Consider the following 57058-nt stretch of genomic DNA (forward strand, 5'->3'; position numbering starts at 1 on the left):
CTGCGCCGATGGTAGTGTGGCATTTGCCCATGTGAGAGTAGGTCATCGTCAGACTCTTAATACCAAACCCCAGCTTCTTGCGAAGCTGGGGTTTTTTTATGTCCGAAATTAGTCTTGCGAGTAGCTGGGAAGCTCCCTCCTTTGCATCCCGGTGATATACTGTTTTGATGAAACCAAATGCGATACGGAGTAATTCAATGTCTGGCAACGATCATCTGGTTATTTTTGATACAACTCTCCGTGACGGCGAGCAAAGTCCCGGCGCTACGATGAATAAAGCCGAGAAGCTCCGTATTGCCAGGGCTCTTGAAAAGCTTCGTGTGGATGTGATTGAGGCAGGTTTTGCTATCGCGAGCCAGGGGGATTTTGAAGCCGTTAAGTCCATCGCAGAAACGATCAAAGGTTCAACAATTTGTAGTCTCGCCCGTGCGCTGGATAAGGACATTGACCGGGCGGCTGAAGCGATTCGCCCCGCGGAGCGGGGACGTATACATACGTTTATTGCAACCTCGCCCATCCACATGCAGCACAAGTTGCAGATGGAGCCACATGAGGTGATTGAGCAGGCAGTACGGTCTGTAAAGCGCGCCCGAAGCCACGTGGATGACGTTGAGTTCTCCTGTGAAGATGCTGGACGGTCCGAGCTGGATTTTCTCTGTAGAATTATTGAGGCGGCTATAGATGCGGGTGCCAATACGATCAATATTCCGGATACGGTCGGTTATGCTGTGCCAGAGCAGTTTGCAGAAACCATTCATCAGCTCCTAAATCGTGTCCCAAATGCCGATAAAGCCATTTTCTCCGTGCATTGCCATAACGATCTGGGGCTTGCCGTTGCAAACTCTCTGGCAGCGGTAACTCGTGGTGCCCGTCAGGTCGAATGCACCATCAACGGACTGGGGGAGCGTGCAGGTAATGCCTCACTTGAAGAGATAGTGATGGCCGTTCGCACACGGCAGGATTTTTACAATCTCGACACGCGAATAGATGCCAGCCATATCGTACCTGCCTCACGGCTCGTGTCTACGATCACAGGCTTTCCGGTGCAGCCTAACAAAGCCATCGTGGGCGCTAACGCCTTTGCCCATGAATCGGGTATTCACCAGGACGGAGTCCTCAAACATCGCGAAACATACGAAATCATGCGCGCAGAAGACGTGGGCTGGCACACCAATAGCTTGGTGCTTGGTAAGCACTCAGGCCGCAATGCCTTCCGCACGCGCCTCCTGGAGCTTGGTATTCAGTTTGAAACTGAAACAGAGTTGAACGAAGCATTTACCCGCTTCAAAGCCCTGGCTGATTTGAAGCACGAAATCTTTGATGAGGATTTGCAGGCGATTGCCAGTGACACTCGGCAGAAAGATGAGGAGGGCCGTTATGGATTGGTGTGTCTGCAGGTTTGCTCAGAAACAGGTGTTGTTCCAACTGCTAACCTGACGTTAACGATGGATGGAAAAGAGCATAAGGTAGAGGCAGAAGGGAGTGGTCCGGTAGATGCGACTTTTAAAGCGATCGAGTCGCTGGTTGATTCGGGCTGCAATTTGCAACTTTACTCAGTAAACAATATCACCAGCGGCACAGACTCCCAGGGCGAGGTTACTGTTCGGCTGGAGCGTGGTGGGCGTATCGTAAATGGTATAGGCGCCGATACGGATATCATCATTGCTTCCGCTAAGGCTTACATTGAGGCGCTTAACCTGATTAGTCGTGGTGGAATTCGGCAGCATCCACAGGTCGCGGATGTTTGAATGATTCAGACTGAGGCCCAAAGACAGTTCTATCTTGGTTTGGCGGGAATCCGGTTATGGTATGCCCGTGAACCACTGCCGGGTGCTGCTTCGAGCCGGGCGTTTGTATTTCCTGAGCCAGATGAGGTAGTACATTCCCCTTCAGTGGCTCCAGGCCCCGCGCCTGTAGAAGCTGCGAAAAATCGTTCGCCGGCGGCGAGCGATGCCGCGAACAAGAAAGGTGTGCAACGAATTGCCAGTCTTCAGGCTTTAATGGAGAGCAAGGAAGAGCCATCAGCCCAGCAATCTGCGCAACCAAAGCAACCACCAGAGCAGGGGTTGCCGGAGATTTCTGTTCCGTCTCCTGAAGGTTCGGAGGTGACTGTTGCATCGCCGCATGACGCTGAAGAGCCTGCAGTAGCCTTAAGCCTGGGAGTGTTTTTTGGGTCAAAGTACGTTCTCATCGCGGATATATCCCGGGAAGCGAGCCTGAACCTTCAGGAAACTCTTGCCGCGAATATTCTAAAGAGTCTGGGAGACGGGCATTTAAAACCTGTTGGCTGGGTTCACTGGCCCGTCTTCAATAATCGTGTCGTTCCCGGAAATTCCTTGTCCGATTTACGGGCTGTGGTGCGGCACGTGTTGCGAGATATAGAAGACAGGAAGGTGATTGTTCTTGGAGCAGATGAGGGCGCTGATAGAAGTGGCGCCGAAGCCGGTTGGCTTTTCAAAGCTCTTGGCCGGGCCCCTGACGTTAAAGCAATGCACACATTGGCAGCTCTTGCCAGCAACCCTTCGCTGAAGCGGTCTTTATGGGAACAACTGAAGCCTCTGGCCGAGAAATGACACAGCGTAGCTCTGATCGATATCACCCCATGCAAGGTCTTGAACTGATAATTCGATCTCTAGCGCCTGAAGACATTCCGGAGATGCTTGAGATCGAGCGTCAGGGCCATTCCCACCCGTGGACTGAAGGGGTGTTTCTCGATTGCTTCAAGCCTGATTACCGCTTATGGGGTGCCTGCCTCGGTGATTCTCTTGCGGGGTTTGTGGTCGGAACTTATATGCTGGATGAAGTGCATCTGCTGAATATATGTGTTCATCCTCGAAGCCGAGGCCATGGTGTGGGACGGTATTTGTTGAGGCACCTCATCGCAGAAGCCACTCATGAAGGCATGAATCAGATGCTTCTTGAGGTGCGGTTAAGTAACAGTGTGGCAAGCAAGCTCTACCGCAATGAAGGGTTTGAAGAAATAGGGCGGCGCCCCGGATACTATCCAGCAGTCTCTGGCCGCGAAGATGCGCGGGTAATGTCGTTGCTTCTGTACCCCTGATATTACCGCTTGTGTTCGCGTAATAACCTCTTAGCCCCTATAATACCCGCCTTCTCCGAACATCTGACGCAGGTTTCTCTTCGACTATGTCTCACCTTTCCCAGGAAGTGGCCAAGCGCCGCACCTTTGCAATCATCTCTCACCCGGACGCCGGTAAAACCACGATTACCGAGAAGGTACTGCTATTCGGGCATGCTCTGCAGCGGGCGGGAACGGTCAAGGGTAAGAAGTCCGGGCAGCATGCAAAGTCTGACTGGATGGAAATGGAAAAGGAACGGGGTATTTCTGTAACCACGTCTGTCATGCAGTTTCCTTACGGCGGAAAGCTGGTGAATCTGCTGGATACACCAGGTCACGAGGATTTTTCAGAAGATACGTACCGTACCCTGACAGCTGTAGACTCCTGTCTCATGGTGATTGACAGTGCAAAAGGCGTTGAGGAACGTACCATTAAGTTGATGGAAGTTACCCGGCTAAGAGACACGCCGATTATTACTTTCATGAACAAGTTGGATCGGGATACCAGGGACCCGGTTGAGCTTATGGATGAAGTGGAAGATGTTCTTAGCATTGCCTGTGCGCCAATTACCTGGCCTATTGGTATGGGTAAAAGCTTCAAGGGTGTCTATCATTTGCTGCGTGACGAGGTGATTCTTTACCAAAGTGGACATGGTCACGAGATTCAGGAAGTTCGAACTATCAGCGGGCTGGATAATCCGGAGCTTGATACCGCTCTTGGTGGATACGCCAGCGATTTGCGCGATGAGGTCGAGCTGGTAAAAGGAGCGTCTCACGAATTCGATCGGGAAGCATTTCTGGCTGGTGAGCTTACGCCGGTATTTTTCGGTACGGCGCTAGGTAATTTTGGCGTTGATCACATGCTCGACGGGTTGGTGGATTGGGCCCCTGAGCCTCAGCCCCGCGAGACGGATCAGCGGCTGGTGCAGCCGGATGACCAGGGGTTCTCTGGCTTTGTCTTTAAAATTCAGGCCAATATGGATCCCCAGCACCGGGATCGAGTTGCGTTTATGCGCATAGTGTCGGGTAAGTACAGTCAGGGTATGAAAGCCAGGCATGTGCGCATAGCGAAAGACGTGCGATTTTCCGATGCACTGACGTTTATGGCGGGTGACCGGGAGCACGCAGAAGAAGCCTACGCTGGCGACATCATTGGTCTGCACAACCATGGGACTATTCAGTTAGGGGATACCTTTACCGCTGGCGAGGATATGAAGTTCAAGGGCATTCCAAACTTTGCGCCCGAGCTCTTCCGCCGTATCCGCCTGAAGGACCCATTGAAGGCCAAGCAGCTTCAGAAGGGCTTGATTCAGTTGTCGGAAGAGGGTGCGGTTCAGGTGTTCCGACCTTTGCGTAACAACGATTTGATTGTCGGTGCGGTTGGTGTCCTGCAGTTTGATGTGGTGGTCAGTCGCCTCAAGACCGAGTACAAGGTTGAAGCCGTTTATGAGCCGATCAACGTCGCAACTGCACGCTGGGTAACCTGTTCGGATGATCGCAAACTGGATGAGTTTCAGCGCAAGAATAATGACAATTTAGCCCTTGATGGCGGTGATCGCCTGGCTTATATCGCCCCCACTATGGTAAATCTCAATCTGGCCCAGGAGCGCTATCCGGATATCGAGTTCCATAAAACCCGGGAACACTGATCCATTAGCGGGTGGAGGCTGATTTGAAACTGGTTGATGCCCACTGCCACTTTGATTTCCCATTTTTTGATGGGCGGCGTGCATGGGAGCTTGAGGTTGCGTCTGACGAAGGTCTCGTTGGGCTGGTGATTCCCGGTGTGCGGCACCGGGATTGGGGCCGTGTTCGCGATACTGCCCTGGCGTACGCTGGCCTCTATTACTGTCTTGGAGTCCACCCGTGGTTTGTCGGGGAGCACTCTGACGAAGCTTTGGAGGCCCTTGACCGGGCTTTGCGAGCAAGGCCTGAGCGCTGCGTGGCGATTGGTGAATGCGGGCTGGACCGCCTCCACGGAAATATGAGTGATCAGTATCCGTGGTTTGAGGCTCAGGTCGGGCTGGCTTCCGAGCTGGGTTACCCTCTTGTGATACATTCAGTCAGAGCCCACGACGAGGTTTATGCGACACTGAGACGCACGAATTGGCATGGCAGGGCATTGGTGCACGGTTTTTCTGGCAGCTATCAGCAGGCTTCGAAGTTGGTCGATTTGGGCTGTTTTATTGGTGTAGGTGGGATAATCACTCACTCTCGGTCCCGAAAAACTCGCGACACCATAGCTCGTTTACCCTTGGAAGCTTTGGTGCTGGAGACGGACGCGCCGGATATGGCGCCGAAGGGGGTTGCGGTCGGAGCTAACTCGCCCATGCATCTTCGCAGAATTCTTGAGTGTCTCTCTGATATTCGAGGAGAGTCTGTGGATTATGTGGCGTCCGTAGTGTTTTCCAATACGGGACTGCTTTACGGCGAATCCTTGTGGTAATGATAGGGTGATAAAACTATCACCCGTAGGGTTGGATTTCATTATTCGTTCGAGTATACTTCGCGCCCTGGCTTTTCAAGGCGATGTCACTATCTCAGCCCCGAATAGTGTCACTGCCGATCAAATTACAGGTACAGAACCTCCTCCGGGTGTACTACACTTTCCGGTGGCGGTTTTTAACGTTTCTTTTTATAGCGTTCAAGGCGGAATCAATGAAGACTCTGAGTGCGAAACCAGAAACCGTAAAACGTGACTGGTACGTTGTAGACGCAGCCGGCAAGACGCTGGGTCGTCTGTCAACCGAAATCGCCCGTCGTCTGCGGGGCAAGCATAAGCCTGAGTACACCCCTCATGTAGACACTGGCGATTACATTGTAGTTATCAATGCGGGCCAGGTGCGGGTTACCGGCAACAAGGCATCTGATAAGATGTACTACAGTCATACCGGGTTTCCGGGTGGGATCAAGTCCATCAGCTTCGAGAAGCTGGTTGATAAGGCGCCTGAGCAAGTTATTCAGAAGTCTGTCAAAGGCATGCTTCCGAAAGGCCCGCTTGGTCGTGCCATGTTCAAGAAGCTGAAAATCTATGCCGGCGCTGAGCACCCTCATACAGCCCAGCAGCCCAAAGAACTCGACATTTAACGGAAGGCGGATATGTCTGTAGCACAAAATTACGGTACTGGTCGCCGCAAAACGTCCACGGCTCGGGTGTTCATCAAGCCGGGAAGCGGTAATATTTCAATCAACGGTCGTACAATCGAAGATTTCTTCGGTCGTGAGACTCTTCGCATGATCGTGCGTCAACCTCTGGTTGTTGCAGAATCTGCGGATCGTTTTGACATCAACATTACTGTTAAAGGTGGTGGTAGCAGTGGTCAGGCGGGCGCAATCCGCCACGGACTGACCCGTGCGCTGATGGATTACGACGAAGCTCTGCGTCCAGCGATGCGTAAAGCGGGTTATGTTACCCGTGATGCTCGTGAAGTTGAGCGTAAGAAAGTTGGTCTGCGTAAGGCGCGTAAGCGTCCACAGTACTCCAAGCGTTAAGTTCCGCTGGAGCAGATCTCAGGAAAACCCGGCTATTTGGTCGGGTTTTTTTGTTTGGGGCGCAATGATCGTCAAATTGATCTGGAGCAGAGAAGTCGCTCCGGTGGCGGCTTTCTGACTTGTAAGGACATGGTAATTTCATTACCATTTGTTCGCTTATAATTTTGGATTGTGAAGTCCTTTACGATGCACGCTGTCGGCTTTCCGGCGGGCTGTGACATCGCCTGATGGGAGAGAACCATAATGAATAATGGCGACGTGAGCCAAGGTCGACGCCGGTTTCTTATCGGCGCTACGGCTGCGGTAGGTGGGGTCGGCGTCGTCGGTGCGGCAGTCCCTTTCGTGGCATCCTGGAATCCCAGTGCCAAAGCGGAAGCGGCTGGTGCACCGGTAACCGTCAATATCAGTAAGATTGAGCCAGGTCAGCAAGTCACTGTTGAGTGGAGGGGTATGCCGGTCTGGCTTATTCGCCGCACAGATGAAATGCTGAGTAACATCGAGAAGCTCAACGACAAGGTGAAAGATCCTCAGTCTGAATCTCCGCAGCAGCCACCATACATAGATGGCATATTGCGCTCACTGAAGCCTGAGATAGCTGTGCTGGTAGGGATTTGCACTCACTTGGGTTGTGTGCCTTCCTATCGCCCTGAAGTGGCACCGGCGGACCTTGGTGATGAGTGGTTGGGTGGTCTTTTCTGTCCGTGCCATGGCACGCGTTATGACATGGCTGGTCGCGTCTACAAGGCGCAGCCTGCACCGCTCAACCTGCAAGTGCCGCCTTATCGCTATGACGATGATGAGACACTCACGATTGGTCTTGATCCGGAGGCAGCGTAATGCAGAAGCTACTTAATTGGGTAGACGAACGTCTGCCAGTTGTAGATGCCTGGAATAAGCACCTGGCAAAATATTACGCGCCGAAGAACTTTAACTTCTGGTACTTTTTCGGTTCGCTGGCAATGCTGGTACTGGTTAACCAGTTAGTTACCGGTATCTGGCTTACTATGAGCTATAACCCGACCGGTGAGGGGGCATTTGCATCCGTTGAGTACATCATGCGTGATGTCCAATGGGGTTGGTTGCTGCGCTACCTTCACTCTACGGGTGCTTCTGCCTTCTTTATTGTGGTCTATCTCCACATGTTCCGCGGCCTTATGTATGGATCCTACCAGAAGCCGCGTGAGTTGATCTGGCTGTTCGGTATGCTGATTTATCTGGTGCTGATGGCTGAAGCATTTATGGGTTATTTGCTACCTTGGGGTCAGATGTCTTATTGGGGTGCTCAGGTTATCGTAAACCTGTTCGGCGCTATTCCTGTAATTGGTGAAGATCTGTCCCTGTGGATTCGTGGTGACTACCTGATTTCGGGTATTACCCTGAACCGCTTCTTCGCCTTGCACGTGGTGGCGCTTCCAATTGTCCTGCTTGGCTTGGTGGTTCTCCACATTCTTGCGTTACATGAAGTGGGCTCCAACAATCCGGACGGTATCGATATCAAGAAGAACAAGGATGAAAACGGCATTCCAAAAGACGGTATTCCGTTCCACCCATACTACTCCGTGCACGATCTCGTGGGCGTGGCGGTATTCTTCTTTATCTTCTTTATCGTAGTGTTCTTTTTCCCTGAAATGGGCGGTCTCTTTATCGAGAAGCCAAACTTTGAACCTGCAAACGCGCTGAAAACACCTGAGCACATTGCGCCTGTGTGGTATTTCACACCCTTTTACGCCATGTTGCGTGCGGTAACGGTTGATCTGTTCGGCCTGTCTGCGAAGTTCTGGGGTGTTGTTGTGATGGGTGGTGCGATAGCAATTCTGTTTGTGCTTCCTTGGCTCGACAGAAGCCCGGTACGCTCCATTCGCTACAAGGGTTGGTTGAGCAAAATTGCGCTGACACTATTTGCAGTAAGCTTCGTTATTCTCGGATATTTGGGGCTTGTGCCTGCAACCGAAGGTCGTACTACTGTGGCTCAGATATTGACGGTAGTGTACTTCCTCTACTTCATTCTGATGCCGTTCTATACGCGCATGGAGAAAACCAAGCCAGTACCAGAGAGGGTGACAGGATAATGAGAAAGCTGATTTTTGGTCTTTTCATCGCATTCCTGCCGGTTCTCGGACTGGCAGCCGGTGCCGGCGTTCCGCTTGATCACATCAAAACGGATCATACAGACAAGGCATCATTGCAGCGTGGTGCAGCAATGTTTACCAACTACTGCATGGGGTGTCACTCCATGGAGTATGCCCGTTACAAGCGGGTTGCTGATGATCTGGAGATACCCGCCAAGTTGTTCGAGGAGAATCTGATTTTCACCGGCGCCCAGATCGGTGAGCTGATGAAGAACTCCATGAACAAGGACATGGCAGCTGACTGGTTTGGTGCTCCGCCACCGGATCTTACTCTGGAGAGCCGCTTGCGTGGTGAGTCCTGGCTGTACTCCTACTTGCGTGGATTCTATAAAGATGAGTCTCGCCCGCTGGGTGTAAACAACGTGGTGTTCGACAAGGTGGGCATGCCTCATGTGTTGGTCGATCTCCAGGGTTTGTGCGCGGTCAAGCCTAATATTGGCAAAAAAGCCAGTGTTGAGCCTTTGAGTGGAAATGTCAGGAATGCAGATGCGTGTCCGGAGTATGCCATTGAAGGCAGTATGACTGGTGCCGAGTTTGATCGGGCCATGTACGACATGACGAACTTCATGTCTTACATGGCTGATCCGATCAAAGTCGAGCGTGAGCGCCTCGGTATATTCGTGTTGATCTTTGTCGCTATTTTCTTTGTCTTCGCCTACCTGCTCAATCGTGAGTACTGGAAGGACGTACACTGAGAAATAGGGTATAATCCTGTTCCCTGAGTTCCAGTGGGTGTTAATCGGCCCGCTGGAATTTTTGCGTTTTTCAGGTCCATTTCGGTTTGTTTACTCGTGAGGTAATTCTATGGGCGTTGTGACTAAGCGGTCATCGATGACATTTTTCTCAGACCCGGCCAGCCACTATAGCCACAGAGTGCGCATTGTGCTGGCAGAGAAGGGTGTTACCGTTGATATCGTTGATGTTGATCCGGACAATCCGCCAGCTGAAGTGGCTGATATGAATCCGTATAACGCCCTGCCAACGTTGGTGGATCGTGATCTGGTTCTGTATGAGCCGAACATCATGATGGAATATCTTGATGAGCGTTTTCCGCACCCGCCTCTTCTTCCAGTTTATCCGGTGGCGCGTGCTAACAGTCGCTTGATGATCCATCGCATTCAGAGAGATTGGTGTGGTTTGGTTGACCAGATTCTGGCTCAGCCAAATGCCAAAGCTTCGGAGGTTGCTCGCAAGGAATTGCGCGAAGGCCTGCTGGCAGCTGGGCCGTTGTTTGGCGAAATGCCGTTTTTCCTCTCTGAGGAATTCACAATTGTGGACTGCTGTATTGCGCCCATTCTCTGGCGTTTGCCTGCCTTGGGCATCGAGCTTAATGATAAGCAGGCCAAGCCACTCCAGAAGTACATGGATAACTTGTTCGCCCGTGAGGGTTTCAAGGCCAGCCTTTCTGATCTCGAAGAAGACATTCGCAGCTGATTTAGCCGGCTTCCGCGATAGGGAACAGGAGACAAGCAGTGCCTGATAACAAAATCACCATGACCTCCAGTCGCCCGTATTTGGTGCGCGCGTTCAACGAGTGGATACTGGATAATGACTGTACGCCATACATCGTTGTGGATGCGGGTATTCAGGGTGTTCAGGTGCCTACAGCACATGTGGCGAATGGTCAGATTGTTCTGAATATTAGCCCTGGTGCTGTACGTGCACTCGTTGTTGGCAATAGTGCGTTGGAATTCAGTGCCCGGTTTGGTGGCGTACCTATGCAGGTGTTCATTCCTCTGCAGGCGGTTATGGCCATTTATGCGAAAGAGAATGGTGAGGGCATGGTGTTTGGCAGTGAGCCCGGCTCCCCGGATCCTGATGGCACCAATGATCGCGAAAGCTCCAGGCAGAATGGTCAGGAAGAACGACCGACCGGGCGGCCCACGCTCAAGGTTGTTAAATAAGTATCAGATAGTGGTTTCAAGCTCTGACAAAAATGCCGGCGTAAGCCGGCATTTTTGTCAGCCTCCAAATAGTTTTCCGTCTACCAGCGAACACAGAGCGTTGATCACCAGCATCAGCAATGGTGTGGCCTCTGTCGGCGACAGGTCGTTCAAGGCGATTTCGTGGTCTTCCGAGTGCATGAGGGAGGTTATATCGGATTTCTCCCGTGCGCTCAGCACAACCACATTCATTTCCCGGTCATGGGCCGCCTGAATAGCCTGGATGAGGTTGGCTTTGTGGCCGTCATCAACGATCACGAACAGCAGGTCACCTGGTTTGCCTATGGCTTTAACCTGGCGCGAGAAGGTGTCATTAAAGCGGTTGTCACGGCAAATAGCGGAATAGGTTGTAGCATCTGCTCCAAGGTTAATGGCAGGGAGGGCTGGTCGGTCTTGTTCAAAGCGATTGAGAAAAGCCGTGCAGAAATACTGGGCTACTACATTGGCATTGCCGTTGGCGCAGGTGACGATTTTCCCGTCGTTAAGAAGGGCGTTTACAAAGGCGTCTGCTGCCTGCTCTATGGCGGGGCCGACGGTGCTGGCCGCTTGGGCAGTGTGCTCCATGTGGCTTGCAAATAACTGGTTGATCAGGTTGCCCATGTCGTCGTTCATCAGAGTCTATACATCCGCCTGAATTGCATTTTTGATCCATTGTACCCGGTATTTTTTAACGGTTCCGGGGCTGATTGCCACTACGTCTATTCGGGTAACGGTGTCCCAGAGTTGGTGACGGTGCAGATAGAACGATGCGGCTTTTATGAGCCGCTTTTGTTTCGGGTAAGAAATTGAGCTGGCTGGATCGACGAGGCTGCCACTGCCCCGGTACCGTACCTCAAAGAATACCAGGGTGTCTTGGTCTTGCCCTATCAGATCTATTTCGCCACCACGGCTGTAGACGTTCCGCTCCCGGATATGCACTCCGTGAGACTCAAGGTATCGTGCGGCAACACCTTCAAAATATGTTCCAATCGCTTTTCGGCCTTCCATGGCTCTGGTTATCCTTGTGAAAGCGGCTGTCAGTTCGCCAGCGTTTGAACGTCCGGGGCGTCTGTATTGTTTTCAGGGGCAGGTTCGGGAAGCAGCTTGGGTGTTCCGCTCTGGAATTGGGCCCACAGTTGCTGCCTGTGAATGCTCCCTTCGGAGGTCATGGTAAGTCGCCCTGTCTGTCCGTCAATTGAAGCGGTTTGGATTTGACGAAGCAAGGGGAGGCGCTTGCTTAGCTGCCATGCGTCTGCTCCCATGGCAAACAGGCGACCCAGTTGTCCGCGGGTGCCAGACAAGGCGTTACCTGCCTCTTCGCGCAGCGGGTTTTTGTCATTAAGTACCCAGGGGATATCGGTGAAAATTACCTGGTTGAGGTCACGATCACGGCCGGCATCTGGTACACCTTCGTAAATAATTGAAGGTGAATATACTGGCAGGTCGCCTCCGAAATAGTATGCAAACAAGGGTTTTAGTTGGCGAGCAACAGCCGGTTCGGCCACCATGATAATGGCTTCTGCGTCTTGCCGGCGGCGCGGCTCGAACTCTACGTTCAGCCCAATGGTGCGCTCAACCTGTATGGCCCTGTCCCGTGATACGGATATGCCCAGAAGGTCTGCAGTGACAACCCGCAGGTTGTCCTCGCGGAAAAAACGTTCGATATCCAGAGCAATTGCGCCGTTCTTTTGCATGCGCTTCAGCAATGCAGCCTCGACGCGGTCACCCCATTCACCCTGAGGAATCAGCACCAGAACCTGGTTGATGTTTTGCCCGGACAGTCTGTCTGCAATTTGACGGGCTTCGTCCTCAGCCGATAGGCCAAACTGGTACAGGCCATCGGGACGCGTTGTGCCGTCAGCCAGGTAGTTAAGTCCCAACGCTGGAACGGGAAGGGTTTTCATGTTTGTAAGGCTTGCCAGGGATTCCTTCTCAAGAGGCCCTATGATCAGATCAATATCTTCGGCAGCGAGTTCTTTGTAGAGCTTTTCAAATGGTTGGCCAGATGTGTCGATCACCCGAATGTCGGTTTTGCTCCGATCCGCCGATTTGTCCTGATAGTAAGCTGCCAGAAAACCATCTCGAATGGCTTTGCCAGCACTGGCCAGGGGGCCATTCAGTGGCAGGGCGAGTGCGATTTTTTCGGGTCGGCTTTCTGCAAGATTGGCGATGAGCTGTAGCTCGGAAGGCAATATCTGTGCGGCAGGGTGCCCGGGCCGGCTGTTTTGCCAGCGCCGAATGGTGCGCCCTTGGTCGTCAATGCTGAGTCCTGGTGCACGAATGCTGGCTGCGAGTTCGAGCCATCCTTCTGTTTCAAAGCCAATGCTTTGCTCGCTTGCAATTGCGAGCTTGTTGTCTGGAACCGCCTTCAGGAATGCCCAGATCCGGTCATGTATCTGCTGTGGGTTTACATTGCCGTCAGATTGGGAGAGAAGCATCAGGGTCATGGCCGCTGACAGCCTGTTATCTACGAGAGCGTACGTGTCGGCCTGAAGGTTGGCGGCCCGGTTAATAAATTCTGAGTTGTAGTCTTTGAAGTTGTCTGGCGAGATTTTCGTGACAATACTGGCTGCCCATTCGCGATCTTCGAGTGCCACTGCGCTGGCCATGGCGAGTAACTGCTTTTGAGCCTGCAGGGCAGGTGCAGGTTGCGCCAGTTGAGTGCTCTGCAGTAATGTGCGGGCGGCGCGGTGGTCGCCCTGATCCTGAAACTGGCTAGCGACCTTCAGCAGGTATCGCTGCGCGACTTCAGCGTTATTTTCCTTTGCAGCAAGCTCAAATGCCTGAGAGGGAGTCTGGGCAATGTGGGAGTCAAGGTCGATACTGGCGCAACCTGCAAACAGCAAGGTGAGCATGAATATACCGGCCAAGGCACGATGATTAGCAGGATTCTTTGTCATGGCAAGCTCTATAGATTCCGGGGTTTTGGCTTGTGGCGCCGATCTGATGGTGGCAAGTTTAACAGCTCCCGGGCCAATTCACATGACGCAGGTGTCATGGTGGCGCCGTCTCTCCACGCGAGGCACACATTTTGAAATCTGAAACGGATCAACCTGCGATGCAGGTAATAAGACCAGGCGATAATCGCGGAACGCTTTATATCGTTGCAACCCCGATTGGCAACCTGGACGATCTATCGCCGCGCGCGGTAAAGGTGCTTTCGAGTGTGGCTGTTATTGCAGCCGAGGATACTCGCCACAGCGGGCGATTGTTACAGCATATTGGTATAAGCAAGCCGTTGATCGCGTTACATGATCATAACGAGCGTGGCAGGGTTCAGAATATACTGGAGCAGCTGCTGGCTGGCGATGATGTTGCCTTGATTTCAGACGCTGGCACGCCGCTAATCTCTGATCCAGGTTATGTGCTGGTTCGGGACGCGAGAGCGGAAGGTCTGCGGGTTAGCCCGATACCTGGGCCCTGCGCATTGGTAGCTGCCTTGAGTGCTGCAGGCCTGCCCACCGACCGGTTTTTGTTCGCGGGCTTTCTTCCTGCAAAGGGTGCTGGCCGGCGAGCAGCTCTGGAGGATCTTCGCAAGGAGGTTGCAACACTGGTGTTCTATGAGTCTCCTCACAGGATACTGAACACCGTAGCGGATATAGCGGAAGTTTTGGGCGCGCAGCGGGAGATTGTGCTCGGTCGTGAGATCACCAAGGCCTTCGAAACGTTCTATTCTGGTGCGGCTGCAGAAGTGCATTCCACATTGACGGATGATCCCCACGGCAGTCGTGGTGAATTCGTTGTGATGGTGCGGGGTGCGGAAAAGGCTGAGGCAGGGTTGATGGCCGGTGAGTTGGATGTGGATCATTTGTTGCGCCTTCTTATGGCGGAGTTGCCTCTTAAAAAAGTGGCAAAGATAGCGTCTGGCTTGAGTGGGCTGGGCAAGAACGAGCTGTATCAGCGCGCCTTGGAACTCAAAGAGGGTTGACCCCTTGTTCTGCGCTTTTCCTTGCATGGTGCGTGGTGCAATAGTATTGTCTCGCCCGAGCTCGCCAGACAGTCGCCGCCGGTTTTACCGGGGGAGGAAAGTCCGGGCTCCGCAGGGCAAGGTGCCAGGTAACTCCTGGGCGGCGTGAGCCGACGGAAAGTGCAACAGAAAGTAGACCGCCTAAGTGTTTGTGACTCGTTCGCGAACACCGGTAAGGGTGAAACGGTGCGGTAAGAGCGCACCGCGTGGCTGGCAACAGTTCACGGCGATGGTAAACCCCACCTGGAGCAAGACCAAATAGGAGTCCTATGGCGTGGCCCGCGCTGGACTCGGGTAGGTTGCTTGAGGCCTGTGGTGACGCAGGCCCTAGATGAATGACTGTCCAAGACAGAACCCGGCTTATCGGCGAGCTCGCCTTTTTTTTTCCTTCATGAAGCGCATTAATTATCATTGCGCGTTTCTTATAGCTAAAAAATCTTAAACCTCACTTGTCTTCTTCAGACATTTTTGCAGGTGTTTGATTTTCCTTCTTTTCTTTTCCGTAATGTCATCTCTGACTCTCGCTAGTCTCTGTAACCTGTTGTCATAAAAGGAACTTTCGCAAGAGTGGCGTCGTTGACGGCGCTTGCATTGTGAATTGCGTGTTTCTATAGTGTGCACAAGTGGGAAAAAGTGGTTTCTAGTGGTTATTTGTGGATTTTGAGTCTCCAGAGACGGTGTAAATGAGCAATTTTCTCGGCAGTCATGCCATCAATATGGATGCGAAGGGGCGCTTGGCGATCCCCACCAAGGTGCGCGAAGGTCTCGCGCAAGCCTGTGGTGGCCGTATTGTATTGACAGCGAATGCCGATGAAGAGCGGTGTTTATTGGTTTACCCGGAGCCTGAGTGGGAAATGCTACGCCCTAAAATTGAAGCGCTTCCCAACATGAACAAGGCCGCACGACGCCTGCAGCGTTTGCTGCTTGGTAACGCTGCGCCTATGGAAATGGATTCTGCCGGGCGCATTCTGGTGCCGCCCACTCTGCGCAGTTACGCCCATCTTGAGAAAAAACTGATGCTCATCGGGCAGGGCAACAAACTGGAGTTGTGGAGTGAGGAGCGCTGGTTTACATGGCTTGATGAATCTTCCTGTGATGAAGATATGCCGCCCGAGATGGAGGCGCTTTCCCTATGACCTCTGATCGCAAGCCGGAGACCGGAGGGGAGTTCTCCCATCGTTCGGTGCTCCTGGATTCGGCGGTCGACTATCTGGTTAGTGACCCCGAAGGCAGGTATGTGGACGCCACATTCGGTCGTGGTGGGCATAGTCAGCTCATTTTAGGGCAGCTGGGCACCTCTGGTCAGTTGTTGGGCATCGACAAGGACCCCGAAGCGATTCTTGTTGCAGAACAGCTTGCGAAAACCGATTCCCGTTTCAAGCATTTCCACGGCTCCTTTGCAGAGTTCGACCGCGCTGTGTCCGAAGCTGGCTGGGAGCACGTGGGTGGCGTGCTGATGGATCTTGGTGTGTCGTCGCCACAGTTGGATGATGCGTCCAGAGGCTTCAGCTTTATGCGTGATGGCCCCCTTGATATGCGCATGAACCCTCAGCAGTCGCCAAGTGCGGCAGAGTGGTTGATGTATGCGGAAGAGCGGGACATTGCCGATGTGATTTTTCGCTACGGAGAGGAGAAGTTTTCCCGTCGCATCGCCCGGCTGATTGTTGAGCGGCGCAAAGAAAATCCAATCGAAACAACGCTCCAGTTGGCTGCGCTGGTTAGTGAAGCCGTACCCAAAAAAGAGAAGCACAAACACCCGGCAACCCGAACGTTCCAGGCGATACGGATTTTTATCAATCGCGAGCTGGAAGATCTGGAAGTCGGGCTGCAGGCGGCAGTTGACAAAATCGCGCCTGGCGGCCGGCTGGTCGTGATCAGCTTCCACTCGCTGGAAGACCGGCTCGTAAAACGTTTTATGCGAGATCTCGCGCGCGGCCCCAGGTTGCCCAAGGGCATTCCTGTAACGGCGGCGCAGGAGGCTTCGGATTTTCGGTTAATAGGCAAGGCGAGCAAGGCCGGTGCCGGTGAAGTTAGTGAGAATGTTCGCGCTCGCAGTGCTGTTATGCGGGTTCTGGAGCGTATCGACAACACAAAGACATCGCAGGGGAGCGCGTAATTATGGGCGCCGTAGCCATAGAGACGGCTGTAAAGCCGGTAAAGTTGAACAAGGAGAAGGTTCGCGAGGGCGTTGTAGCTGCCGTGCGAATCTCCCGGCGGGTATTCGATGCCACGCGCCAAACAAAGGTACTGGTGTCTCTGGGCTTGGCCGTGGTGCTTGTGGGTTCGTCCATAGGTGTCGTTGTGAGCGCCCATGAGAACCGTGCGCTGTTCAATACCCTGTCTCAACTGCAGGCAGAGCGTGACAGCTTTCAGGCGGAATGGAGTCAGCTGCTTCTGGAGCAAAGTGCCATGGGTGGCCACGGTCGTGTAGAGCGACTTGCGGCGGAACGATTCAATATGGTGGTGCCCGGGCGACAGGACATTGTTCTGGTGCCTTTGATGTCGCCGCTGGCATCCCGGTAATTCACAACAATAACAACCTCAGGGTGATCTGATTGTCCAATCAGGAGTCGGCAAGAACATTGAGCCAGAGAGTCGCGGCGGGCCTGAAAGCCTGGCGCTTTGGCTCCGTGCTGGGTGTCTTTCTGGTGGTTGTGCTGGCACTTGGTTGGCGCCTGGCTGATTTGCATGTTGTGGACAATGATTTTCTGCGTAAGCAGGGTGATGTGCGCACGATTCGCGTAGAAACGATTGATGCACACCGCGGTGTAGTTACCGATCGCTATGGTGAGCCGCTGGCTGTAAGTACGCCGGTTCAGACACTCTGGGCCAACCCTTCCGAGACCGATCCTGCCGAACCACGCCTGACCAATCTGGCTCGGGTGCTGGATATTAGCGAAGCCAGGCTCCGGGAACGGCTGGCAACTTATGCTGGCCGAGAATTCATTTATCTGCGCAGAAAAGTGCAACCCGGGCTGGCTGCAAAGGCCATGGAGCTGGATATTCCTGGTATCTACACGCGGCAGGAATATCGCCGTTATTACCCTGCGGGCGAGGTGACATCCCATGTCGTCGGGTTTACCAATATAGACGAGCGCGGTCAGGAAGGCTTGGAGCTGGCTTATAACGACTGGCTATCCGGTGAGTCGGGTCGCAAGCGCGTTTTAAAGGATAATCGCGGTCGGATCATCAAGGATCTGGCACTCATCCGTGACGCGGCTCCCGGTCACAATCTTGAGCTCAGCATAGATCTGCGCTTGCAGTATCTGGCCTATCGCGAGCTGAAAGCGGTGGTTGGCGCCCATAAGGCGCGCGGTGGCACCCTTGTAATGCTGGATGTCGAAACGGGTGAAGTGCTGGCGATGGTCAATCAGGGATCCTATAACCCCAATGACCGCAGCCAGTTCGCATCGGAAAATCTCCGCAACAAGGCCATTACCGATTTGTTTGAGCCCGGCTCAACCATGAAGCCCATCTCTATGGCAGCTGCACTCGAATCCGGGCAGTACTCCGCCAATGAAACCATTGATACCTCACCCGGTTATCGGCGCTTCGGCAGGTTCACAATTCGCGATTACCGGAACTACGGGGTTATTAGCCTTACCGACATTATCGTGAAATCGAGCAACGTAGGTATCAGCAAGATCGCCACGGAGTTGGGTGGTGACACGATTCGCAACCTATACGCCCGTCTTGGCTTTGGTCAGCCAACCGGCATCGGATTTCCGGGAGAAGCGGTGGGTGTATTGCCGGCACCACCGAAGTGGCGCCCGTCCGAAGAAGCAACACTTTCATACGGTTACGGAATGAGTGTGAACGCTCTTCAGTTAGCTCAGGCCTACATGGTTATCGCCAATGGTGGTGTGCGCTACCCGCTAAGCCTGATGAAGCTGAATGAAAAGCCTGTTGGCGAGAGGGTGCTTTCGGAGCGGGTTACAAATGATGTGCGGGCAATGCTGGGAGAAGTGGTGTCCAGAGGGTCTGGCAAGCGTGCTCAGCCCGGCTTTTACAGTGCCGGAGGTAAGACCGGAACCGTTCACCTGGTGGGCGCGCAAGGCTATGAAGACAGCCAGTACAAGGCAGTTTTTGCCGGTATGGCCCCCATCGATAATCCGAGAATTGTCACCGTCGTGGCAGTGGATGCGCCTCAGTCAGGGGAATACTACGGCGGCGAAGTGGCCGCGCCAGTGTTCTCCCGGGTGATGAGCGATGCGCTGCGACTGCTAAACGTAAAACCCGAACTGGAGGTTGGCGCAACAGGTCGACCGCCAGTAAGCATCGGAGCGAGGGGGTAGGCCTATGTGCATAACATCTCTCAATACGTTGTTGCAGGGTATTGCGCCCGTGCCGTCTGTTTTTGACGTGACCATCCACGGGCTGCAAACCGATAGTCGTGACGTTCGCCCCGGAGATGCCTTTGTTGCTCTGGCTGGCGCAACGACGCTGGCGGATCATCACGTGGATCAGGCGATAGCGGCAGGCGCCACTGTTGTGCTACTGGAGTCGGAAAGCCGCGGTGAGTGTCGTGAACATCACGGCGCATTGATTGTGCCGGTTCCAGAGCTCCGACAGCTGCTGGGGAAAATTGCTGCCCGCTTTTATGAGCACCCTTCGCGAAGGCTGCGACTGATCGGCGTTACCGGTACCAACGGCAAAACCTCGGTAAGCCATTACATTGCCCAGCTGTTAGGCCAGGCAGACACGCCCTGTGGTGTTCTGGGAACTTTAGGTTACGGCATGCCCGGCGCCTTGCAAAAGGCCAGCCATACCACGCCTGACGTGGTTCTGATTAATCGAGCTTTGTCGGGCATCCTTTCCAGTGGTGGCCGTGCAGCAGCGATGGAAGTGTCTTCCCATGGACTGGATCAAGGCAGGGTAGACGGCCTGGCAATAACCGGTGCCGTGTTTACCAATCTGACGCGGGATCACCTGGACTATCACGGTTCAATGGAATCTTACGGTGCGGCCAAGGCTCGGCTGTTCGAGCGTGAGGATGTGCACTTCTCGGTGATCAACTTTGACGATCCTTTTGGTCGTCAGCTCTATGAAAAGCTTGAGGGCAAATGTGATCGCATTCGTTATAGCCTTCACGAATCTGAAGTTGAGCTGTGGCTGAAGGAATTCCGTCCCACAGACAGCGGCTTTGATGCTGTGGTTGATGGAGAGTGGGGCGAGTTCGGCATTTCCGCGCCGTTGATGGGAAGTTTCAATGCCAGCAATGTGCTTGCAGCAATTGCAGCGGTTATGACCCTGAATGTTACGGTCGAGCAAGTGCAGCAGGCGGTAAAATTGTTAACACCGCCTCCCGGTCGGCTCGAGCGTTTCTGTGGCGCAAATGGCGCCCGTGCCGTGGTTGATTATGCACACACACCCGATGCGCTGGCGAATGCTTTAGCCGCGTTGCGGCCCCATGTGGCAGGCAAGTTGATCTGTGTGTTTGGCTGCGGCGGAGATCGGGATAGTGGCAAGCGGCCTGAAATGGCGAAAGAGGCTGAAAAACGCGCTGATGTCATTATCGTTACAGATGACAATCCACGGACAGAAAACCCGGTGGAGATTGTCCGGGACATTCTGGCTGGGTTTTCCAGGCCGAATGCTGCAAGCGTTATTCACGACCGGGCTGAGGCGATCCGCACGGCCATAAATATGGCCGAGCAGGGGGACCTTGTTCTTGTCGCTGGCAAAGGCCATGAATCCTGGCAGGAAATAGCGGGCCAGAAGCTCCCATTCAGTGACGCAAGTCAAGTGCGCCAAGGCTTGAATATTGAAGGGGCTGACCTATGATGCGCGCCTTCTCGCTTGCCGAGGCTGTAGGGTTTACCGGTGCCAAGTGTGTGTCAAAGGGGCTGGATAGGGTTCAGTTCGCTGGTGTGTCTACTGACACCCGCGCCTTGAAGGCAGGTGACCTGTTTGTTGCCCTGCGCGGTGACAACTTCGATGGCCACGAATTTTTACAGGCTGCGCAGAAGCTGGGTGCGAGTGCTGCCGTAGTTGATACGCCGGTTGATAACGGTCTGGATATGCCGCAGTTGGTTGTGGCGGACACCGTTAAAGCGCTGGCGGATCTGGCTGCAGGGAATCGCATTGAAAGCGACGCGAAGCTGGTTGCGATTACCGGTAGCAGTGGCAAAACCACCGTTAAAGAACTGGTCGCTGCCATTCTTGCGCGAATGGGGGAAACCCTTGCGACCCGCGGCAACCTGAACAATCACATTGGTGTGCCCTTGACCCTGTTCGGCCTGGAGCCCCGGCATGAATACGGTGCTGTTGAATTAGGTGCCAGCGGGATTGGCGAAATCGCTCATACCGTTGCCATTACCAAACCTCAGGTTGTGATTCTCACGAATGCGGGAGAAGCACACCTCGAGGGCTTTGGCAGTTACGAGAATATCGTGCGGGCCAAGGGCGAAATTATCGAAGGTGTCAGCGATGCCGGCTTGGTGGTTCTGAACCGGGATGACCCTGCGTTCGAACAGTGGCTTGCCCGAGCCGGGAACCGACGGGTTGTCAGTGTCAGCCGCTCGGGAAACCCCGAGGCGGACTACAGTGCAGTTATCCAGCCAAAGCAAAGCATGCAGGCGGAAGTTGTGTGTGCAGGGCCTGACGGATGGGGGCTCACGTTCCTGTTGCCCCTCGAAGGCGAGCACAACGTAACCAACGCTCTGCTGGCGATTGCAGCAGCCCGTGAGCTGGGTGCAACGGATTCGGCAATCAAAGACGGTTTGGCCGGGGTCCAGCCAGCACGTGGGCGCCTCCAGGTAGTCAATCTTCCGGGAGAACTGTCAGTTATTGATGACAGTTACAACGCAAACCCGGCCTCCATGAAAGCAGCGTTGGGTGTTCTGGCAAAGCGCCAAGGCGCGCATATTGCGGTTTTAGGAGCGATGGGCGAACTCGGGCCAACTGCTCGCGAACTTCACCGTGAAGTGGGTGCCTTTGCTTCGGAGTTGGGGATTGCTCGCCTGTTAACGGTAGGAACTGGCTGCGAAGGCTACGCCGCGGGCTTTGGTGACGCGACAGAGATGTATGAAACACACGATGAGGCCGTGCAGGTCATTTATCGGGCTAAAGAGCGGCCAATGACCGTGTTGGTTAAAGGGTCCAGAAGTTCCGCCATGGATCTCGTGGCGGATGGAATTATAAACAAGGTGAATAAAGCATGCTGCTCTGGCTGACAGGGGTTCTTTCAGATTATTTTTCGGCGCTGACGGTGTTTCAGTACCTGACCGTACGTGGGATTCTGGGCACATTAACCGCGCTCCTGATCTCTTTGGTTATCGGGCCAGTGATGATCCGTAAGCTGAGCCAGTATCAGATTGGTCAGGCGATTCGTGATGATGGCCCTCAAACACATCTCAGCAAAGCTGGAACGCCAACAATGGGCGGAGCGCTGATTCTGGTGTCTATCGGCATCAGCACATTGTTGTGGGCGGATCTGTCCAACCGGTATGTGTGGGTGACGTTGCTGGTTACCTTGCTGTTCGGCGCCATTGGTTGGGTGGATGATTACCGGAAAGTGGTCGAGCGCAACCCCCGTGGTCTGCCTGCACGCTGGAAGTACTTCTGGCAGTCGTTGATTGGCGCAGCTGCAGCCATAGTGTTGTACTTCAGTTCTGCTTTGCCTCAGGAAACCTCGTTGTACCTGCCATTCCTTAAAAACGTGTCTCTGACCCTCGGGCCGGTGCTCTTTATTCTGCTCACTTACTTTGTGATTGTCGGCAGCAGCAATGCGGTAAACCTGACAGATGGCCTGGATGGTCTCGCAATCATGCCCACAGTCATGGTCGCAGGTGCCTTGGGTATCTTCGCGTACGTATCCGGTAACGTTCAGTTCGCAAATTATCTTTTAATCCCGCACTTGCCGGGCACCGGCGAACTGATTGTCTTTTGCGGAGCTCTGGTTGGCGCCGGTCTTGGCTTTCTGTGGTTTAACACCTACCCCGCACAAGTGTTCATGGGTGATGTTGGTGCGCTGGCGCTCGGTGCCGCTTTGGGTGTGGTTGCGGTGATCGTGCGCCAGGAAATCATCCTTTTCATCATGGGCGGTGTGTTTGTGATGGAAACAGTGTCAGTGATCTTGCAGGTGGCTTCCTTCCGGTTGACCGGCCGCCGGATATTCCGGATGGCGCCACTGCATCACCATTTTGAGCTTAAAGGGTGGCCAGAGCCGCGCGTAATTGTGCGCTTCTGGGTCATCACTGTAATTCTGGTTCTGATTGGCTTGTCCAGTCTGAAATTGCGATAGGAAGCCGGATTGATTATGAGTGTCATCACTTCAGATCGTCGCACATTGGTAGTAGGGCTCGGTAAAACCGGGCTCTCCTGCGTGCGCTATCTGACGGCGCAGGGGCGGGACGTTGCCGTGGCTGACAGCCGCGAAGCGCCGCCGTGCCTGGATGACCTTCGTGCCGGGTGGCCAGATGTTTCTGTTCATCTCGGATCGTTCAGCCCCGAGCTATTTGCGGGGTTCAATGAACTGATCGTAAGCCCGGGAATCAGCATTGCTGAGCCGGCTATAGCCTACGCCGCTACGCAAGGCGCGCGCATACGGGGCGATATTGATCTGTTTGCTGAAGCTGCCGATGCGCCGGTTGTGGCCATAACAGGTTCCAACGGGAAGACCACTGTTACCACCTTGTTGGGCGAGATGGCTCGCTCTGCCGGTCGCATGGTTCAGATCGGCGGGAATATCGGCACGCCTGCACTGGATTTGCTGGGTCTGGGCGCCGACTTGTACGTGCTTGAGCTCTCCAGCTTTCAGTTGGAAGCCACCACAGGTCTGAATGCGCTGGCGGCAACCGTACTGAACGTAAGTGACGATCATCTGGATCGCTACCCGGACAAGATGGCTTATTTTCAGGCCAAGCAACGAATCTTCCAGGGATGCAAGAACGCTATCGTAAACCTTGACGATGCGCTCAGCACTCCCATGGCGCGGGATAACCTGCGGTTTGTATGTTTCGGCTTTAATCGGGTGAACCCGCAAACGTTCAGTACCCGGGAAGACGATCAGGGTCTATGGCTGACCTTCGGCTTCGATAACCTGCTGAATGCCAGCGAGCTGGAATTGATGGGCTGGCATAACCTCAGCAACGTAATGGCTGCGCTGGCACTTGGGCAGGCTGCCGGGCTGCCAATGGACATCATGCTGGATAGCGCGCGGAACTTTAGCGGGTTGCCGCACCGCTGTGAGCTCGTGCGCAGGCTCGCAGGGGTGGATTACATCAATGACTCCAAGGGTACGAATGTTGGAGCCACCGTCGCCGCCATAAAAAGCCTGGTGCCGGAAGGCGAAGGGAAGATCGTGCTGATTGCCGGCGGAGAAGGCAAGGGTGCCGAGTTTACAGATCTGGCGGCACCCATAAGTGACGGTTGCCGGGCCGTTGTTTTGATTGGCCGGGATGCAGATCGGGTTGCGGGCGCTCTGGACTCCGCGACACCCGTATTCCGGGCCGGAACCTTGAAGGCTGCGGTGGAAAAATCTGCCGAACTTGCGCAGCACGGCGATCGGGTACTCTTTTCACCCGCGTGTGCCAGCTTCGATATGTTTGTGGACTATATGGATCGTGGTGAGCAATTCCGCACCCAGGTCCAATCACTGCGGGAGGCGAACTGATGCAGTTAGGGCTATCAGCAGCACCCGCAAGAACACAATGGTTGGGCGAAATACAGCCCCTGCCGGTGCTGGTTATCAGCTCGGTTGCCTTGCTGATTATCGGCGTTGTGATGATTTCCTCTGCTTCCATGGATCTGGCGGTAGAGACCATGGGCAATGGTTATCACTATGTGATTCGCCAGCTTATGTTTGCGGTTATGGGCTGCATGCTGGCGCTGGTTTCGGTGAATGTGCCGGTAGCTTGGTGGGAGCGCAGCGGCTGGTTGTTGCTGGGTATAGGTCTGCTGGTTCTGGTTCTGGTTCTTACGCCTCTGGGCCGCACAGTGAACGGTTCTACGCGCTGGATCCCATTTGGGTTGTTCAACGTGCAGGTGTCGGAAGTGGCCAAACTATGCCTGATTGCCTACCTGGCCGGCTACGTAGTAAGACGCCGCGATGAGTTGCTGAATACTTGGCCAGGCTTTTTGAAGCCGTTGGTCGTTCTTGGTGTGGCATCGGCCTTGTTGGTTATTCAGCCCGACTTTGGGGCAACGGTGGTTCTGGTAACCGCGGCGGCGGGCATGATTTTCCTTAGCGGTGTGCGGCTTAGCCGGTTTGTGCCGCTGATCGCCATTCTGGTAGTGCTCGGGGTCATTCTGGTGCTGACTCAGCCCTACCGACTGAAGCGCGTAGTGAGCTACCTCGATCCCTGGAAGGATCAATTCGACAGTGGCTACCAGCTAACCCAGTCGTTGATTGCCTTCGGTCGTGGTGATTGGAGTGGAGTTGGTCTCGGCAACTCAATACAGAAGTTGTTCTTCCTGCCAGAGGCTCACACGGACTTTATTTTCGCCATCATCGCAGAAGAGTTCGGGCTGATTGGCTCACTGATCGTGCTGGGGCTGTTTACTGTGCTGGTTGTAACCGGATTTGTGATTGCACGCCGGGCTGAAAAGGCGGATATGCCGTTTGGTGCCTGCTTCGCCTACGGCATCACACTGCTGATCGGCTTGCAGGCTGGAATCAACATGGCAGTCAGCACCGGATTGCTTCCCACAAAAGGGCTTACTTTGCCATTGGTGAGCTATGGCGGCTCCAGCCTGATGATCAGCTGTGTGTGTATCGGCATTCTCGCTCGAGTTGAAATGGAGCGGCTGGATAAAGAAAAGCAGGTGACGGAAAAGACGGCCCCCCGGAAACGCGGAGGTGCGCGCTATGAGTGAACCTCGCCGCTTTCTAATGATGGCCGGAGGTACCGGAGGCCACGTGTTCCCGGCACTTGCCACCGCCCGGGCACTTGAGGCCAAGGGGCATGAAGTGCACTGGCTGGGTGCTGTCGGCGGCATGGAAGAGCGGTTGATTGCAGACACTGACATACCCATGTCGCTGATTCACATCTCCGGGCTCCGGGGGAAAGGCAAGCTGGCTTTGCTGGCAGCGCCATTCCGCCTGATGCGTGCGCTTGGGGAGGCCTTTACCATCATGCGTCGCATCCGCCCGGACTGCGTGGTTGGCATGGGTGGATTTGTGACTGGCCCTGGCGGCTTGGCCGCCTGGCTTACGAAAACGCCGTTGGTGATTCATGAGCAGAATGCCATCGCAGGCATGACAAACCGGATTCTGGTGCGTTTTTCCAAAACGGTACTGGAAGCCTTCCCGGGAAGTTTTGGAACGGAAGTGATCACCCGTTGCACCGGCAATCCAGTGCGGGAAGATTTGGCGACCTTGCCGGCCCCGGAAGATCGAATGGCCGGGCGTTCAAGCGAGTCCGGAGAACAGAGCACACCACTGCGAATCCTGGTGGTCGGCGGCAGCCTGGGTGCCCAGGTGTTCAATCAGCAATTGCCAGAAGCTTTGGCACTGCTGCCAGAGCAGGAGCGGCCACAGGTTCGGCATCAGTGTGGGGAGCGGCACCTTGAAGACGCCCGCGCCTCATATAACGAACATGGTGTGAGTGCCAGTGTCGAGCCGTTTATTAAAGACATGGCAGAAGCCTATGGCTGGGCCGACGTAGTGTTGTGCCGCTCTGGGGCACTGACAGTTTCCGAACTGTGCGCAGCAGGAATCGGCGCAGTGCTGGTGCCATTCCCCCATGCGGTGGACGATCATCAAACGAAAAACGGCCAGCAATTGGTGAATGCCAAGGCGGCCATTCTGATACCACAGTCACGGCTTACACCGGCTGTGCTGGCAGAAACCCTTGGCGATCTCGCCAGGGATCGCGCCCGGGTCATGGATATGGCCAAGGCTGCACGTACTTTGGCTCGCCCCGATGCAACGGAGCGAGTCGTAAATTATTGTCTGGAGGCCGCTAATGGCTGATACAAACAATCCGCCGCTTGCTTTTCAAGTACCGGAAATGCGCCGGATTCGCCACATTCACTTTGTGGGTATCGGTGGTGCTGGCATGAGTGGCATTGCAGAAGTGCTGAAAAACCAGGGCTACGACGTGTCTGGTTCAGACATCAAGCAGGGGGTCGTCACAGATCGCCTCAAAGCCATGGGCATTGAGATACAGATTGGCCATCTTGAGGAAAACAGCGCTAAAGCCGACGTGGTAGTGGTGTCTTCTGCTGTGGCGTCCGACAACCCCGAGATGGTGTCGGCGCGCAACCGGCGGGTGCCTATAGTGCCTCGTGCCGAAATGCTGGCAGAGATCATGCGTTATCGCCACGGCATAGCCGTAGCCGGAACCCACGGCAAGACCACTACCACTAGCCTGATTGCTTCGGTGCTGGGTGAGGCCGGGCTTGATCCCACTTTCGTGATCGGCGGCAAGCTCAACAGCGCCGGCACCAATGCCAAGCTGGGTGGATCTCGCTATCTGGTCGCTGAAGCGGATGAGAGCGATGCCTCCTTCCTGCACCTGACGCCAACAGTGTCAGTGGTGACCAATATCGAAGCCGATCATATGGACACCTACGACGGCGACGTGGAAAAGCTCAAACAAACGTTTGTGGATTTCCTTCATAACCTGCCGTTTTACGGCTTGGCTGTGATGTGTGTGGATGATCCCTATGTGAACGAAATCATCCCCAGAATCTCCCGGGCCATTATCACCTATGGCATCAGTAATCCGGATGCGGATTATCGGGCCGAGAGCATTGTTTCTGATGGTTTGAGAACTCACTTCGTGGTGAAACGGCCTGGTGGTCGAAGCGACCTGACTGTGGAGCTGAAAATGCCAGGGCGGCACAACGTTCTGAACGCCTTGGCCGTGATCGCAGTAGCAACGGATGACGGCATAGCAGATGAAGCTATTTGTCGCGGGTTGGCAGCTTTTGCCGGCGTTGGTCGCCGCTTTCAGGTTTACGGGGATTACAAAATACCCAAAGGCACCATCACTCTTGTGGACGACTATGGTCACCACCCAACAGAGGTCGAGGCAGTCATTCGTGCCGCTCAGGGTGCCTGGCCCGAGCGTCGAATAGTGATGCTGTACCAGCCCCACAGATTTAGCCGAACCCGTGATCTGTATGAGGACTTTGTTCGGGTTTTGTCGGAGGTTGATAGTCTGTTGCTGATGGATGTTTACTCCGCCGGAGAAACAGCGGTTCCTGGCGCTGATAGTAGGGCGTTATGCCGCAGCATAAGACAGCGCGGCAAAGTTGAGCCTTTGTTCGTGGAAGATAACCGGGAGATCGAAGGCCTGTTGTCCACTGTTTTACAGGACGGTGATCTTTTGATTACTCAGGGAGCCGGGGACATAGGTGGGATAGCGAGCCGGTTGGCGGCGCAAGGAGTTATTTCAGGTGAGTGATGTGAAGCATCCCGGAATACCGGCGTATCAGGCCGAGCCAGAGATGGTTAGGGCGCTTGGGCGTGTGGCTGTGTTTATGGGCGGGGATTCTGCTGAGCGCGATGTCTCTCTCAAAAGCGGCAAAGCGGTGCTTGCCGCTTTGGTATCTGCGGGCGTAGATGCCTTTGCCATGGATGTTCAGGGATGCCTTTTGAAGAGTGTGGAAAATCCGGACTTTGACCGGGTCTTCATTGCTCTGCATGGCCGTGGTGGAGAAGACGGAACCTTGCAAGCGATTTTGTCACAGGCGGGAATTCCTTATACGGGCAGTGAAGTGATGGCTTCCGCCCTGGCAATGGATAAATTGCGAACCAAATACGTTTTTGCCGGTTGCGGTTTGCCTACGCCGAAATTCAGAACCATGACGGCTGCAGGCGATGCTGAAAAATTTGTTCAGGAATTACGCACGCCTTTGAGTGTTAAGCCGTCGAGGGAAGGTTCCAGCATTGGCATCCGCAAAGTGACCAGCGCAGCAGAGTTGGTGGAAGCCTATGAGGCTGCTGCAGCACTGGATACCCAAGTGTTAGTAGAAGAGTGGGTTGAAGGCCCCGAGTTTACGGTTAGCCTGTTGCAGGATAGAGCGCTGCCAGCCATCGGCTTGAGTACCGATCACGTGTTCTACGACTATGACGCGAAATATCTGGCGGACGATACCCGTTACCGGATTCCCTGCGGCTTGTCGCCTCAGGATGAAGCGAAGTTACAGAACCTCGCGCTGGAGGCTTTTCGGGTCGTGGGCTGCCGGACCTGGGGACGTGTAGACATCATGCAGGATGCAGAGGGTGACTTCTGGCTTCTGGAAGTCAACACAGTCCCTGGTATGACCGATCACAGCCTGGTGCCAATGGCTGCAAAAGCTGCGGGCATCAGCTTTGAAGAGCTGGTAGTGCGGATCTTGAGCGACACGCTGGAGGGAACTGATGCTTGACACACTGCTGATCCGGAGCCGGGCGATACCGTCCGACCCTCCCCGGCGCCGGGGAGCAACAACCCTCGGTTCCGAGAAGGACCGGTTTGGAGTGTTGAAGGCAATTCTGGCAGCGGTGCCCTGGCTCCAGGCGGGCATGGGCATTGCGATTCTGCTTGTGGCGGGCCTTGTGCCTTGGGCAACAGGCAAGGTGCTGGGGGCCATGGACCAGCAAATTCTGGCCATTGATGTGAATGGTGATTTTGTCGGCGACAGCCGTGTTGCCATTGAGCGTCAGGCCGGCAACTGGATTGGCAAGAGCTACTTTTCAACGGACCTTTCGGACATCAAGTCAGATCTTGAGAGGCGTCCCTGGGTTGAAACAGTAGCCGTGCGTCGGGTATGGCCGGATCGACTGGAAATTAATATCCGGGAAAAGAGGCCGCTGGCTTACTGGACTGACGGCCGTCTGGTCAGCCGAACGGGTGAGCTGTTTATGCCGCCCAACCCGGAAGTTGCAGGAAGATTGCCGCAGCTTGCCGGCCCGGATGAGCGTGTGCGTGATGTGATCAACATGGCGCGCACCATGAGCGACAAACTGGTTGGGCACGGCTTGGGATTCGCAGGGCTTTCACTTGAGCGGCGAGGCGCCTGGACACTTAGCCTCTCAAACGGAATCGAAGTGGTGCTCGGACGGGATCAGGTCGCGAAGCGCTTTGAGCGTTTTATCACAGTGTATGAAAACCGGCTGATATCACGGTCGGACGAAGTTAGCCGGGTGGATGCCCGCTACACGAACGGTGTGGCGGTTCAATGGAAGTTGGCGCAGGCCACTTCCGGCCCGAAAACATAGAAACAGTAAATTCAGACCTACGGTTTGGTGGAACACATGTCATCGGTTGAAACGGAAAACATGATTGTCGGCCTCGATATCGGAACCTCTAAAGTGGTTGCGATCGTCGGCAAACGCAAGATGGACGGAACCATTGAGGTGGTGGGTATTGGTTCCCACCCTTCCCGGGGTCTGAAGCGGGGGGTGGTGGTCAATATTGAAACCACGGTTCAGGCAATTCAGCGAGCGGTTGAGGAAGCCGAACTGATGGCCGGTTGCCGCATTCACTCTGTGTATGCAGGGATTGCAGGCAGTCATATCAAGAGCCTCAATTCCCACGGCATTGTCGCCATTCGCGATCGTGAGGTGACTCAGGCCGATATTGACCGGGTTATCGACGCTGCACAGGCCGTTGCGATTCCTGCCGATCAAAAAATCCTGCACATCTTGCCGCAGGAATTTGTGATCGATAATCAGGAAGGCATCAAAGAGCCAATGGGTATGTCCGGTGTGCGTTTGGAGGCGAAGGTGCACTTGGTTACCTGTGCCGTCAACGCAGCTCAGAACATTGAAAAGTGCATTCGCCGTTGTGGCCTTGAAGCCGACGACATCATTCTGGAGCAGTTGGCTTCGAGCCACGCCATTCTCACAGATGACGAAAAAGAACTGGGTGTCTGTGTTGTGGATATGGGTGGTGGCACCACGGATATCGCCGTGTTCACCGGCGGGGCCATCCGCCACACCGCGGTAATCCCCATTGCGGGGGATCAGGTTACCAACGACATCGCCATGGCTCTGCGTACGCCCACGCAGAACGCAGAAGAAATCAAGATCAAATACGCCTGTGCTTTGACACAACTGGCTGGCGCTGACGAAACCATCAAAGTGCCCAGCGTTGGCGACCGGGCACCGAGGGACCTTTCACGACAGGCCTTGGCAGAGGTGGTGGAGCCCCGTTACGAGGAGTTGTTTACCCTCGTGCAATCAGAGCTGCGCAGGTCAGGTTTTGAAGACATGATTCCGGCGGGAATCGTGATTACAGGCGGATCTTCAACCATGGAAGGTGTGGTCGAGCTTGCAGAAGAAATCTTCCATATGCCGGTACGTTTGGCGTGTCCGCACGCAGTGTCCGGCATGACAGAAGTTGTTAATAACCCCATCTACGCCACCGGCGTGGGGTTATTGATTCATGGTTTCCGGCAGATGGATCTTGGCCGGGCACCGGTGCTCAAGGGTGAAGACGCACCCTCGCTGTTTGAGCGCATGAAAGCCTGGTTTACCGGTCATTTCTGACGGTTCCGGGCAAGCAGTAAACGAAGGTATCTCGAAAAAAACGATCTCGAATTAACAGCCTGGAACAAGGCTGAAAACAGCACGAAGGGGAAGGGTATGTTTGAACTAGTCGATAATGTCCAACAAAACGCTGTCATTAAGGTAATCGGTGTGGGCGGCGGCGGCGGTAACGCCGTACGGCACATGCTGAACAGTGACATTGAGGGTGTAGATTTTATCTGCGCCAACACCGATGCTCAGGCGTTGGCTGGAATGGATGCGCGCCAGATCATTCAGCTGGGCGGTAACATCACAAAGGGACTCGGAGCAGGGGCAAACCCGGAAATCGGGCGCCAGTCTGCCCTGGAAGATCGCGATCGTATCGCCGAGTCCATTAAAGGCGCGGATATGGTGTTCATCACCGCTGGCATGGGTGGTGGTACTGGCACGGGTGCCGCCCCTGTTGTTGCAGAAGTTGCACGGGAAATGGGTATTCTGACCGTTGCCGTGGTAACCAAGCCGTTCAACTTTGAAGGCGGCAAGCGCATGAGCCTGGCCGAAGAAGGGCTCAGAGAACTGGAAGAATGCGTTGACTCGCTAATCACTATTCCTAACGAAAAGCTGCTGGCGGTGCTGGGTAAGAAGACCAGCCTGCTGGATGCTTTCGCAGCTGCAAACGATGTTCTGCTTGGGGCGGTTCAGGGCATTGCTGATCTGATTACCCGCAACGGCATGATCAACGTCGACTTTGCTGATGTTAAAACAGTTATGTCCGAAATGGGTATGGCAATGATGGGTACGGCGACCGCCACCGGCGAGAACCGCGCGCGGGAAGCTGCCGAAGCCGCCATCCGCAGCCCGTTGCTGGAAGACGTCAACTTGCAGGGTGCCAAGGGCATTCTGGTCAACATTACTGCGGGTATGGACCTGAACCTCGGCGAATTCTCCGAGGTTGGCGACATTGTGCGTGAGTTTGCATCCGATACCGCTACCGTTGTTGTTGGTACCGTAATCGACCCTGAGATGACTGACGAGCTTAAGGTAACTGTTGTTGCCACAGGCCTGGGTGGAGACCGTGAAAAGCCTACCAAAGTGGTGGATAACACCCGCTCCCTGGACGGCAAAACAGATTATAAACAGCTGGATCGCCCTGCAATCCTGCGTCGCCGTGCAGTATCTCACGGTAATGTTGCGATTGATCAGAGCAAAGAAAGTGAGGAACAGGGTGTCGACTATCTCGATATTCCCGCATTCCTTCGCAGGCAGGCTGACTGATAATCTGTTGCAAATGACATCCGGTTGGGCGTGATTGTGGCAATTTATAATCACAAACCCGGATAACGAAACGCTGGCTGCTGCAGCTGTGCTGCTTAAAGTTTAGGCAATGTTGGGCCGCGCAAATAGCAATCAGTCGTATTTTTTGGTATTCTGGGCGCACGATTTTGTTTAGAATATCGCCAATTTTTACGGAATAACGAACCGATGATCAGACAACGGACACTTAAAAACACGATCCGTGCTACCGGTGTCGGGCTGCACTCAGGTGAAAAGGTTTACCTGACCCTGAAGCCCGCACCGATAGATTCGGGAATCATTTTCCGCCGCACCGATCTGGACCCAGTGGTCGAGATTCTGGCCTGCGCTGAAAATGTGGGTGAGACCATGCTGTCCACGACGCTGGTAAAAGACGGTGTCCGTGTGGCGACAATTGAGCACTTGTTGTCAGCCATGGCTGGTCTCGGTATCGATAACTGCTATGTAGAACTGAGCGCTGCAGAAGTGCCGATTATGGACGGTTCTGCCGGTCCATTCGTGTTTCTGCTGCAGTCTGCCGGCATTGCCGAGCAGGAAGCGGCCAAGCGATTCATTCGCATCAAGCGGGAAGTCACGATTGAAGAAGGCGACAAGAAGGCTACCTTCCTGCCGTTTGAAGGCTTCAAAGTGAGCTTTGGCATCGACTTTGATCACCCTGTGTTCAAGGGCCGTGCCCAGACCGCGACCGTGGATTTTTCAAGCACGTCTTTCGTGAAGGAAGTCAGCCGTGCACGAACTTTCGGGTTCATGCGCGATATTGAAAAGCTGCGAGCGATGAATCTGGCGCTGGGTGGCAGTGTAGATAACGCCATTGTGGTAGACGACTACAAAATCCTGAACGAAGACGGTCTTCGTTATGATGATGAATTCGTCAAGCACAAAGTACTGGACGCAATCGGAGATCTTTACCTGTTAGGCAATAGCCTGATTGGTGAATTCCGTGGCATCAAGTCTGGTCACGATCTGAATAATAAGCTGCTGCGCAAGCTCAGGGCGGAAGAAGATGCATGGGAAGTGGTGACCTTCGATAACGAAGAAACTGCCCCCATCTCCTATATGAAACCTGTGCTGGCGGTACCGGCATAAGGCTGGATGCCTTAATCCCGGACGTGGCTTGCGAGTTTTTCGAGAACCTCGCGTAGTTTTTTATCCTTCGTGTGCCCGGCTTCCTCTGTGAGGAGCTGGGCATTTTCTTTACTGAGGACTAACTTTTTCGCTGGTGGTTTTTCTTTAAATCTTGGTGGTACTACTTTTACTTTGAGCTTCCATACAAATCGGAACAGCTCGTGCTCCCTCAACTTCTCCATGATTTCATGCTGACGGAAACGTATCTGGCTGGCCCTTCCGGCGTTATCGGCTGAAAGTGTTAGCTCGCCCTCGATACAGCACACAAAGCGAGTGCCTTGTGCCAACGCAGGCGGTAGTAGCGCGATTATTTCCTCTTCAGCCTGGCGGTGGGAATTGGCTTTTGCAACCAGTTCGCGCAGAGCCGGCGTCCGGCCCAGGTTGTCGAAGGTCATTTTTTGCTCACTTTTTCGTTTCATAAGGCGTTTTCTTCTCGACGACCACGATAACGATTGGTTACACTTCGGCACGTTTTGTGCGTAGCGCCGGTGTTACTGTTGTTTTACCTTGTTGTAAATCAGTATGTCTACCGGGCGCTGCGATATATCAGTACGTAGTAGTTGCTAAGGATGGCAAACCCACACGGATTATTCCGGGCTGCAACACTACAGGAAACGGTTGCGGTTCATTGATGAAATCAGAAAACACTATGAATATCATTCTTGTTGGCAAGAGTCACGGCAAGTCCCGTGTGCTGGCGCTGAATAGCACGGTTGTTATTGCCATGGCGCTTTTGGGCGCGGCATTGGTAGCAGCTGCAGGTTGGGTGGGATATAGCGTGGCGGTAGGCCAGGCTGAAGCCCGCGAACCGACGGACTCTGAGTTTGTTTCCCATTGGCAGGGCACGCTGGGAGAACAAAAAGCCGAGCTCGCCGGTTTGCAGCAGAATGTTCAGGATCAAGTGGATGCTCTGACACTGCGCCTTGGTGAGATTCAGGGTCGTCTGTTGCGCCTTGATGCCTTGGGTCAGCGTTTCGTGGAGTCCGGTCTGATTGCCAGTGATGAATTCGACTTTAATCAACCGGCAGCGGTTGGTGGCCCGGAAGATGCCCTTCCCGCAGATTCATTCTCAGCGCCCGATTTGACCAGAATGATTGATGAACTGGAGCGCAAAATGCTTGATCGCGAGCAGCAGTTGCGCTTGCTGGATCAGGTATCCTCCCGTCAAAAGCTCGAGGATGAGTTGTATCTGGAAGGTCGTCCCATCACATGGGGTTGGTTGTCGTCACGCTATGGCTACCGCTCTGATCCGTTCACGGGTAAGCGTACCTGGCACGCCGGAGTCGACCTTGCAGGGAAAGATGGCAGTGATATTATTTCTGTTGCTGGCGGTGTAGTTACCTATGCCTCCGAGCGTCATGGCTACGGAAATCTGGTTGAAGTTGATCATGGTGAGGGATTGGTTACCCGTTACGCCCATAGCAAGACAATCAAGGTGAAGGTGGGTGATGTGGTCCAGAAAGGACAGGTGCTCGCACTTATGGGAAGCACAGGACGTTCTACGGGTCCCCATGTGCACTTCGAGGTTATTCGCAACGGAAAATCCGAAAATCCTGAAACCTACATTAAGAGAGCCAGTCGCTAATAGCTCAGGTATCGCCTGACGTTCGCTAAGCCCCCCGCCAGCCTCATCAGGTTCTTTAACTCCCGGTATTTGGCACAGGATAGCCGCATAACTTCGGCTATGTGAGCCCTGCCTTTTGTACTCCCGCAAAATAAGGTTAGAATGCCGGCTTCCTCCGTTTAATCAAAGAAGCAGTGGTCTATGTTCTCAAAGTTTGCAACCAAGATGTTCGGCAGTAAAAATGCCAGAGAAATCAAGAGAATGCGCAAGCTGGCCTTGGGTGTTAATGAGCTTGAAGAGCAGTTTGGCAATCTTACGGACTCCGAGTTGCAGGGCAAGACTGCCGAGTTCCGTCGTCGGCTGGACGATGGAGAGAGCCTTGATGCATTGCTGCCTGAGGCTTTTGCCACCGTCCGCGAAGCCGGGCGCCGGGTTATGGGCATGCGCCACTACGATGTGCAGCTGATCGGTGGTATTACCCTGCATGAGGGTAGGATTGCCGAGATGAAGACCGGCGAGGGTAAAACCCTGGTCGCCACTGTTGCTGTTTATCTGAACGCCTTGCCTGGCAAAGGTGTGCACGTAGTAACCGTAAACGACTATCTGGCTAGCCGTGATGCTGAATGGATGGGCAAGCTTTATCGCTTTCTTGGTTTGCAGGTGGGTGTGGTTGTCGCTGGCCAACCTCCAGAAGAGAAACGCGCCGCCTATCAGGCAGATATTACCTACGGTACCAACAACGAATTCGGCTTTGATTACCTCCGTGACAACATGGCCTTCAGCACCGACGATAAGGTGCAACGTGGCCTTTACTACGCGATTGTCGACGAAGTTGACTCCATCCTTATCGACGAAGCCCGCACGCCGCTGATCATCTCTGGCGCTGCGGAGGATAGCTCCAAAGCATACTTGGCTATCAACGAGCTGATCCCCAGCCTTGAGAAAGGGGAGCTCAGTGAGGAGGGCGAGTCCTCCGGCGACTTCACCATCGACGAAAAATCGCGTCAGGTTGAATTGACTGAAGTGGGCCATGAGCGGGTTGAAGAGCTTCTGCTGGGTCGTCAGCTGCTGGAAGAAGGTGAGAGCCTCTACTCTGCTGCCAACCTGAGCTTGCTGCATCACGTGCACTCAGCGCTTCGTGCTCATCACCTGTTCCAGAAAGATGTGGATTACATTGTTCAGGGCGGTCAGGTTGTCATTGTTGACGAACATACAGGGCGCACAATGCCCGGTCGTCGCTGGAGCGAAGGGCTGCATCAAGCGATAGAAGCCAAAGAAGGCCTCAAAATTCAGGCTGAAAGCCAAACCCTGGCTTCAACAACCTTCCAGAACTATTTCCGGCTGTATGAAAAGCTTGGCGGCATGACGGGTACCGCGGATACCGAAGCGTTCGAATTTCGCCAGATTTACGGCCTTGACGTGGTGGTTATACCGCCCAACAAGCCGATCCAGAGAATTGATTACAACGATCTTGTCTATCTTACCCAGGATGAGAAGTTCCACGCCATCATTGATGAAATCAAGGATGTTACAGCCGAGGGACGGCCGATTCTGGTGGGTACCGCTTCCATTGAAGCCTCTGAATTACTCGCAATGTTGCTGAAAAAGGCACGCATTGAGCACAAGATCCTTAACGCCAAGCAGCATGAGTCGGAAGCGCAGATTATCGCTCAGGCGGGGCGGCCCGGCGCTGTGACCATCGCCACCAACATGGCGGGACGGGGCACGGACATTGTACTGGGCGGTAACTGGGAGCATGAGGTTGCTGCCCTGGATAACCCCACTGAAGAGGAAGTTGCGCGCCTCAAGGCTGAGTGGACAGAGCGTCACAATCAGGTTCTGGATGCTGGTGGTCTGCACATTGTAGGTACCGAGCGCCATGAGTCCCGCCGGATCGACAACCAGTTGCGTGGCCGTGCCGGGCGTCAGGGCGACCCGGGTTCTTCCCGCTTCTTCCTGTCTCTGGAAGATAATCTGATGCGTATCTTTGCGCCGGATCGCGTAAAGAGCCTGATGCAGGCCATGGGAATGAAGAAAGGCGAGGCCATTGAGCATCGGATGGTGACCAACGCCATTGAAAAATCCCAGCGTAAGGTCGAAGGCCGTAACTTCGACATGCGTAAAACGCTGCTTGAGTACGACGACGTAGCGAACGATCAGCGTACGGTTATATACGACCAGCGCAATGAAGTGATGTCTTCAGAGGATGTCTCCGAGATGGTTGATACCATCCGTGAGGATGTTGTTGATACCTTGGTCAGCGAGCATATTCCACCCCAGAGCATGCCTGAACAGTGGGATGTGGCAGGCCTGGAAGCCCAGTTGCAGTCCGAAATGGCTGTTGATCTGCCAGTTCAGTCCTGGTTGGATGAGGATAAAAAGCTGTACGAAGACAATCTTCGTCAAAAAATCCTGGACGAAATAGTTGCAGCATACCGGGCGAAGGAAGAGGTTGCCGGCGCGGAGTCGATGCGCAGGTTTGAAAAGCAGGTGTTCCTGCAGGTTCTGGATACCTTGTGGAAAGAACACCTTTCCAACATGGACCACTTGCGTCGCGGTATCCATTTGCGTGGCTATGCGCAAAAGAACCCCAAGCAGGAATACAAGCGCGAAGCGTTCAATCTGTTTGAAACCATGCTGGAAACCATGAAGCGTGATGTAACCCGTGTGCTGTGTCATGTTCGGGTTCAGAGCCGGGAAGAAATGGAAGAGGTTGAGCGCCGCCGCAAGGAAGAGCTGGAACAAGAGCTTGCCCGAGCACGCCTGCGTCACGATGAAACCAGTGCGACAGCGCAAGGCGAAGGCGAGCGCAGAGATGAGGAACAGGGCGCGCCAGAAACTTTCGTGCGACAGGAGCGCAAAGTGGGCCGCAACGAGCCCTGCCCATGCGGATCCGGTAAAAAATTCAAGCAGTGCTGTGGCAAGGTGAGTTGACCACCCTGTACTGACAGGAAATAAACTACGGAGCCCGCAATCGACCAGTTAACTGGCAGACTGCGGGTTTTTCGTTTTCAGACCTATTCATACAAGCAGCGTTATCATAAGGAGCGGCAGGATGGCGGTTGGACCAGGAACCTTACCCGAGTTTTTCCCGGTAGCGGGCGTGAAGTTGGGCATTGCCAGCGCAGGCATTAAAAAGCCCGGGCGCAAAGACATAGTTGTGTTTGAACTGGCGCCTGGAAGCCGTGTTGCAGGCTTGTTTACCCGCAACCAGTTCTGCGCTGCCCCAGTCACCTTGAGCCGCAAGCACCTGGCCGAGAAAGCGCCACGGTATCTTTTAGTCAACACAGGTAATGCCAATGCCGGTACAGGTGCCCGTGGCATGGACGATGCGCTTGCGTGTTGTCAGGCCCTGGCGGAGCAGGCCGGCGTGAGTGCTGCCGAAATACTGCCATATTCAACGGGTGTAATTGGCGAGCCCCTGCCGGTTCAGAAGATTGTAGGCGCGTTGCCAGAAGCCTTGGGTAGCACCGCGGATAATCGTTGGGCGGAAGCAGCAAGCGGCATAATGACCACGGACACACGGCCGAAGGGTGCATCGGTTCAGGTTGATCTGGGCGGTCACACGGTTTCTATTTCCGGCATTAGCAAGGGCGCAGGTATGATCCGCCCTAATATGGCCACCATGCTGGGGTTTATCGCCACCGATGCGCGTATTGCGCAAGATGCGCTCCAGGCTTTGGCATCAGAACTGGGAGAGCAGTCCTTCAACCGGATCACCATTGATGGAGACACCTCCACCAACGACGCCTGTACCCTTATTGCCAGCGGTCAGTACTCCGGCCCGGAAATTACCCTCGACAGCCCGCATCTGCCGGCGCTTAAGGCCGCGTTGAAAGATATCTATATGGATCTCGCCCACGCCATTGTGCGTGATGGTGAAGGCGCTACCAAATTCATTACCATTCACGTTAGTGGTGCGGCGGTCCAGCAGGAGGCGCTGGATGTAGCCTATACCGTAGCCCACTCTCCGTTGGTGAAGACTGCGCTGTTTGCATCAGACCCCAACTGGGGGCGTATTCTGGCAGCGGTAGGCCGGGCCGGGGTGGTCGATCTGGACGTTAATGCGCTGGAAATCCATCTTGGAGACGTATGTCTTGTGAGAGATGGTGGGCGTGCCTCGGATTATTCCGAGGCGCGAGGGCAGGCGGTTATGGATCAGGAAGAGATTACTATCGCTATCGACCTTAAGCGGGGCGATATAAGCGAAACCGTCTGGACCTGCGATTTCTCCCATGACTATGTCACCATCAACGCAGACTATCGCAGCTAAGTATGGTCCAGGCAGAAAGTGAGATTCGGGAAGTTCATGTGGCGGTGGGCGTTATTGTCCGCCAGGGGCGAGTGCTTATTGCCCGCCGGCCGGCTCATATTCATCAAGGTGGTTTGTTGGAATTTCCCGGCGGAAAAGTTGAGCCGGATGAAACAGTTCAGGCTGCTCTGGCTCGGGAGATTGCCGAAGAAACCGGTTTACGCATACCGGTGGGCTCCTTGCGCCCAGTGATCGGTATCCGCCACGACTACGGCGACAAACGGGTGTTTCTGGATGTTTGGCGAACGGATCAGGCCGAGGGTGAAGCCCATGGCCGTGAAGGGCAGCCCATAGAGTGGGTTCGCCCTGAAAGCCTGCGGGATGAGGATTTTCCGGTAGCTAACCGGCCAATTATCCGGGCGCTGCAACTCCCTTGCCTGTTGGCGATAACCGGCGAATTCAGGTCTGATGACACCCCTGAGCAGCTCCTAAACAGGGCTCTTGTAAATATGTCGAAGCATGGCCGTTCAGCACTGATTGTGTTGCGAGCACCAGCTTTGGATGCAGAGAGTTATGCCGCTCTTGCCGAAACCGCGTTAGACGAATGTGAAGCGGCTGGTGTCGGCCTGGTGGTGCATGGTTCACCTTCGGCGTTCGATGACACCCCCGATGCAGCCGGGTTGCACCTGCCGTGGCGAGAAGCGCAAAACCTTTCGGCAAGGCCCGTGCCTGATGGGGTCTGGCTTGGGGTGTCCTGCCACAGCGCCCGTGAGATAGATCATGCGGTGGCTATTGGTGCTGACTATGCGACGCTTGGGCCGGTAAAACCCACAGAGACACATCCGGGCTCGCCATCACTGGGGTGGCCAGCATTCCGCGATCTGGTTGCAAGTGCATCTATACCGGTGTTTTGTCTGGGAGGACTGCAACCGGGCGACCTGGATGAAGCATGGCAGGCAGGAGCTCAAGGTCTCGCAGGGATAGGTTACTGGTGGCCTCAGGTTTGACCAGGAACCGGCCGCTGGTCAGCAACTCTGGTATGCTCCGGCAGCTTGATGCTTTTTTAGTGTTACCTACTCATTACTTACTGAAACTGAACCCCGGGAGACGCCGTGAGTAAACTGACCCATCTGGACGACAAGGGCGAAGCCCGCATGGTGGACGTTACGGAAAAGGCCGTAACGGAACGTGAAGCGCGCGCCGAAGCGACCATTCACATGGCAGGGGAGACCCTCAGAATGATTATCGACGGCGAGCATCCGAAAGGTGATGTGCTGGCTGTCGCTCGTATTGCCGGGATAATGGCCGCCAAACGTACCCACGATCTGATTCCCTTGTGCCACGCCCTGAACCTGACGTCGGTGAAGGTAGAGCTAACCGCAGGGGCAGACGGCGCATCGGTACACATACTGACCCGGTGCAAACTTTCCGGCCAGACCGGCGTCGAAATGGAAGCTCTGACCGCCGCCAGTATCGCCGCACTCACCCTTTACGACATGTGCAAGGCTGTCGATAAGGGTATGGAAATTGGCAAGGTGCGTTTGCTGGAGAAGAAAGGCGGGCGCAGTGGGCATTGGATTGCCGACGACCACTGATGCCTGATGGGCGCGCCCGTGATAGAATACGCGCCCAGATTTACTGAACCACGAGGACGCACTGTGGCTGTTCGTTACATCGAGACCTGCCGGTTGCCGACCCCATTCGGGGTATTCGATATGCATGGCTTTGAAGAACCGGACACGGGAAAGGAGCATGTTGCCCTGACCCTGGGGTCACTGGACGGCGACGAGCCCATGCTGGCCCGCACGCACTCTGAATGCCTTACGGGCGATGCGCTTTACAGCATGCGCTGCGACTGTGGTTACCAGCTGGAAGAGGCGTTGCGCAGTATCGCCAGAGAAGGTCGTGGTATTTTGATGTACCTGCGTCAGGAAGGCCGGGGTATTGGCTTGCTTAACAAGATCCGCGCCTACCACTTGCAAGATCAGGGCGCAGATACTGTGGAGGCGAACGAGCGTCTTGGTTTTGCAGCAGACCTGCGTGATTACAGCATGTGCAAGGATATGTTGGAGCACCTGGGTATCAAAAGCCTTCGCCTGATGACGAATAATCCTCGCAAGGTGAAAGCACTAACCTCTTATGGCATAGCAGTCACCGAGCGCGTTCCCTTGCATGTTGGTCGCAATCCTCATAACGAGCATTATCTTGACACCAAGCAAAGCAAGCTTGGGCACTGGCTGGAAACCCATCAGGACGATGACCCCCAGCAATAGCGCCAGCCTTGAGCTGCATGCAGACACGAAAAAGCCCGCCTGATAATGAACTGAGCGGGCTTTTTGCGTATTGGCCTGGCGGTGTTATTTGACCGCTTTGAGCCTTTGGTGCTGAAGACGCTCCATGCGAGCGCTTATGGCAGCGAATAGGCCGTTGGCGTCCAGCCCACAATCCTTCAGAAGTTCTTCGTGTTTACCGTGATCAATGAAAGTATCCGGTAATCCGAGTTGAAGCACAGGCATTAAAACGTCTTGGCTGTTCAGGAATTCCGTAACAGCGCTTCCTGCGCCACCCGCAATGGCATTCTCTTCCAGAGTGACCAGCAGGTCGTGCTGTTCTGCGAGTTCCAGAATCAGCGCCTCGTCCAAAGGCTTGACGAAGCGCATATCGGCCACGGTAGCCCCAAGCTGCTCTGCAGCTTCCAGAGCCGGTGTGAGCAGCGTGCCAAAATTAAGAATAGCAATGCCGCTGCCTTCGCGAACCTTGCGCCCCTTGCCGATTGTCAGAGGGGTAAGTTCTTTTTGGATCTCTGCACCTGGCCCGGTTCCACGCGGATACCGCACAGCGGCTGGGCCATCGAACATCAGGCCAGTTTGGAGTAGTTGACGGGTTTCATTCTCGTCTGAAGGCGTCATCAGTACCATATTCGGTATACAACGCAGATAGCTGATATCGAAAGCACCGGCGTGGGTAGGGCCGTCCTCACCAACCAGTCCCGCACGGTCGATCGCGAACAGCACATCGAGATTCTGGATGGCCACATCGTGAATCAGCTGATCGTACCCGCGCTGTAAAAAAGTCGAGTAGATTGCGACCACCGGTTTAGCGCCATCGCAGGCCATGCCCGCTGCAAGCGTTACAGCATGCTGTTCCGCAATGGCCACATCGAAATATCGATCCGGGAAGCGTTCAGAGAATGCCAGCAAATCCGAGCCTTCGCACATAGCGGGGGTAATGCCGCTCACGCGATCGTCCTGTTCAGCAGCATCACACAGCCATTGACCGAACACGTTCGCGTACTTTTGCTTAGTGGCAACAGGTTTAATCGGCTCTGGCTTGCTGTCGGGCACAGGTTCAATCTTGTTGATTGCGTGGTAGACAATAGGATCGGCTTCCGCAGGGGCAAAGCCTTTGCCCTTGGTTGTTACCACGTGGAGGAATTGAGGCCCTTCAAGCTCGCGGATATTCTCCAGAGTCTCGACCAGTAAGGATAGGTCGTGGCCGTCGATGGGCCCGATGTAATTGAAGCCCAGCTCTTCAAACAGAGTGCCCGGAACGATCATGCCCTTGAAGTGCTCTTCGGTTTTCTTGGCCAGCGCCATCAGTTGTGGCGCACCTTGGAGAACCTTTTTGCTGCTGTCGCGAACCTGATTATAGGTACGGCTCGAGAGCAGCTTGGCAAAATAGTTGGACAGGCCACCAACATTGCGCGAAATCGACATGTCGTTGTCGTTCAGAATGACCAGCATATCTGCGCGCAGATGCCCAGCGTGATTCAGTGCCTCAAAGGCCATGCCCGCGGTCATGGCGCCATCACCAATAACGGCAATGCTCTTGCGGCCAGTGTCCTGCTGCCGGGCAGCAATCGCCATGCCCAGTGCAGCGCTGATGGAGGTGCTGGAATGGCCTACGCCAAAGGTGTCGTACTCGCTTTCCGCACGCTTGGGGAAACCGGCCAGGCCATCTTTACGCCGAATGCTGCCCATCTGTTCGCGTCGGCCTGTGAGAATCTTGTGTGGGTAGGCCTGGTGGCCAACATCCCATACCAGTCGGTCTTCCGGCGTGTTGAAAACATAGTGCAGTGCTACGGTGAGTTCGAGCACGCCAAGCCCGGCGCCAAAATGGCCCCCGGTCTGCCCAACCGACCACAGCAGAAATGCCCTTAGCTCTCTCGCAAACTGAGTAAGCTGATCAGACGCTAGCTCACGCAGTTGGGCGGGTACGTCAATCCGGTCCAGCAACGGCGTGTTGGGCCGTTGTGAGGGGATTTCCTTGAAAATATAAGTGTCCTGCATCTATACGGGTCTTTTCCGGGATGTTCGATAACTGGCTGCCATTATAAGGGAACAGGGCAGCCTGTTTCACATATGTCAGCAAGTTCAGTAAGTTCTTGCCACCACGTAATCCGCCATGGCTCGGAGAGGATCGGCTTCCGGCCCGAAGCCTTTCAGGCTTTCAAGAGCGCTGTCCAGCAAAGAGGAGAGGTGTTCACGTGCTCCTGCTAGCCCCAGCAGAGCCGGATAGGTCGGCTTGGCACGGGCGATATCCGAGCCTTGAGGCTTCCCTATAGTTTCGGTGTCACCTTCAATGTCCAGTAGGTCATCCTGAACCTGAAAAGCCAACCCGAGGGCTTTGGCGTAGGCTGTCAATGCGTCCAGTGAGCGATCACATACTCCAGGCGCAGTCAGTGCACCAATACGAACGCTGGCCTCAATTAGTGCTCCGGTCTTATGTCGGTGCATGTTTTCGAGCTGTGCCAGAGTCAGACTCTTGCCTACAGATTCAAGATCGATAGCCTGACCACCTACCATGCCGCTATGGCCGCTAGCGTGGGATAGCTCTTGAATCATGGCAAGCCGCGCTGGCGCTTCTATGCCGGGAGCCGCTGCCAGCCATTCAAATGCCAACGCCTGCAGCGCATCGCCGGCAAGAATTGCTGTCGCCTCGTCAAAGGCTATATGGGCTGTTGGCCGGCCCCGGCGCAATTCGTCGTTGTCCATGGCTGGCAGGTCGTCGTGAACAAGCGAATAGGCATGGATCAACTCGACCGCACAGGCAGGCACAAGTGCGACTTCCATGCCTTGCCCCAGAGCGCTTGCAGCGGCCAGACTCAACGCTGGGCGAATACGTTTACCACCGCCCAGAACGCTGTAGCGCATGGCTTCCTGAAGCCGCTCAGAGGTCGACCCGGATGCGATGAGGCGATCCAGCTCGGCATCCACACGGCTACGGCAGGTTTCCAGATAATCCATGGTCGTCAGAGTTCCGTTATGCATCAGACTGCGTCGTCCGGAGAAAATGGGCGAGTTTCCAGAGTTCCGTCGTCGTTCTGCACCAGTTGTTCAACTCGCTGTTCAGCGCCTTTCAGGGCTTGCTGGCAAGCTCGGGTAAGCTTGACGCCACGCTCGAAGGCTGCCAGTGATTGCTCAAGAGACAATTCCCCTTGTTCGAGGTTGCGAACAAGTGTTTCCAACTCATCAAGAGACTTTTCAAAGTCGGCAATGGATGTAGCGCCTTGTTGACCGGCCATCGGCGGCCCTCCGATCGGGTGGACGAATTTCGCGGATTATATCAGAGGCTGAGCGCTATCGCTGCCAGTGGAATTGCCGGTATTCCGCAGGGAGCCCCTCGGGTGCCCAACTCTGTTCACTAACGTGGATGTCGCCGGTGATCGAGACGCTGATTACGGTGGTTGCGCGGGTGCCGTATTCTGTCCCTGTTATAAATGGAGATGAAAGAAAACGTTCGGTATCACGGTGCACACCGGAGTTTGGGAGCAGGTGGTCTGGTGCGGGCGTGGTGTCATGTAGCAGGCTGGTAAGATCTTTGTGCAGGGTGTCTGTATTCTTCCCTGCAGATTTAACTGTGTGACCAACCGCTTCCCTGAGGCGCAGAAGCTTGGGCCAGGGCGTTTGGAGCAGGTGATTGCTCAGGCCATAGGTGCCACGGAAAATTCTGCGGCCCGGGTGAGCATCTCTGTTGCTGTAGTACCAACCAGACGTGTCACCGATACGAACCAGATTGAACCCTGCGTAGCGGGAAGATGTGCCTTCAAGGCTCCTTTGCATTTGCAGTTCCGATTCCTCAAGTGCCCGCAACGGCAATTCACCGCGACTGATTTGCCCGGCTTCCGGCGACCCCTCGCGAACATTGGTTACCGCAGTGACAAGCCCTTCAGGGGAAACGGCCAGCCAGGTGCCGCCGGATTTTAAATCTTTGCCGGAAAGTACCCGGTTGCCGCTTTCAGTCGTCCACCAGTCCAGAGGTGCGGTGGGCCTTCGGAAAAACTCATCCCGGTTAGCGGCTACCACCAGCGGATAACGGGCGCTCTGGCCAAGGGAAAATGCGATCAGGCACATGCGACGTTGCTCTCCAATGGGTGATAGGGGTGCTGCTTGTGGTGAAGTTGCCACGGCCGGTGTGTATCATACCAGCCTTGATTTCCCGGATGTGTGAGAGTGTATGTCCCTGTTATCCGTATTTGCCATTTACATGGTGCTTGGCGCGTTTGCTGGCACTCTTGCAGGCCTCTTCGGGATTGGTGGCGGCCTTATTATCGTGCCGGTACTGATTTTCAGTTTCGGGGCTCAAGGCTTTAGTCTGGAAGTTGCGGCGCATATGGCCGTTGGAACTTCACTTGCGACCATCGTATTCACATCCCTCAGCTCTATTCGTTCGCACCAGGGTCACGGGGCCATCCGCTGGGATGTATTCCGGCCGATGGCCTTCGGCATTGTAGCGGGGGCGCTCATAGGCGCCTGGACAGCGGCATTGCTAAGTGGAGCTATGCTGGAACTTATTATCGGTGTATTTGTCATTCTGGTCGGGCTGAAAATGCTGTTTGAAGTAAACCCTTCACCAGGCCGAAATGTTGCAAGCAAAGTGGGCCTTGCCGGTGCTGGAGCAGGTATTGGCTGGGCCTCCGCGATTTTCGGGATAGGCGGCGGAACACTCACTGTGCCCTACCTGAGCTGGAGCAATGTGCGTATGCAGCAGGCGGTAGGTACCTCTGCAGCCTGCGGATTGCCGATCGCGGTTGCCGGTGCTGTGGGCAATGCCTGGACAGGATGGAACGAGCCGGCCCTGCCGGAATACAGCCTTGGTTATATCTATTTGCCTGCTTTGATCGGGATTATTCTTACCAGTGTGCTGTTTGCCCGAGTGGGGGCAAACCTGGCGCACCGGCTTAACGCCAAGGCGCTGAAACGCGTATTTGCCATCCTGCTTCTGGTGGTTGGCCTACGTTTTCTTTTGAGTTGAGAGGTTATTGATGCTCCAGCATCCACAGATAGACCCCGTAGCCATTGCCATCGGGCCGCTCAAAATTCACTGGTATGGACTCACCTACCTGGTCGGCTTTCTGGCAGGCTGGTGGTTGGGCAGATTGCGCACACGTAAACCCTGGTCCCCGATTACTGAAGAGCAAATGGGCGACCTGCTATTTTATCTTGCGTTGGGCGTTATTCTGGGCGGGCGCTTTGGATACGTCATCTTCTACAATTTTGACGCTTTCCTGGCAGACCCTCTTTGGCTCCTGCGGGTCTGGGAAGGTGGAATGTCCTTCCACGGCGGGCTGTTGGGTGTAATGTTCGCTATCTGGTGGTACGGCCGAAAAATCGGAACCGGCTTCTGGCATCTAGCGGACTTTGTAGCCCCTCTGGTGCCAGTAGGTCTTGGGGCAGGGCGAATTGGTAACTTTATCAATGGTGAACTCTGGGGCAAGCCCACGGATATGCCGTGGGGAATGGTATTCCGCCAGGCCCCGGACGCGCTGGCCCGCCATCCTTCCCAGCTATACCAGTTTGCCCTCGAGGGGGTTCTATTCTTCGTCATCCTATGGTGGTTCTCTGCAAAACCACGCCCAAGAATGGCCGTGTCAGGACTGTTCCTGATTTGCTACGGTATTTTTCGCTTCCTGGTTGAGTTTGTACGCCAACCGGATGCGCAGTTGGGGTACCTGGCGTTTGACTGGGTCACCATGGGGCAGGTGCTGTCCTTACCGATGCTTCTGGCCGGCCTGGCCTTGATGTTTATTGCTTACCGGAGAAACGCGGAATGAAAGCCTATCTCGACCTGATGCGCGACGTAGTGGACAACGGATTCGACAAAGGCGACCGAACCGGCGTTGGTACCCGCTCGGTTTTCGGGCGCCAGATCCGCTTTAACCTCCAAGACGGCTTCCCCTTGGTCACCACCAAAAAAGTCCACCTGCGCAGCATCATCTATGAGCTACTCTGGTTCCTGAACGGCTCCACAGACAACAACTGGTTGAAAGAGCGCAAAGTCTCCATCTGGAACGAGTGGGCGCTGGAAAATGGCGACCTTGGCCCGATATACGGCAAGCAGTGGCGGAGTTGGGAGTGCCCGGATGGTCGCGTGGTGGATCAGATCAGCGAAGTGATCGACCAGATCCGCAAAAAGCCAAACTCCCGCCGCCTGATCGTATCCGCCTGGAATCCGGCCGAGCTTCCGGATGAATCGATTGGCCCACAGGAAAATGCCGAGAAAGGCCTGATGGCGCTGGCGCCCTGCCACTGTCTGTTCCAGTTCTACGTGATTGACGGCAAGCTCTCCTGCCAGCTCTACCAGCGCAGTGCAGATCTTTTTCTGGGCGTACCGTTCAACATTGCGTCATACGCCTTGTTAACGCACATGATTGCCCAACAGTGTGGCCTCGAAGTTGGCGAGTTTGTCCATACCTTTGGCGACTGCCACCTCTATCAAAACCATCTTACCGATGACATCGTTTTCGAACAGCTAAAGCGAGAGCCAAAGGCTCTGCCGAAATTGGTTATAAAGCGTAAACCCGATTCAATCTTTGGCTATGAGTTCGAAGACTTTGAATTCGACGGCTACAACCCCGATCCCGGTATTAAAGCCCCCATAGCAATATAAACCCGGCAGGCTTCACCCAAAGCTCGATCGCAAGGATGCGAGAAGGGCTCTCCAAAAATGTGCGGAGCCATGGATGGCGGAGCCAAGCGTACACGGACGTATTCACAGCGTTTTTTGGAGAGCCCTTCCCGCATTCTTGCAGCCCCCCGACTCAGAGGAGTACAAGCATGCGTAAAGCACTAATCGTCGCCATGTCCCGAAACCGGGTAATCGGCAAAAACAACAATCTGCCTTGGTACCTGCCAGGCGACCTCAAGTACTTCAAGCAAGCCACCATGGGCAAGCCCATCATAATGGGCCGTAAAACCTGGGACTCCATAGGCAGACCACTGCCGGGCCGGATGAACGTCGTCATATCCCGTAATGCAGAGTGGGAAGCACCCGCAGGAACGGTCAGCTCGAAATCACTGAATGACGCGCTGATTAAAGCCGAAGCACAGGCAGTGCTGGACGGTGTCGATGAGGTAATGGTGATCGGGGGAGGGCAAATCTATGCGGAAGCACTACCCATGGTAGACCGCATTTATATTACTCAGGTGCACGCCGAAGTGGATGGCGACGCTTATTTCCCGGAAGTGAACTGGGATGAGTGGGAAGAAATCGGACGGGAGGATTTCTCCGCGTCCGATAACAACCCTTACGACTACAGCTTCGTCGTCTATCAGCGCTTGGCGTCAGACTGACGAGGAGGTCGCTTACCTGCAGGCTTGCCGCCTTTGCCGGGTGGCTTGCCACGGGCACCGGCACCGCCAGGGCCACCGCGTCCTTTATAGCCACCTTTGGGTGGTCCTTTACGGAATTCACCCGGGCGGCCGCCACCACCTTTGCGATCACGGCGAGCAGGTGCAGAAGCAGACACTACCGGCAGGGCTTCTGGCTGTTCCAGAGGTAGCAAGCCAGGCTGCATTGCCTCCATCCAGCACGCCAAAGCGCCCGCAACCATGGCAATGTCCATCTCGTTGCGCTCAGCGATCTCATCCAGCAATGCCATAGACTTGGCGAGTTTCTTGTCCTCAGCAAAGCCCAGCAGCTGGGTTTCGAATTGCTCTTCGCGCATTTTTTTCAGTTCAACCGGCGAAGGCAGCTCATAAGCCATCATAGGGGAGTTGGTCGCGCGCTCAAGAGTGCGCAGCCAGCTCCGCTCACGGGGAGTGACCAGAAGAATCGCTTTGCCTTCGCGCCCGGCGCGGCCGGTACGGCCCACTCGGTGAATGTAGGCTTCGCTGTCGTAGGGCACATCGTAATTGATAACGTGAGTGATTCTGGGTACGTCCAGACCACGAGCGGCAACGTCCGTTGCAACGATAATATCTTTCTTGCCGCGCTTCAGATCTTCAACAGTCTGCTCGCGCTGACGCTGGTTCAGATCGCCGTTCAGAGGTGCTACTGCGTGCCCGCGGGCACTGAGCTTCTCGGCCAGAAGAGTGGTTTCAGCCTTGGTGCGTACAAAAATAATTGCACCTTCGGTTGGCTCCACTTCCAGAATGCGGGTCAGAGCGTCGAGCTTACGTTCGGCATAAACCGGCAGAAAATATTGAGAAATACGCTCAACTGTGCGGGTTTCGCTTTCGATTTTCACTTCGACTGCGTCACGCAGGTAGGTTTGGGCAACCTTCTTGATCTGCGGAGGCATAGTGGCTGAGAACAGTGCACGCTGACAGTCAGCTGGCGTTTTAGCCAGAATGGCTTCTACGTCATCAATGAAGCCCATGCGCAGCATTTCGTCGGCTTCATCCAGTACCAGAGCCTTCAGGTTACCCAGCCGCAGGGTACCTTTGCGCAAGTGGTCGAGCATACGACCCGGGGTGCCGACAATAACCTGTGCACCACGCTTGAGGCCTTTGATCTGGGGATAAAAGTCCTGACCGCCGTAAATTGGCAGTACGTGGAAATTGCGAAATTTTGTAGCGTAGGAGGTAAAAGCCTCCGCCACCTGGATGGCCAGCTCCCGGGTTGGGGCCAGAACCAGAATTTGAGGTTCAGTTACAGATGCATCGACCCTGCTCAGCAGCGGTAATGCGAAGGCGGCGGTTTTACCCGTGCCGGTCTGGGCAACGCCCAGTAGATGTTTGCCAGCGAGCAGTGCAGGAATGCACTGGGCCTGGATGGGCGTTGGGGTTTCGTAGCCAATAGCAGATACAGCTTCAAGTACGGCTGGATCAAGCCCCAGTTCGGCAAAGGACAATTCAGACATTGATTTACTCGGTATTCGGAAGGTAAAGCATTGCCGGGCAATGCATATGTGGCGATATTATAACCGCTTTTGGTCTAATTTAATACGTGAAATCTTTCATGCTGTGTAGGTAGTTGCCGGGGCACTGCCATTGCATTGTTTTCGTGTTTTGTGCAGGCTTTCATTTTGACTGATAGGTTGCTAACAGGGAAGCGCTATGACCTTTGATGAACTGATTGCTGCTGGCCGTGCCGGAAAAGAGTTGGTGATGCCAGCAACCTGGAGCCAGGGGCGTGCAACCTTTGGTGGCTTGGTGGCTGCGCTGGTTTTTGATCGCATGGAGCATGCGGTGGTAGATGGTAGGCCAATGAGGTCCATGAGCGTATCGTTTGTCGGGCCGGTAGAGGCAGAAGTGCCCGCCGTTTTCGATGTTCAGATTTTACGTGAGGGGCGAGCTGTTACCCAGGTCGAGGGGCGAATTGTTCAGAACGGAGAGCCTCGGGTGGTGTGTATTGGTGCTTTTGCAGGCCGCCGGGAATCAATTGTGCAGCTTGAGGGTGAATCTGCTCCGGACGCGAAGCCAGTAGATCAGTGCCAGGAACTGCCTTTCATTGAGGGTGTGACCCCCGGTTTTATTCGCCACATAGAGATGCGTTGGGCATACGGGGGCATGCCGTTCAGCGGAGTGGGCGGGCGTGAAATGGGAGGGTGGATGCGCTTCCGGGAAGAGCCTGAAGAGCTTACAGACGCTCATATTGTGGCGCTGGTTGATGCCTGGCCCCCAGCGATTCTCCAACATTTTAAATCGGCCGTACCAGCCAGTTCGCTATCCTGGGCGCTGGATATTATTCATCCCAGGCCGGCTCTGAAAGCGGACGACTGGCTTTTGTACAAGGCGACGATCGATCAATCAGGAGACGGCTATTGCCACTGCGAAGCCCGGGTGTGGACACCTCGGGGCGAGTTGCTGGCACTAAGCCGTCAAACGGTTGCCGTTTTTGGCTAATGGCTGCTCAGGCCGCCAACTCTGCCTTTAATGCGTCAATAATGATTCGCGCGAAATCTTCGGGGGAGTCTTCCTGCAAAAAGTGCCCTCCGCTCAGTGTAATGTGGGGTTGCCCTAATGCGCCGGGGATGCGGCGTTGCATATAGCGGTCCCCGCCCCGGGTGATGGGGTCACCGCTGCTGAAGCAGGTAATGAAAGGCTTGCGCCATTTTTCCAGAACTTTCCAGGCGGCCTTGTTGGCGCTGCTTGCCGGATCTCCAGGCGATACAGGTACCAGCTTTGGAAATGCCCGCGCCCCTGCTTTGTACTCTGCTGAGGGGAAGGGGGCCTCGTAGGCTGCTAACTCGTGTTTGTTCAGGGTCCGCTCGGTGCCCAATTGCACAATTCGGCCAACGGGAAACCAGGGGCTGTGGGTAGCAAATGCTTTCCACACGCTGAATGCTGCCGGCGCGCGGGTTTCTCCGGTTGGCAGCATGCCGTTACCTACAATAATGCGCTGGAATCGGTTTGGTAGTGCTGCAGCAAGACGCAGGCCCAAAAGCGAGCCCCAGTTTTGGCAAACCAGAGTGATATTCTGGAGATCCATAGCTTCCAGCCAGTGCGTGAGCCAGGCCAGGTGGCGTTCGTAAGTATAATCGTCGACAGATGCTGGCTTGTCGGACTTTCCGAAACCTATCAGATCGGGTGCCAGCACCCGGTGGCCCTCAGTCGCGACGATAGGGATCATGTGGCGGTAAAGATACGACCAGGATGGCTCTCCATGAAGCATAAGAACAGGCGAGGCGCCAGCTGGGCCTTCGTCAACGTAGTGCATGCGGAGACCGGGCTCTACATCCATATAGTTGGGGGTGAACGGGTAATCCGGAAGACCTGCGAAACGGCTCTCATCGGTTCTCAGAATACGCATGCCATCGACTGTCCTGACTGATTGGTTGCGTGACCATTGCCGGCTTTGCTTATCCAGAGCCCGATCAACAATCTTCAATCACTAGGATAAATCAGTTCACAGGTTGCTGTGTTTGAGTTGCGTAACAGTGCGTTGTGGCTTTGAATCAGGAGTTGTCCGGGGCCACTGCAGGGCGGCGGTTGGAGCGCTTGTCTTCCCAGCTGAGGTCTTTGGGGTCATACCAGCCGATTGCATCGAGCACTTTTTCCCGGGTTGAAGCTGATAGTGTTGGCCAGAGTTCCTGGAAATCATCCAACCCCTGGTCCCGAAACCGCTGCTGTTTGCTTTGAAGCCGGTTGATAATGCGCGGCAGTTGCAGAGCTTCGCCCAGTTGTCCCGGCACTATAACTTCCTGGCCCAGCACTTTTCTGCGATGGGTTCTGGCCGCGAGTACTCGGCGCAGTTCCGCCGCGGCGTCCAGAGCCGTTTCCGTGGTAAAGGTTTCCAGTTCCAACACCATGACCTGTTTAATAGTTGATCAACAACAGTCCACTATACCCTGAAGCATGCTCCAGTGGCCATGCGGTCGTGTTAGGCTATTATTCGACTGAATCTGCCAGGGATAAAACGGAATTATGTACGAAAAACTTGAGACACGAACTTTTCTTGCCATGCTGGTCGGTGTAACGCTTGCCTTCGTGTTGCTCATGAAGCCTTTTTTCGGGCCCATATTCTGGGCAATCGCCATTGCATTGATCTTCCACCCGTTTCAGATCTTTTTGGTGCGCCGGTTTGGTGACAGGCCAAATATAAATGCGTTGATAACTCTAATGGTTTGCATGCTGATCGTGGTTATACCGGTATTGTTGCTGGTGACGTCTCTGGTGAGTGAAGGGCTGGGTATTTATCAGCAAATTCAGGATGGAAATATAAAGCCTGGTGAATATATTGATCAGGTGAGTAAGTCTTTCCCGGGCATACAGACTTTCCTTGCGCAGTTTGATATCAACTTCAGCGAAATCCGGGATCGGGTGGTTAGCCTGTTCGTGGGTGGGAGTCAGTTTCTCGCCAAGCAGGCTCTGGGTATTGGTCAGAACACCTTTCAATTTTTCCTCGGGTTGGCTCTGATGATGTATTTGTCGTTCTTTCTGCTGCGCGATGGAAGCAAGCTGATTGAGCTCATGATCCGTGCACTTCCTCTGGGTGATGAACGTGAGCGGTTGCTGTTTGCCAAGTTTGCTGAGGTCACACGGGCAACCGTTAAAGGCAATCTGTTGATTGCTATTATCCAGGGCGCATTGGGTGGCATTATTTTTTGGGTTCTTGGTATTAGCGGCGCCTTGTTGTGGGGCGTGGTTATGGCCATTTTTTCGCTCCTGCCGGCAGTAGGCGCGGCCCTGGTATGGGTGCCGGCGGCGATTTATCTCGCTGCTGTGGGCGATGTCGTTCCCGCCGTAGTGCTTACGATATTCGGTGTGGTCGTAATAGGGCTTGCAGATAATCTTTTGCGCCCGATTATGGTCGGCCGGGACACAAAGTTGCCGGATTACATTGTGCTGCTCTCCACTCTGGGTGGCTTGGCCATGTTTGGTATTAATGGCTTTGTGATGGGGCCTTTGGTTGCCGCATTATTCATGGCGTTTTGGGGAATCTTTATTCGTGAGTTCAGCGAGGGGGCTCAAAGGGTCGAAACTACCGGGGACGATGTCGATTAAGGCGACATGAGACAAAAGTATGTTAGGCTTTTACCCGTTCGCCTCAGCCTGTGGAGATTGGCACCACATAACAAGAAAGAAACGGATATCGTTGAGATATCAGGAGTAAAGCAGGTGAGTATCATAAAATACGCGACTACCCGTTTGGGCCGCTTTGCAGTTGCAGCTGGCACAGCCGTAATGCTGGGTTTCGCGCCCGCCGCGTTCGCTGATGAAACGGTTGCGCTCAAGAATGCCCTTCATGGCGCTGGGTACAATATTACCAATGTGAACCCTGGAATGGACAACAACACCCGGTCTGAGCTGTCTCGTTTCCAGAAGGAAAATGGGCTTCAGGCTAACGGTATTCTGGATGAGGCGACAAAAAAAGCGTTGGGAATGATCAGCGTTAATGTTGCGGCCAATACGACCGTAGCGACGCCTGCGAAAGCCAAGGCAGCAGCGCCGAGCAATCCGGAGCCGGTTGAAGAAGAGGTTATTGAAGAAGAGGAAGATGGCGGCTGGTCACTGTTTTAAGACTGGCGCAACAAGCACACTAAAACGAAAAAGCCCGCGCAGACAGCAAGTTCTGTGCGGGCTTTTTCGTGTAAGTCTCCAGATCAGCCGAGCTTTTCCAGATCCCTTACGGCGCCCTTATCAGCGCTAGTTGCTAACAGTGCGTATGCTTTCAGAGCCGCGGATACAGCGCGGTCCCGGGGCTGCTCGGGTTTCCAGCCTTTGGCTTCGCGACGGCGCTCCAGTTCCTGCTGGTCCAGTTGCACGTTGATGGACCGTGCTGGAATATCGATCAGGATGGTATCGCCGTCTTCGATCAGCCCTATTGCGCCACCTGCCGCAGCTTCGGGTGAGGCGTGCCCTATGGACAGCCCGGAGGTGCCACCGGAGAAACGGCCATCGGTGAGCAGTGCGCAGTCCTTACCCAGCCCTTTGGACTTCAGGTAGCTTGTCGGGTAAAGCATTTCCTGCATGCCCGGGCCGCCCTTGGGGCCTTCGTAGCGAATAATGACCACATCGCCGGCCTTGACCTGGTCGCCCAGAATACCTGCCACCGCAGCGTCCTGGCTTTCGAATACTTTAGCCTTGCCTTCGAATACAAAAATGCTTTCATCCACGCCAGCGGTTTTCACCACACAGCCGTCAATGGCGATGTTGCCATAAAGAACGGCCAGGCCACCCTCGGCACTGTATGCGTGTTCAACGGAGCGGATACAACCAGTTTCACGGTCGCCATCCAGGCTGGGCCAGCGGGTGCTTTGGCTAAAGGCTGTCTGGGTAGGAATGCCCGCCGGCCCTGCTTTGTAGAACTCAACAACTTCGGGGGGAGGGGAGCGCATAATGTCCCAGGTTTCGAGGGCTTCTTTCATGGTTTTGCTGTGTACGGTTGGCAAATCTGTGTTGATCAGGCCACCGCGCTCCAGTTCGCCAAGAATCCCCATAATGCCACCGGCACGATGCACGTCTTCCATGTGGTATTTCGGTGAGTTGGGTGCCACTTTGCACAACTGCGGAACCTTGCGGGAAAGCTGGTCAATTTCGTTCAGAGTAAACGGAACTCCACCTTCCTGAGCTGCTGCCAGCAAGTGCAGGATAGTGTTTGTGGATCCCCCCATGGCGATATCCATCACCATGGCGTTTTCGAATGCGGCCATGGACGCAATGCTGCGAGGAAGAACGCTGGCGTCGTCCTGTTCGTAATAACGCTTGGTGTTTTCCACTATTTGTCGACCGGCTTTCAGGAATAGCTGCTCGCGGTCGGCGTGGGTTGCCAGCATGGAGCCGTTGCCCGGTAGGGCCAGGCCAATGGCCTCGGCCAGGCAGTTCATGGAGTTAGCTGTGAACATGCCAGAACAGGAACCGCAGGTTGGGCAGGCGCTGCGCTCGTATTCTGCGACCTTTTCATCGTCGGCTGTGGGGTCGGCGGCAATTACCATTGCATCCACCAGGTCCAGCTTGTGTTCAGAAAGTTTGGTCTTACCAGCTTCCATAGGGCCGCCAGATACGAAAATGGCCGGTATATTCAAACGCATGGCTGCCATTATCATGCCGGGGGTGATTTTGTCGCAGTTGGAGATGCACACCATCGCGTCGGCGCAGTGGGCATTCACCATGTATTCAACCGAATCGGCAATGATTTCGCGAGAGGGCAGGGAGTAAAGCATGCCGTCGTGGCCCATGGCGATGCCGTCATCCACCGCGATGGTGTTGAATTCTTTGGCAACACCACCCGCAGCTTCAATTTCGCGGCATACGAGTTGCCCCAGATCCTTGAGATGCACGTGTCCGGGCACAAACTGGGTGAAGGAGTTAACAACGGCAATAATCGGCTTGCCGAAATCATCGTCTTTCATGCCGGTGGCGCGCCAGAGGGCGCGGGCGCCGGCCATGTTGCGGCCTGCGGTGGAAGTCCGCGAACGATACTGAGGCATGGTGTTCTGATCTCTCTCTGTATGAATAGGGGATGCTTGCTGATGCAGATACAAAGGATACCAGATTAGACCCCGGGCGCATGGCTGTTTTGCGGCGCCATGGTTACAATCGTTTACAGATGTTATAAAGCACTATCCCCCGCTTTGAGCCAACTTAGGAGATTATCTATGGCTAGCCAGGAAAGCCTGCCGCTGCGCCGCCTGAAGCAGTTTCAGCCACTGAATCGGCTAACTGATGATCAGTTGGTTGTGCTGGCCAGTCGTGCTGAGCGCAGATCCCACGGCCCTGGCCAGCGTGTGTTGGAACGTGGTGTACGCGACGGCCTTGATTATTTTCTGGTAACGGGGAAAGTTGAGCTGGAGTCAGTAGATGGGCGCAAATCGGTTATTGAAGCTGAAACCGACCAGGCGTTGAACCCCATCGCCAGACTGCAACCAAGAATGTACGACGTGACGGCAGTTAAAAATTGCGAGTTTCTCGTGGTGGAACAGGATGTACTCAACCAGCTATTGCGTTCAGCGCCAGTGGCACAGGTAGAGATGGATTCGGGCGAAAGCCAGGATGGCGAAAGTGAGGAACACCATCTATTGATGGAGTTTTACGCGGAGCTTCGCTCCAATCAGCTTAAGTTGCCCAGCGTTCCCGATGTGGCCTGGAAAGTGCGGCGTCTGGTAGATCGGGATGACTCCACAGCCGACGAAGTGGCCACCGCA

General features: G+C 54.7%; 55 protein-coding genes and 1 other RNA gene (1 of these 56 cut by a window edge). 44 read left to right on the forward strand and 12 right to left on the reverse strand.

Annotated elements, in window-relative coordinates; translation table 11 throughout:
- The first annotated feature begins 197 nt into the window (after positions 1-197).
- The 12 genes from Q0824_RS08955 (at position 198) to Q0824_RS09010 (ending at position 10604) form a co-directional block, all read left to right on the forward strand.
- Positions 198-1748, forward strand: coding sequence for a 2-isopropylmalate synthase (locus tag Q0824_RS08955; RefSeq protein ID WP_298449607.1), 1551 nt, complete (start codon positions 198-200; stop codon positions 1746-1748).
- A complete protein-coding gene (locus Q0824_RS08960) occupies positions 1749-2573 on the forward strand; it encodes a 2-isopropylmalate synthase (RefSeq protein WP_298449609.1) in 825 nt (274 codons plus the stop codon).
- Complete coding sequence (rimI, locus tag Q0824_RS08965) at positions 2570-3061, forward strand: ribosomal protein S18-alanine N-acetyltransferase (RefSeq protein ID WP_298449611.1); 492 nt, start codon at positions 2570-2572, stop codon at positions 3059-3061. The genes Q0824_RS08960 and rimI overlap by 4 nt, the downstream gene beginning before the upstream one ends.
- An 86-nt stretch (positions 3062-3147) precedes the next feature.
- Complete coding sequence (gene prfC / locus Q0824_RS08970) at positions 3148-4728, forward strand: peptide chain release factor 3 (protein WP_298449613.1); 1581 nt, start codon at positions 3148-3150, stop codon at positions 4726-4728.
- A gap of 23 nt (positions 4729-4751) precedes the next feature.
- On the forward strand, positions 4752-5525 hold the full coding sequence (locus Q0824_RS08975; protein WP_298449615.1) for a TatD family hydrolase: 774 nt from the start codon (positions 4752-4754) through the stop codon (positions 5523-5525).
- A 212-nt stretch (positions 5526-5737) separates the two neighbouring features.
- Positions 5738-6166 (forward strand): 50S ribosomal protein L13, encoded by a 429-nt coding sequence (rplM, locus tag Q0824_RS08980; protein WP_144780435.1) that lies wholly within the window; start codon positions 5738-5740, stop codon positions 6164-6166.
- A 12-nt stretch (positions 6167-6178) separates the two neighbouring features.
- On the forward strand, positions 6179-6571 hold the full coding sequence (gene rpsI / locus Q0824_RS08985; RefSeq protein WP_298449619.1) for a 30S ribosomal protein S9: 393 nt from the start codon (positions 6179-6181) through the stop codon (positions 6569-6571).
- Positions 6572-6814: 243 nt separating this feature from the next.
- Complete coding sequence (gene petA / locus Q0824_RS08990) at positions 6815-7408, forward strand: ubiquinol-cytochrome c reductase iron-sulfur subunit (RefSeq protein WP_298449621.1); 594 nt, start codon at positions 6815-6817, stop codon at positions 7406-7408.
- Positions 7408-8640: a cytochrome bc complex cytochrome b subunit gene (locus Q0824_RS08995; protein WP_298449623.1), complete on the forward strand. Its 1233-nt coding sequence runs from the start codon at positions 7408-7410 to the stop codon at positions 8638-8640. The genes petA and Q0824_RS08995 overlap by 1 nt, the downstream gene beginning before the upstream one ends.
- On the forward strand, positions 8640-9395 hold the full coding sequence (locus tag Q0824_RS09000; protein WP_298449625.1) for a cytochrome c1: 756 nt from the start codon (positions 8640-8642) through the stop codon (positions 9393-9395). Before Q0824_RS08995 ends, Q0824_RS09000 begins: the two co-directional genes overlap by 1 nt.
- Before the next feature lie 109 nt (positions 9396-9504).
- Positions 9505-10134, forward strand: a complete 630-nt coding sequence (locus Q0824_RS09005; protein WP_298449627.1) for a glutathione S-transferase N-terminal domain-containing protein — start codon at positions 9505-9507, stop codon at positions 10132-10134.
- A 59-nt stretch (positions 10135-10193) separates the two neighbouring features.
- Positions 10194-10604 (forward strand): ClpXP protease specificity-enhancing factor, encoded by a 411-nt coding sequence (locus tag Q0824_RS09010; protein ID WP_298450488.1) that lies wholly within the window; start codon positions 10194-10196, stop codon positions 10602-10604.
- Positions 10605-10661: 57 nt separating this feature from the next.
- On the opposite strand, the gene Q0824_RS09015 is transcribed toward Q0824_RS09010, so the two are convergent.
- The 3 genes from Q0824_RS09015 to Q0824_RS09025 are packed head-to-tail and all read right to left on the reverse strand — an operon-like array spanning position 10662 to position 13522.
- Positions 10662-11255, reverse strand: a complete 594-nt coding sequence (locus Q0824_RS09015) for an SIS domain-containing protein (protein ID WP_298449629.1) — start codon at positions 11253-11255, stop codon at positions 10662-10664.
- Positions 11256-11261: 6 nt separating this feature from the next.
- A complete protein-coding gene (locus Q0824_RS09020) occupies positions 11262-11630 on the reverse strand; it encodes a YraN family protein (protein ID WP_298449632.1) in 369 nt (122 codons plus the stop codon).
- A gap of 29 nt (positions 11631-11659) precedes the next feature.
- Positions 11660-13522, reverse strand: a complete 1863-nt coding sequence (locus Q0824_RS09025) for a penicillin-binding protein activator (protein WP_298449634.1) — start codon at positions 13520-13522, stop codon at positions 11660-11662.
- Between the two features lie 158 nt (positions 13523-13680).
- On the opposite strand from Q0824_RS09025, the gene rsmI reads away from it, so the two are divergent.
- The 18 genes from rsmI (at position 13681) to lpxC (ending at position 33394) form a co-directional block, all read left to right on the forward strand.
- Complete coding sequence (gene rsmI / locus Q0824_RS09030) at positions 13681-14550, forward strand: 16S rRNA (cytidine(1402)-2'-O)-methyltransferase (protein WP_298449635.1); 870 nt, start codon at positions 13681-13683, stop codon at positions 14548-14550.
- Between the two features lie 56 nt (positions 14551-14606).
- An RNA gene (gene rnpB, locus Q0824_RS09035) (RNase P RNA component class A) lies at positions 14607-14968 on the forward strand.
- Positions 14969-15272: 304 nt separating this feature from the next.
- Positions 15273-15725: a division/cell wall cluster transcriptional repressor MraZ gene (gene mraZ / locus Q0824_RS09040; RefSeq protein WP_071266534.1), complete on the forward strand. Its 453-nt coding sequence runs from the start codon at positions 15273-15275 to the stop codon at positions 15723-15725.
- Positions 15722-16705 (forward strand): 16S rRNA (cytosine(1402)-N(4))-methyltransferase RsmH, encoded by a 984-nt coding sequence (rsmH, locus tag Q0824_RS09045; RefSeq protein WP_298449636.1) that lies wholly within the window; start codon positions 15722-15724, stop codon positions 16703-16705. Before mraZ ends, rsmH begins: the two co-directional genes overlap by 4 nt.
- 2 nt (positions 16706-16707) lie before the next feature.
- Entirely contained in the window at positions 16708-17112 is a 405-nt protein-coding gene (gene ftsL, locus Q0824_RS09050) for a cell division protein FtsL (protein WP_298449637.1), read from the forward strand.
- Between the two features lie 32 nt (positions 17113-17144).
- Positions 17145-18884, forward strand: coding sequence for a penicillin-binding protein 2 (locus tag Q0824_RS09055; RefSeq protein ID WP_298449639.1), 1740 nt, complete (start codon positions 17145-17147; stop codon positions 18882-18884).
- Positions 18885-18888: 4 nt separating this feature from the next.
- Positions 18889-20373 (forward strand): UDP-N-acetylmuramoyl-L-alanyl-D-glutamate--2,6-diaminopimelate ligase, encoded by a 1485-nt coding sequence (locus Q0824_RS09060; protein WP_298449640.1) that lies wholly within the window; start codon positions 18889-18891, stop codon positions 20371-20373.
- Positions 20370-21764, forward strand: a complete 1395-nt coding sequence (murF, locus tag Q0824_RS09065) for a UDP-N-acetylmuramoyl-tripeptide--D-alanyl-D-alanine ligase (RefSeq protein WP_298449642.1) — start codon at positions 20370-20372, stop codon at positions 21762-21764. Before Q0824_RS09060 ends, murF begins: the two co-directional genes overlap by 4 nt.
- Positions 21749-22834 (forward strand): phospho-N-acetylmuramoyl-pentapeptide-transferase, encoded by a 1086-nt coding sequence (gene mraY / locus Q0824_RS09070; protein WP_298449644.1) that lies wholly within the window; start codon positions 21749-21751, stop codon positions 22832-22834. The genes murF and mraY overlap by 16 nt, the downstream gene beginning before the upstream one ends.
- Positions 22835-22849: 15 nt before the next feature.
- Complete coding sequence (gene murD, locus Q0824_RS09075; RefSeq protein ID WP_298449646.1) at positions 22850-24205, forward strand: UDP-N-acetylmuramoyl-L-alanine--D-glutamate ligase; 1356 nt, start codon at positions 22850-22852, stop codon at positions 24203-24205.
- Positions 24205-25407 carry a putative lipid II flippase FtsW gene (gene ftsW, locus Q0824_RS09080; RefSeq protein WP_298449647.1) on the forward strand — a complete coding sequence of 401 codons (1203 nt, stop codon included), beginning with the start codon at positions 24205-24207 and terminating at the stop codon, positions 25405-25407. The genes murD and ftsW overlap by 1 nt, the downstream gene beginning before the upstream one ends.
- Positions 25400-26506: an undecaprenyldiphospho-muramoylpentapeptide beta-N-acetylglucosaminyltransferase gene (gene murG / locus Q0824_RS09085; RefSeq protein WP_298449649.1), complete on the forward strand. Its 1107-nt coding sequence runs from the start codon at positions 25400-25402 to the stop codon at positions 26504-26506. Before ftsW ends, murG begins: the two co-directional genes overlap by 8 nt.
- Complete coding sequence (murC, locus tag Q0824_RS09090) at positions 26499-27944, forward strand: UDP-N-acetylmuramate--L-alanine ligase (protein WP_298449651.1); 1446 nt, start codon at positions 26499-26501, stop codon at positions 27942-27944. Before murG ends, murC begins: the two co-directional genes overlap by 8 nt.
- Positions 27937-28911, forward strand: a complete 975-nt coding sequence (locus Q0824_RS09095) for a D-alanine--D-alanine ligase (RefSeq protein WP_298449653.1) — start codon at positions 27937-27939, stop codon at positions 28909-28911. The genes murC and Q0824_RS09095 overlap by 8 nt, the downstream gene beginning before the upstream one ends.
- A complete protein-coding gene (locus tag Q0824_RS09100; protein ID WP_298449655.1) occupies positions 28904-29743 on the forward strand; it encodes a cell division protein FtsQ/DivIB in 840 nt (279 codons plus the stop codon). The genes Q0824_RS09095 and Q0824_RS09100 overlap by 8 nt, the downstream gene beginning before the upstream one ends.
- Before the next feature lie 36 nt (positions 29744-29779).
- Positions 29780-31015 (forward strand): cell division protein FtsA, encoded by a 1236-nt coding sequence (gene ftsA, locus Q0824_RS09105; RefSeq protein WP_298449657.1) that lies wholly within the window; start codon positions 29780-29782, stop codon positions 31013-31015.
- A gap of 96 nt (positions 31016-31111) precedes the next feature.
- Entirely contained in the window at positions 31112-32269 is a 1158-nt protein-coding gene (ftsZ, locus tag Q0824_RS09110) for a cell division protein FtsZ (protein WP_298449659.1), read from the forward strand.
- A 207-nt stretch (positions 32270-32476) separates the two neighbouring features.
- Positions 32477-33394, forward strand: coding sequence for a UDP-3-O-acyl-N-acetylglucosamine deacetylase (lpxC, locus tag Q0824_RS09115; protein WP_298449661.1), 918 nt, complete (start codon positions 32477-32479; stop codon positions 33392-33394).
- Between the two features lie 11 nt (positions 33395-33405).
- On the opposite strand, the gene Q0824_RS09120 is transcribed toward lpxC, so the two are convergent.
- Positions 33406-33852, reverse strand: coding sequence for a DciA family protein (locus Q0824_RS09120; RefSeq protein WP_298449663.1), 447 nt, complete (start codon positions 33850-33852; stop codon positions 33406-33408).
- Positions 33853-34064: 212 nt separating this feature from the next.
- On the opposite strand from Q0824_RS09120, the gene Q0824_RS09125 reads away from it, so the two are divergent.
- The 6 genes from Q0824_RS09125 (at position 34065) to ribA (ending at position 41522) form a co-directional block, all read left to right on the forward strand.
- Positions 34065-35018, forward strand: coding sequence for a M23 family metallopeptidase (locus tag Q0824_RS09125; protein ID WP_298449665.1), 954 nt, complete (start codon positions 34065-34067; stop codon positions 35016-35018).
- Positions 35019-35198: 180 nt separating this feature from the next.
- Positions 35199-37931: a preprotein translocase subunit SecA gene (gene secA, locus Q0824_RS09130; RefSeq protein ID WP_298449666.1), complete on the forward strand. Its 2733-nt coding sequence runs from the start codon at positions 35199-35201 to the stop codon at positions 37929-37931.
- A 121-nt stretch (positions 37932-38052) separates the two neighbouring features.
- Positions 38053-39270, forward strand: coding sequence for a bifunctional glutamate N-acetyltransferase/amino-acid acetyltransferase ArgJ (gene argJ, locus Q0824_RS09135; protein ID WP_298449667.1), 1218 nt, complete (start codon positions 38053-38055; stop codon positions 39268-39270).
- Positions 39271-39272: 2 nt separating this feature from the next.
- A complete protein-coding gene (locus tag Q0824_RS09140) occupies positions 39273-40256 on the forward strand; it encodes a Nudix family hydrolase (protein WP_298449669.1) in 984 nt (327 codons plus the stop codon).
- 105 nt (positions 40257-40361) lie between these two features.
- The gene (gene moaC, locus Q0824_RS09145; RefSeq protein ID WP_298449670.1) at positions 40362-40844 is read left to right on the forward strand and encodes a cyclic pyranopterin monophosphate synthase MoaC; all 483 of its coding nucleotides are present in this window, start codon (positions 40362-40364) and stop codon (positions 40842-40844) included.
- 63 nt (positions 40845-40907) lie between these two features.
- The gene (gene ribA, locus Q0824_RS09150) at positions 40908-41522 is read left to right on the forward strand and encodes a GTP cyclohydrolase II (protein WP_298449671.1); all 615 of its coding nucleotides are present in this window, start codon (positions 40908-40910) and stop codon (positions 41520-41522) included.
- Positions 41523-41606: 84 nt separating this feature from the next.
- On the opposite strand, the gene dxs is transcribed toward ribA, so the two are convergent.
- The 4 genes from dxs to Q0824_RS09170 all read right to left on the reverse strand — a co-directional run bounded on the left by dxs (position 41607) and on the right by Q0824_RS09170 (position 45602).
- Positions 41607-43538, reverse strand: coding sequence for a 1-deoxy-D-xylulose-5-phosphate synthase (gene dxs / locus Q0824_RS09155; protein ID WP_298449673.1), 1932 nt, complete (start codon positions 43536-43538; stop codon positions 41607-41609).
- Between the two features lie 84 nt (positions 43539-43622).
- A complete protein-coding gene (locus Q0824_RS09160; protein ID WP_298449675.1) occupies positions 43623-44519 on the reverse strand; it encodes a farnesyl diphosphate synthase in 897 nt (298 codons plus the stop codon).
- Entirely contained in the window at positions 44519-44773 is a 255-nt protein-coding gene (locus tag Q0824_RS09165; RefSeq protein WP_298449676.1) for an exodeoxyribonuclease VII small subunit, read from the reverse strand. The genes Q0824_RS09160 and Q0824_RS09165 overlap by 1 nt, the downstream gene beginning before the upstream one ends.
- Positions 44774-44828: 55 nt before the next feature.
- Positions 44829-45602, reverse strand: a complete 774-nt coding sequence (locus Q0824_RS09170) for an NRDE family protein (RefSeq protein WP_298450489.1) — start codon at positions 45600-45602, stop codon at positions 44829-44831.
- A gap of 103 nt (positions 45603-45705) precedes the next feature.
- On the opposite strand from Q0824_RS09170, the gene Q0824_RS09175 reads away from it, so the two are divergent.
- The 4 genes from Q0824_RS09175 to Q0824_RS09190 all read left to right on the forward strand — a co-directional run bounded on the left by Q0824_RS09175 (position 45706) and on the right by Q0824_RS09190 (position 48821).
- Positions 45706-46503 (forward strand): sulfite exporter TauE/SafE family protein, encoded by a 798-nt coding sequence (locus Q0824_RS09175; protein WP_298449678.1) that lies wholly within the window; start codon positions 45706-45708, stop codon positions 46501-46503.
- Between the two features lie 10 nt (positions 46504-46513).
- The gene (gene lgt / locus Q0824_RS09180; RefSeq protein ID WP_200370287.1) at positions 46514-47302 is read left to right on the forward strand and encodes a prolipoprotein diacylglyceryl transferase; all 789 of its coding nucleotides are present in this window, start codon (positions 46514-46516) and stop codon (positions 47300-47302) included.
- Positions 47299-48138, forward strand: a complete 840-nt coding sequence (locus Q0824_RS09185) for a thymidylate synthase (RefSeq protein ID WP_298449682.1) — start codon at positions 47299-47301, stop codon at positions 48136-48138. Before lgt ends, Q0824_RS09185 begins: the two co-directional genes overlap by 4 nt.
- Positions 48139-48305: 167 nt before the next feature.
- Positions 48306-48821, forward strand: a complete 516-nt coding sequence (locus Q0824_RS09190; RefSeq protein ID WP_298449684.1) for a dihydrofolate reductase — start codon at positions 48306-48308, stop codon at positions 48819-48821.
- On the opposite strand, the gene Q0824_RS09195 is transcribed toward Q0824_RS09190, so the two are convergent.
- Complete coding sequence (locus Q0824_RS09195; RefSeq protein ID WP_298449686.1) at positions 48800-50332, reverse strand: DEAD/DEAH box helicase; 1533 nt, start codon at positions 50330-50332, stop codon at positions 48800-48802. The two genes, Q0824_RS09190 and Q0824_RS09195, sit on opposite strands and share 22 nt — an antisense overlap.
- A gap of 196 nt (positions 50333-50528) precedes the next feature.
- On the opposite strand from Q0824_RS09195, the gene Q0824_RS09200 reads away from it, so the two are divergent.
- Positions 50529-51317, forward strand: coding sequence for a thioesterase family protein (locus Q0824_RS09200; RefSeq protein ID WP_298449687.1), 789 nt, complete (start codon positions 50529-50531; stop codon positions 51315-51317).
- Between the two features lie 7 nt (positions 51318-51324).
- On the opposite strand, the gene Q0824_RS09205 is transcribed toward Q0824_RS09200, so the two are convergent.
- Positions 51325-52224: a haloalkane dehalogenase gene (locus tag Q0824_RS09205; RefSeq protein WP_298449689.1), complete on the reverse strand. Its 900-nt coding sequence runs from the start codon at positions 52222-52224 to the stop codon at positions 51325-51327.
- Positions 52225-52369: 145 nt separating this feature from the next.
- A complete protein-coding gene (locus Q0824_RS09210) occupies positions 52370-52723 on the reverse strand; it encodes a hypothetical protein (RefSeq protein ID WP_298449691.1) in 354 nt (117 codons plus the stop codon).
- A gap of 115 nt (positions 52724-52838) precedes the next feature.
- On the opposite strand from Q0824_RS09210, the gene Q0824_RS09215 reads away from it, so the two are divergent.
- The gene (locus Q0824_RS09215; protein ID WP_298449693.1) at positions 52839-53918 is read left to right on the forward strand and encodes an AI-2E family transporter; all 1080 of its coding nucleotides are present in this window, start codon (positions 52839-52841) and stop codon (positions 53916-53918) included.
- A 114-nt stretch (positions 53919-54032) separates the two neighbouring features.
- Positions 54033-54434: a peptidoglycan-binding domain-containing protein gene (locus Q0824_RS09220; protein WP_298449696.1), complete on the forward strand. Its 402-nt coding sequence runs from the start codon at positions 54033-54035 to the stop codon at positions 54432-54434.
- An 83-nt stretch (positions 54435-54517) separates the two neighbouring features.
- Here the strand turns inward: Q0824_RS09220 and ilvD are convergent, their stop codons facing one another.
- Positions 54518-56344: a dihydroxy-acid dehydratase gene (gene ilvD / locus Q0824_RS09225; protein ID WP_298449698.1), complete on the reverse strand. Its 1827-nt coding sequence runs from the start codon at positions 56342-56344 to the stop codon at positions 54518-54520.
- 168 nt (positions 56345-56512) lie between these two features.
- Between ilvD and Q0824_RS09230 the strand changes: the two genes are divergently transcribed.
- A protein-coding gene (locus Q0824_RS09230) for an HDOD domain-containing protein (protein ID WP_298449700.1) crosses the window boundary here: on the forward strand, positions 56513-57058 show its 5' end (the start). It continues 708 nt past the right edge of the window; 546 of the gene's 1254 nt are visible here — the first part of the coding sequence; the start codon lies at positions 56513-56515; the stop codon falls past the right edge of the window.

This window comes from uncultured Marinobacter sp. (genome assembly GCF_947488835.1).
In the GTDB taxonomy this organism is placed as follows: domain Bacteria; phylum Pseudomonadota; class Gammaproteobacteria; order Pseudomonadales; family Oleiphilaceae; genus Marinobacter.

Coding starts and splice junctions, on each gene's coding strand:
- Q0824_RS08960 (WP_298449609.1), top strand. CDS start 1,749: ATGATTCAGACTGAGGCCCAAAGACAGTTCTATCTTGGTTTGGCGGGA.
- Q0824_RS09100 (WP_298449655.1), top strand. CDS start 28,904: ATGCTTGACACACTGCTGATCCGGAGCCGGGCGATACCGTCCGACCCT.
- Q0824_RS09205 (WP_298449689.1), bottom strand. CDS start 52,224: ATGCGTATTCTGAGAACCGATGAGAGCCGTTTCGCAGGTCTTCCGGAT.
- ftsA (WP_298449657.1), top strand. CDS start 29,780: ATGTCATCGGTTGAAACGGAAAACATGATTGTCGGCCTCGATATCGGA.
- Q0824_RS09175 (WP_298449678.1), top strand. CDS start 45,706: ATGTCCCTGTTATCCGTATTTGCCATTTACATGGTGCTTGGCGCGTTT.
- rsmH (WP_298449636.1), top strand. CDS start 15,722: ATGACCTCTGATCGCAAGCCGGAGACCGGAGGGGAGTTCTCCCATCGT.
- Q0824_RS09215 (WP_298449693.1), top strand. CDS start 52,839: ATGTACGAAAAACTTGAGACACGAACTTTTCTTGCCATGCTGGTCGGT.
- Q0824_RS09140 (WP_298449669.1), top strand. CDS start 39,273: ATGGTCCAGGCAGAAAGTGAGATTCGGGAAGTTCATGTGGCGGTGGGC.
- Q0824_RS08955 (WP_298449607.1), top strand. CDS start 198: ATGTCTGGCAACGATCATCTGGTTATTTTTGATACAACTCTCCGTGAC.
- Q0824_RS09165 (WP_298449676.1), bottom strand. CDS start 44,773: ATGGCCGGTCAACAAGGCGCTACATCCATTGCCGACTTTGAAAAGTCT.
- argJ (WP_298449667.1), top strand. CDS start 38,053: ATGGCGGTTGGACCAGGAACCTTACCCGAGTTTTTCCCGGTAGCGGGC.
- dxs (WP_298449673.1), bottom strand. CDS start 43,538: ATGCAGGACACTTATATTTTCAAGGAAATCCCCTCACAACGGCCCAAC.
- murG (WP_298449649.1), top strand. CDS start 25,400: ATGAGTGAACCTCGCCGCTTTCTAATGATGGCCGGAGGTACCGGAGGC.
- Q0824_RS09020 (WP_298449632.1), bottom strand. CDS start 11,630: ATGGAAGGCCGAAAAGCGATTGGAACATATTTTGAAGGTGTTGCCGCA.
- murD (WP_298449646.1), top strand. CDS start 22,850: ATGAGTGTCATCACTTCAGATCGTCGCACATTGGTAGTAGGGCTCGGT.
- Q0824_RS09060 (WP_298449640.1), top strand. CDS start 18,889: ATGTGCATAACATCTCTCAATACGTTGTTGCAGGGTATTGCGCCCGTG.
- Q0824_RS09195 (WP_298449686.1), bottom strand. CDS start 50,332: ATGTCTGAATTGTCCTTTGCCGAACTGGGGCTTGATCCAGCCGTACTT.
- secA (WP_298449666.1), top strand. CDS start 35,199: ATGTTCTCAAAGTTTGCAACCAAGATGTTCGGCAGTAAAAATGCCAGA.
- Q0824_RS09010 (WP_298450488.1), top strand. CDS start 10,194: ATGACCTCCAGTCGCCCGTATTTGGTGCGCGCGTTCAACGAGTGGATA.
- Q0824_RS09170 (WP_298450489.1), bottom strand. CDS start 45,602: ATGTGCCTGATCGCATTTTCCCTTGGCCAGAGCGCCCGTTATCCGCTG.
- prfC (WP_298449613.1), top strand. CDS start 3,148: ATGTCTCACCTTTCCCAGGAAGTGGCCAAGCGCCGCACCTTTGCAATC.
- Q0824_RS09210 (WP_298449691.1), bottom strand. CDS start 52,723: ATGGTGTTGGAACTGGAAACCTTTACCACGGAAACGGCTCTGGACGCC.
- Q0824_RS09025 (WP_298449634.1), bottom strand. CDS start 13,522: ATGACAAAGAATCCTGCTAATCATCGTGCCTTGGCCGGTATATTCATG.
- lgt (WP_200370287.1), top strand. CDS start 46,514: ATGCTCCAGCATCCACAGATAGACCCCGTAGCCATTGCCATCGGGCCG.
- Q0824_RS09160 (WP_298449675.1), bottom strand. CDS start 44,519: ATGCATAACGGAACTCTGACGACCATGGATTATCTGGAAACCTGCCGT.
- ftsZ (WP_298449659.1), top strand. CDS start 31,112: ATGTTTGAACTAGTCGATAATGTCCAACAAAACGCTGTCATTAAGGTA.
- Q0824_RS09015 (WP_298449629.1), bottom strand. CDS start 11,255: ATGAACGACGACATGGGCAACCTGATCAACCAGTTATTTGCAAGCCAC.
- ftsW (WP_298449647.1), top strand. CDS start 24,205: ATGCAGTTAGGGCTATCAGCAGCACCCGCAAGAACACAATGGTTGGGC.
- mraZ (WP_071266534.1), top strand. CDS start 15,273: ATGAGCAATTTTCTCGGCAGTCATGCCATCAATATGGATGCGAAGGGG.
- Q0824_RS09120 (WP_298449663.1), bottom strand. CDS start 33,852: ATGAAACGAAAAAGTGAGCAAAAAATGACCTTCGACAACCTGGGCCGG.
- petA (WP_298449621.1), top strand. CDS start 6,815: ATGAATAATGGCGACGTGAGCCAAGGTCGACGCCGGTTTCTTATCGGC.
- rimI (WP_298449611.1), top strand. CDS start 2,570: ATGACACAGCGTAGCTCTGATCGATATCACCCCATGCAAGGTCTTGAA.
- Q0824_RS09200 (WP_298449687.1), top strand. CDS start 50,529: ATGACCTTTGATGAACTGATTGCTGCTGGCCGTGCCGGAAAAGAGTTG.
- rsmI (WP_298449635.1), top strand. CDS start 13,681: ATGCAGGTAATAAGACCAGGCGATAATCGCGGAACGCTTTATATCGTT.
- Q0824_RS09190 (WP_298449684.1), top strand. CDS start 48,306: ATGCGTAAAGCACTAATCGTCGCCATGTCCCGAAACCGGGTAATCGGC.
- mraY (WP_298449644.1), top strand. CDS start 21,749: ATGCTGCTCTGGCTGACAGGGGTTCTTTCAGATTATTTTTCGGCGCTG.
- rpsI (WP_298449619.1), top strand. CDS start 6,179: ATGTCTGTAGCACAAAATTACGGTACTGGTCGCCGCAAAACGTCCACG.
- Q0824_RS09005 (WP_298449627.1), top strand. CDS start 9,505: ATGGGCGTTGTGACTAAGCGGTCATCGATGACATTTTTCTCAGACCCG.
- ftsL (WP_298449637.1), top strand. CDS start 16,708: ATGGGCGCCGTAGCCATAGAGACGGCTGTAAAGCCGGTAAAGTTGAAC.
- Q0824_RS09185 (WP_298449682.1), top strand. CDS start 47,299: ATGAAAGCCTATCTCGACCTGATGCGCGACGTAGTGGACAACGGATTC.
- lpxC (WP_298449661.1), top strand. CDS start 32,477: ATGATCAGACAACGGACACTTAAAAACACGATCCGTGCTACCGGTGTC.
- rplM (WP_144780435.1), top strand. CDS start 5,738: ATGAAGACTCTGAGTGCGAAACCAGAAACCGTAAAACGTGACTGGTAC.
- Q0824_RS09000 (WP_298449625.1), top strand. CDS start 8,640: ATGAGAAAGCTGATTTTTGGTCTTTTCATCGCATTCCTGCCGGTTCTC.
- murC (WP_298449651.1), top strand. CDS start 26,499: ATGGCTGATACAAACAATCCGCCGCTTGCTTTTCAAGTACCGGAAATG.
- murF (WP_298449642.1), top strand. CDS start 20,370: ATGATGCGCGCCTTCTCGCTTGCCGAGGCTGTAGGGTTTACCGGTGCC.
- Q0824_RS08995 (WP_298449623.1), top strand. CDS start 7,408: ATGCAGAAGCTACTTAATTGGGTAGACGAACGTCTGCCAGTTGTAGAT.
- ilvD (WP_298449698.1), bottom strand. CDS start 56,344: ATGCCTCAGTATCGTTCGCGGACTTCCACCGCAGGCCGCAACATGGCC.
- Q0824_RS09125 (WP_298449665.1), top strand. CDS start 34,065: ATGAAATCAGAAAACACTATGAATATCATTCTTGTTGGCAAGAGTCAC.